Origin of the sequence: Caballeronia sp. LP006 (assembly GCF_031450995.1) — a bacterium.
Taxonomy (GTDB): domain Bacteria; phylum Pseudomonadota; class Gammaproteobacteria; order Burkholderiales; family Burkholderiaceae; genus Caballeronia.
The window spans coordinates 1,253,023-1,310,198 of record NZ_JARTVW010000005.1; the positions used below are offsets into that span (position 1 = coordinate 1,253,023).

Sequence of the window (57,176 nt, forward strand, 5' to 3'; positions counted from 1 at the left end):
GGCGAGTTGGCATCGCTCGCGTGTGCCGTGAAGCATATGAGCGGCGACACCGTGCTTTCGTATGGCGATCTTTTGTTCCGCAGCTATATCCTGCGCGATCTGGTGGAATCGGATAGCGACTTCTGCGTGGTGGTGGATTCGTCGCAGGCGCCGCAAGCGGGCGCGAGCGGCACCGACTTCGCGTATTGCTCGCACGCCGACGACCGTTCGCTCTTCGGCCAGAAAGTCTGGCTGCAAAGCGTGGTCGGCGCGGGCCAGAATCTGACCGATGGCCGCGCACCGCAAGGCCGCTGGATCGGCCTCATCAACGTGCGCGCCAACGCGCGAGAAGCGTTGCAAACCACGCTCAAGCAATTGCAGCAACGCGCCGACTTCGACAAGCTCGACATGGCCGCGCTGCTCAATGCACTGGTCGCGGCGGGCAAGAAGGTCGAAGTGCAATACGTGCACGGCCACTGGCGCGGCGTGAACGACCTCGACGACTTCCGTCGCGCCGGCGATTTCGCGCACGGTCAAATGCCGGTCGGCACGGAGAACGAGCGTGATTGAAGCTGCCGGGTTCGTCGAAGCGGCGCGCGCGCGTGCCTTCGACTGGTACGCGGGCGTGCCTTGCTCGTATCTCACGCCGTTCATCAACTACGTGCTGCAGGACGACTCGCTGCATTACGTCTCGGCGGCGAATGAAGGCGACGCCGTCGCGCTGATCGCGGGCGTCGCGCTCGGCGGCGTGGGCAAACGTCGCGGCATCGCCATGATGCAGAACTCCGGCTTGGGCAATGCGGTGAGTCCCCTGACGTCGCTCACGTGGACGTTTCGCCTGCCGCAGTTGCTGATCGTGACGTGGCGCGGCCAGCCAGGCGTCGCCGATGAGCCGCAACACGCGCTCATGGGTCCCGTGACGCCGCAGATGCTCGAAACGATGGAGATTCCGTGGGAACTGTTTCCGACGGAAAGCGAAGCCATCGGTCCGGCGCTCGACCGCGCGACGGCGTATATGGACAAGACGGGCCGCCCGTATGCGCTCGTCATGCAAAAGGGCAGCGTTGCGCCTTTCGAGCTCAAGAAGACCGGCTTGTCGGGCGTCAAGTCGAACGCCACGCCTGCCGCCGTGCAGCGCTTCGAAGGCGAGCGCGTGACGCGTCATGCGGCGCTCGAACGCGTGATCGCGAACACGCCTGCCGGCGAAACGGTCGTGCTGGCATCGACGGGATTTTGCGGCCGCGAACTCTACGCAATCGATGACCGCGCGAACCAGCTCTATCTCGTCGGCTCGATGGGCTGCGTCACGCCGATGGCGCTCGGCCTCGCGCTGTCGCGCCCGGACCTGACCGTGGTCGCGCTCGACGGCGACGGCGCCGCGCTCATGCGCATGGGCGTGTTCGCCACGCTCGGCGCTTACGGGCCGCCGAACCTCGTGCACTTGCTGCTCGACAATGGCGCACACGAATCCACCGGCGGTCAGGCGACGGTTTCGCGCGGTGTCGATTTCGCGTCGATCGCTTCCGCCTGCGGCTACGCGCTCGCGCTCGATGGCGACGACATCGGCGTGATCGACCGCCTGCTGCAAGCGCGCGACGTGAATGGCGCGCGCTTTGCCCGGCTGTCGATTCGCGCCGGCACGCCGGGCGACTTGCCGCGTCCGAAGATCACGCCCGAAGACGTGCGCGCGCGTTTGCAACGACACATTGGAGACCGCTGATGCTGCTGCTCAATCCTGGTCCCGTCACGCTGTCCGAACGCGTGCGCAAGAGCCTTTTACAGACCGACTTGTGCCATCGCGAGCCGGAGTTCTTCGACCTTCAGGACGAAGCGCGCAAGCGTCTCGTCGCCGCTTACGAACTCGATCCCGCGAAGTGGAGCGCCGTGTTGATGACCGGTTCGGGCACGGCCGCCGTCGAGAGCATGATTGCGGGCATCGTGCCGGAAGGCGGGCGGCTTCTGATCGTCGAGAACGGCGTGTATGGCGAGCGCATCGCGCAGATCGCGAAGCAGTACCGCATCGACCATGAAGTCGTGAAATACGAGTGGATGCAGGCGCCGGATACCGATGCGATCATCGCGCGTCTCGATGGCTTCTCGCATGTCGCGATTATCCATCACGAGACCACGACGGGGCGCCTGAACCCGCTCGACACGCTGTCACGCGCGTGCGCCGAACGCGGCATCGGGCTGCTCGTCGATGCCGTCAGCAGCTTCGGCGCCGAGGCGATCGACTTCGACGGCGGCGGCATCGTCGCGGTGGCGGCGACAGCCAACAAATGCCTGCACGGCGTGCCGGGCGCGGCGTTCGTCATCGCGCGGCGCGATGCCTTGCAGAACGCCGCGAGCCGCACGTACTACCTTGGCATCGCGCGTCTGGCCAAACTGCAGGACGAGCGCAATACGCCGTTCACGCCATCGGTGCATGCGTATTACGCCCTCGTCGAAGCACTGCGCGAGTTCGAGGAAGAAGGCGGCTGGCGCGCGCGGCATCGGCGTTACGCGACGCTCGCCGAGCAGGTGCGCGCGGGTCTGGCTGCGCTCGGCATCGAGAGCGCGTTGCCGGCGCAGGAGTCTTCGGTGGTATTGCGGGCGTATCGCCTGCCTGCTGGCGTGAATTACGAGAAGCTGCACGACGCGTTGAAGGCGAAAGGTTTCGTCATCTACGCAGGGCAGGGCGGCTTGTCGAAGGAACTGTTCCGTATCTCGACGATGGGCGCGCTGGATTCCAACGACATGCAGCGCCTGCTTTCGTCGGTTGCGGAATTGCTGCGCTAGGAACGCTTGCAAAAAATCGCCGTGATGAAGGGCGCGACGTGGTGCACGACCGCGTCGCTGCCCGCATCGCGCACCTTCTTCAGCACTTCGTCGTCGCCGCCCCAAACGACGGCGCCGTAGGATGAATCGCCGATCGGGTCGCCCTTGCCTTCCTTGAAGATCGGATCGTTCTTCTGATATCCCACCACCGCGTAAATCTTGAATCCGTAAGCCGTGAGATTCACGCCCTTGACCGGCCGGAACGCGTTGATCGAATTCGGCTCGACGCGCATGGGCTTGGTTTCGATGAGATTGGTTTCGAGGAGCGGCGCGATGAAATCATGCGCGTTGGAATGGCAGTCGAGCGGGCCTTCGATTCCAAAAGCCTGACAGAGCGCAGGCAGCGCGAGCAATGAAACGAGAGCGGTCTTGACGGCGATGGGGGAAGTGCGCGCGGTGTGCTTCATGGAGGCCATTGCGAACGAATGGTTGAACGCGGAGGCTCCACTTTATCCGCTATGCACACGCCATGCTCGAATGGCGTCTATCGTTCTAAAAAGAAACGGGCTACTGGCTGCCGGTTGGCAATCAGTAACCCGAACTTCGCGGAACTCCGCAGCGTAATGCTCGACTACGCCGCCAGTTCCAGCGCCGCCGTCTGCCGACGCTCGCGCGAATGCACGCGCTTGCCGGCCGCATACGTCTCGTACACCGCGCGATCGTCGCCGAGAAGCGCGAACGCGAACAGCAGTTCCTCAAGCGTATTCACGCGCTGCGTGCGGCGTGCGAGCAGCGGCGTCGCAGCCGGGTCGAGTACGACGAAATCCGCTTCGCTGCCGGGCGCGAGCGTGCCGATCTTGTCGTCGAGTTCGAGCACTTGCGCCGCGCCCGTCGTCGCGAGCCAGAACATGCGCGTCGCCGTCAGATGATGCCCCGTCAGACGCGCGACCTTGTGCGCTTCGTTCATGGTCTGCAGCATGGAGAACGAGGTGCCGCCGCCGACGTCCGTTGCGAGCGCAACCGGCATGTTCGAGGCGCCGGCCTTGTCGAAGTCGAAGAGGCCGCTGCCGAGAAACAGGTTCGACGTGGGACAGTGTGACGCCACCGCGCCCGTTTCGGCCATGCGCTGACGGTCGGCATCGTCGAGATAGATGCAGTGGCCGTACACCGCGCGGCGTCGCAACAGACCGTAGTGATCGTAGATGTCGAGATAGCTGCGGTGTCCCGGAAACAGGCTCTCGACCCACTTGATCTCGTCGGTGTTCTCCGCCACGTGACTCTGGATGAACACGTCCCGATGCTTCTGCGCGAGCACGCCGCAGGCTTCGAGCTGCGCTTCCGTCGAGGTCGGCGCGAAGCGCGGCGTGAGCGCATATTGCTGACGCCCGCGGCCATGCCAGCGCCCGATCAGTTCGTCGCTGTCGTCGTAGCCCGACTGCGCGGTGTCGCGCAGGAACTCGGGACAATTGCGGTCCATCAGCACCTTGCCCGCGACCATGCGCAGGTTGCGCGCTTCGCTTTCGGTGAAGAAGGCATCGGCGGATTGCTTGTGGACCGTGCAATAGACGAGCGCGGTGGTCGTGCCGCTGGCCAGCAGTTCGTCGATGAAGAAGCTCGCCGTTTCGCGCGCGACCGCCGGATTCTCGAAGCCGCGTTCCGTCGGAAACGTGTACGTGTTGAGCCACGGCAAGAGGCCCGGCGCGGGCGACGCGATCATGTCCGTCTGCGGATAGTGGATGTGCGAGTCGATGAATCCCGGCACGATCAGCTTGTCGCGCAGCGTATGCACGGTGGCGTCCGCAGCGAGCTTGTCGCGCACCGACGCATACGAACCCGCCGCGACCACCTTGCCATCTTCGACGATCAAGAGGCCATCGGCCTCATGGACCGCGCCGTCGGCGGCATGCGCGGGATCTTCCCGGAAGGTGAGCAGCTGGGCGCGGTAGGCGGTTTGAGTCATGATGCAACGTCTCCAATCTTCGTGGTTTTCAAAGCTGTGAAAGCAGCACTAACGAAAAGCCCGCGATGATCCACATCGCCGGCTTGATTTCCTTCGCGCGTCCTGTCGCCGACTTGAGCACGACGAACGCGAGAAAGCCATACGCGACACCGTCCGTGATCGAATACGTGAGCGGGATGAGGATCATCGCGAGGAACGCGGGGATGGCTTCGTCGAAGCGCTGCCATTCGATCTTGGTGATGGCTTCCATCATGAACACGCCGACGAGCACCAGCGCGGGCGCGGTGGCGATGGCGGGCACGAGCGACAGAAGCGGCGAGAGAAACAGGAACGGCAGGAAGCACAGGCCCGCGACGACGGCGACGAGTCCCGTGCGCCCGCCCGCCGAAATGCCCGCCGCCGACTCGATATACGCGTTCGCCGGACTCGTGCCGAGCGGCGCGGAAACAAGCGCGGAGAAGGCGTCGACCATCATCGACTGGCGGATGTTGCGCGGGTTGCCGTCCTTATCGTAGAGCTTGCCGGCTTCGGAGATCGCCATGAAAGTGGAGAGCGCGTCGAAGAAGGAGGTGAACAGCATCACGAAGATGAATGGCCAGTAGGCCACCTTCAGCGCGCCGATCAAATCGAGCTGGCCGAGCGCGGAAAAGTCCGGCGCGGACACGAACCCGTTCCAGTTGACGAGCGTTTTCGTGGCGATGGCGGCGGGCCAGTAAGCGGTGCCGTCGCCCCAATAGCGGCCGATGGGAATCGCGATGATCGTCGTGAATACGATGCCGAGCATGAGCGCGCCGGTGGTCTTGCGCGCCACCAATATGGTCGTCACGGCAAGCCCGATCAGGAACGTGATGACCACCGGATTGAGCGATGCCGAATGCACGATGGTCACCGGATCGCCCACGACGAACTTCGCGTTCACGAGCCCGATGAGGCTGATGAACAAGCCGATGCCGCACGAAACCGCGTGCCGCAGATTGTCGGGAATGGCGTCGACCACGAGCTTGCGCGCGTTGAAGATCGCGAGCACCGCGAAGATCACGCCGGCCCAGAACACGCAGCCGAGCGCGGTCTGCCACGGCATCTTGCCGCCGTGAACCATGACGAACGCAAAGAGCGCGTTCATGCCCATGCCCGGCGCGACGAGCACCGGATTGCGCGCGTAAAGGCCCATCGCGCAACTGCCGAGAAAACTGACGATGACGGTGGCCGTGAGCGCCGCCGGAAACGGCACGCCCGCCTGCGAAAGAATGCCCGGATTGACGACGATGATGTACATCGCCGTGAGAAACGTCGTGATGCCCGCGACGACTTCGGTCTTGACGAGCGAGCCCGCCGCGCGCACGCCGAAGAAGCGTTCGAGCGCGGTGGCGTCGCGTTGAGTTGTTGCCGTGCTTTCCATTTCTTACTGCTTCCAGTGCGTGTCCAGGCGCGCGATCATCGCGGCGCGTTCTTCATCGGTGACGAACGAGGCTTCGAGGCTGTTGCGCAAGAGCGTGTAGACCTCGTGATCCGAGAGCTTCAGGGCATCGACGATGGCGAAATAGTTCGCGTTGACGTAGCCGCCGAAGTAGGCGGGATCGTCCGAATTCACCATGACCGCGACGCCCTGATCGAGCAGGTCCTTGAGCGTGTGCTTGGCCATGTCGTCGAACACGCAGAGCTTGATGTTCGAGAGCGGGCAGACCGTGAGCGCAATGCGCGAGTCGGCGAGACGCGCGACGAGCGCCGCGTCTTCGATGCTGCGCACGCCGTGATCGACGCGATCCACCTTGAGCAGATCCAGCGCTTCGTAGACATACGACGGCGGGCCTTCCTCGCCCGCGTGCGCGACGAGCTTGAGGCCGCGTTCGCGCGCTCTCGCGAACACGCGCTCGAACTTCGACGGCGGATGGCCGCGCTCCGACGAATCCAGCCCGACACCGATCAGCCGATGCGCGTATTGGTCGAACAGCGGCAACGCGGCATCGAAGGTGGCGAGCGCGTCTTCCTCGGAAAGATGGCGCAGGAAGCACAGGATGATCTTCGACGTGAGACCACGCTTTTCGCCTTCGGCGAGCGCGCGCTCGATACCGGCCACCGCCGTGTCGATGGAAACGCCGCGTTCGGTGTGCGTTTGCGGATCGAAGAAGATTTCCGTATGCGTGACGTGGTCCGCGAGCGCGCGCTCGACGTAGGCCGTCGTCATGTCGTAGAAGTCTTCCTCGTGCAGCAGCACGCTCGCGCCAGCGTAGTAGATGTCGAGGAACGACTGCAGATCGGTGAAGGCGTAGGCCGCGCGCAAGGCGTCGATGGAATCGTAGGCGAGCGTCACGCCGTTGCGTTTCGCCAGCGCGAAAATCAGCTCGGGTTCGAGCGATCCTTCGATATGGATATGCAACTCCGCCTTGGGCGCGCGCGCAATCTTGTTGGCGAGTGTGGGATTCATGGGCTTGTCTTTGTTGGGGCTGGGACTTCCGCCTGCGGCTAGTCAGGCGGTCTGCTGCGACGACGCAGAAGTGCTGGCGTTGGCTTCGACCGCTTGCAGCAGTTGGGCTGCCGCTGCAACGGCGATCACTTCGGGCGCTTTGTCGACGATGCCGTCTATACCGATCGGACAAACCATCCGGCCGATACGCGCGGGGTCGATCCCGCGCGCCGCGAGCCGGTGCTCGAACTGCTTGCGCTTGGTATGCGAGCCGATCATGCCGAAGAACGCGAAATCGCCACGCGCGAGAATTCGTGCGGCGAGTTCGAGATCCACCGTATGGTTGTGCGTCATCACGATGAAGTACGTACCGGGCCGCGCCTGGTCGATGGCTTCGTCCGGCGCGTCGTTCGGCTCGATGCTCACGTTATCCGGCACGAACTGCGCGGCGGGGAAGGCCGCGTCGCGTTCGTCGACCCAGGTGACGTGACACGGCAAGGTCGCGAGCACGCGCACGAGCGCGGCCCCGACATGGCCCGCGCCGAACAGCACGACCTGGAAGTCGCGCGGTGCGATGGTCTCGGTGAGCAGCGCGCCGCTTTCGTCGAAGCCCGCGCCGTCCCACAGGAGACAGTCGGTGTCTTCGGCGCCCGGTTCGGGGTCGGAGAGCATGACGGCATCGGGCATCGGCGCGAACGAAACGCTGCGCACGGTCGAAAGACCTTGCGCCGTGCGCTTCGCGAGCGACGTCACCCAGTTGAGATCGCCGACATCGAGCCGCTCGAACGACAGAACGACCGCACCGCCGCAGCACTGGCCGAGGCTCGGACCGAGCGCGAAACGCTCGAGCCGCCGCATGTGCGGACGGCGCTGGCCGTCCTTCAGCACTTGCCGGGCGGTTTCGATTGCCTTCCATTCGAGATGGCCGCCGCCGATGGTATAGCGGGCTTCCTCGCGCGTGACGATCATCTTCGTGCCCGGCTCGCGCGGCGCGGAGCCTTCGACACGCGCGACCGTCACGAGCACGACGGCATCGCCGTGCGCGAGCAGGTGTTGCAGGTCGGTCAGCCATACTTGCATCGAGGGGCTCCAGAGTCTTTTGCGTTGTCGCAGGCGTTAGTTTACCGGGGCGGCGGCCGCGCTTTGTGTTACGGATGCATCGAGCGCGTCGAGGATCGCTTCGGGCGTCGCGGGCGCGCGCAACGGCGGTGCGTGAGCGGCATCGGCCGTATTGGCGGCGATGGCCGCGCGGATTGCCAGCAGCACCGAAAACGCCAGCAGCAAGGGCGGTTCGCCGACCGCTTTCGACCGGAAAATCGTCGGCTCGGCGTTGTCGTTGCGATAAAGCGTGGTGTTGAACACGGGCGGCGTGTCGCTGATCGCCGGGATCTTGTAAGTGGAAGGCGCGTGCGTCATCAGGCGTCCGTCGCGGTTCCACCAGAGCTCCTCGGTCGTGAGCCAGCCCATGCCCTGAATGAAGCCGCCTTCCACCTGACCGATGTCGATAGCCGGATTGATCGAGCGCCCGGCGTCGTGCAGCAGATCGGCGCGCAGAAGCTTCCATTCGCCGGTGAGCGTATCGATGACGACTTCGGACACCGCCGCGCCATACGCGAAGTAATAGAACGGATGGCCTTGCAGCGTCCGCGCGTCCCAATGGACTTTGGGCGTGGCATAGAAGCCGTCCGACCACAACTGCACGCGCGCGAGATACGCGGCCGACACGAGTTGCTCGAACGGCATCTGCCCGCCGTTGACCTGCACCACGCCGCCATGAAAGCGCACGTCCGCGGCCGCGCCGCCGAGCTGCTTCACCACGAGTTCCGCCAGACGCGCGCGGATGGTGAGCGCCGCCGCTTCCGCCGCCTTGCCGTTCAGATCGCTTCCCGTCGATGCCGCCGTCGCCGATGTATTCGCGATCTTCGATGTATCCGTCGCTGTCACGCGCACGCGCTGCAAGCCGATGCCGAGCACGCTCGCCACCACCTGCGCGACCTTGGTGTTGAGCCCCTGGCCCATTTCCGTGCCGCCGTGATTCACGAGCACGGAGCCGTCCTTGTAGACGTGCACGAGCGCGCCCGCCTGGTTCAGAAACGGCACGTTGAACGAGATGCCGAACTTGACCGGCGTGAACGCGATACCGCGCTTGAGCACCGCGCTTTTCGCGTTGAACGCGGCGATCTGCGCGCGGCGCGATTCGTATTCGCTCGTTGCGACGAGTTCGTCCGTGAGCGGCGCAATCACGTTATCCGCGACCGGCTGACCATACGGCGTGACATTGCGCTCGTCGATGCCGTAGTAATTCGCGCGCCGCACGTCGAGCGGATCGCGCTTCAACGCATATGCGACTTCGTCGAGCATGACTTCCATGACGAGCGCGCCTTGCGGGCCGCCGAAGCCGCGAAACGCCGTGTTCGACTGCGTGTTGGTCTTGCAGCAAAACGCACGGATATCGACATCGCCGAGAAAGTAGGCGTTGTCGAAATGACAGACGGCGCGCGTCGCGACCGCGCCCGACAAGTCCGCCGAATAACCCGCCCGCAGCGCGATTTCCACGCGCGCGCCGGTGATGCGGCCGTCGTCGTCGAAGCCGCATTCGTATTCGTAGACCGCGTCGTGGCGCTTGCCGGTGATCATGAAGTCGTCGTCGCGATCGGCGCGCAACTTCACCGGACGCTTGAGCAGATGCGCCGCCAGCGAGGCGACGCACGCGAAGACGGCCGACTGCGATTCCTTGCCGCCGAAGCCGCCGCCCATGCGCCGGCATTCGCACAACACGGCGTTGGTCGGCCAGGCGAGCATGTGCGCGACGACTTGCTGCATCTCGCTCGGATGCTGCGTCGAACTATGCACGAGCATGCCGTGCTGTTCTTTCGGGATGGCGTAAGCGACTTGTCCTTCGAGATAGAACTGTTCCTGTCCGCCGACTTCGAATTCGCCAGACAGCCGATGTTTGGCTGCCGCGATTCGTCCGTCCGGGTCGCCGCGCCGCAGATGCAGCGGCGGCAGCACGAACTCCTTGCGCGCTTTCGCTTCGCGCGGCGTGAGCACGGCTTCGAGCGGCTCGTAGCGCACGACGTCTTCGCTTTTCGCGAGCGCGGCGGCGCGGCGCGCGAGATCGTGCGTCTCGGCAATGACGGCGAAGACCGGCTGGCCGAGATACTGCACTTCGTCGACCGCGAGGATCGGGTCGTCGTGCAGAACGGGGCCGCAATTGTTCTCGCCGGGAATGTCGGCGGCGGTGAGTACGGCGACGACGCCGGGCGCGGCGCGCACCGCGTCGAGATCGAGCGAGACGATGCGCGCGTGCGCATGACGCGACAAGCCGAGCGCCGCGTGCAGCGTGCCGCGCAATTCGGCGATGTCGTCGGTGTAAATGGCTTCGCCGCTCACATGCAGCGCCGCGGACTCGTGCGGCAGCGAGGCGCCGGCGGCGTCGAGCGCGGCATCGAGCTGGATAGGTTCGCTGGCCTTGTTCATCGCGGGTCCTTTTGGACGCTGGCGCGCAGTGGCGTGTTCGCGGCGATCGGGATCGGGAAGGGCCGCGTCATGACGCCTCGATCCCGTGTGCGCCGAACGCAAACGCGTTGAGTTCCGCGAGCGCGAGCGGCGCGTCGCGGCGCGTTTCCAGATAGAAGCGCCACAGCACGTTGCGCGCCACCTTCGCCCGATACGCGCTCGACGCGCGCATGTCGCTGAGCGGCTGAAAGTCGGTATCGAGCGCGGCCATCGCGGCGCGGACGCTGGCTTCGGACCATTCGCGGCCGGTCAGCGCGGCTTCGGCGGCGGCCGCGCGCCTGGGCGTCGCGGCCATCCCGCCGAACGCGATGCGCGCGCTTGCAACGCGGTTGTCGTCGGCCAAACGAATGGCGAACGCCGCGCACACGGCGGAGATGTCCTGGTCGTAACGCTTGCTGACCTTGTACGTGCGAAACCGCAAGTCGGCCGATGCGCGCGGCACGCGAATCGCCGCGACGAATTCGCCCGCTTCGAGCGCGGTTTTTTGATAGCCGAGGTAGAAGGTATCGAGCGGCATCGTGCGCGTACGCTCGCCTTTTTGCAGCACGATTTCGGTATTCAGCGCGATGAGCGCGGGCATGGAATCGCCGATCGGCGAGCCGTTCGCGACGTTGCCGCCGAGCGTGCCCGCATTGCGGATAGGCCGCGAGGCGAAGCGCGTCCACAGTTCCGCGAGTTCGGGGTAATCGGCGGTCAGCGCGGCGTAAGCCTCTTCGAGCGATACGGCCGCGCCGATGGTCAGCGTCTCGGCATCGCGCTCGATGTGCTTCAGTTCATCGACGTTGCCGATAAACAGCACGTCGCCGAGATCGCGAAATTGCTTCGTGACCCACAAGCCGACATCCGTGCTGCCCGCAAGCAGACGTGCATTCGGATTCGCTGCACGCAGGCGCGCGAATTCAGCGCGCGTGACGGGCGCGGTGAACGCGGGCGTGCCAAAAGCCGCGCCGCGTGCGTCCGGCGCGCGATATTCGAACGTAGCCGAACGGCGCAGCGAAGCCAGCGCGTCTTTGAGCGCGGCACGATCGAAGGCGGGACGCGGATAGTCGAACATGCGCTCGGCGGCATCCACTATCGGCCGATACCCCGTGCAGCGGCACAGATTGCCCGAGAGCGCGGCGTTGATCTCATCGCGCGAAGGCGGCCCGGCTTCGGGCGGATGCGCGTGATACAGCGCCCACAGCGACATGGCGAAACCCGGCGTGCAGAAGCCGCACTGCGAGCCGTGGCAATCGACGAGCGCCTGCTGCACGGGATGCAGCGCGCCGTCTTCGGCGCGCAGGTTTTCGACGGTGAAGAGCGCGCGCGAATCGAGCGTCGGCAGGAATTGAATGCAGGCGTTGACCGCCTTGAGCGCGAGTTCGCCGCTGGCGTCCAGCTCGCCCACGACGACCGTGCAGGCGCCGCAATCGCCCTCGGCACAGCCTTCCTTGGTGCCGGTGCAAAGGTCTTCCTCGCGCAGATGCTGAAGCACCGTGCGCGTGGCGGGCGCGTCGCCGATTTCACGAACGGCGCCGTGGTGAAGGAAGCGGATGGTTTGCGTTGTCATGAGCGACTCGGGGACATTGCGGACCGGGCGCGCGTTACGCGGTTTCCGCCTGCTTCATGGGTTGCCGTCGAATTCGACGCTGGCTGCCTTTGAACAGACGGACTGCGCGCACGTAGATCGCCATCCAGCCACGACCTTAACATCCCAATATCTCAAAAAGATTGTCGGGACCGTATCCAGATTATGCGGATGTGCTGATGCGAGGAAGAGGCAAGACGCGCGGGCCGTGTAAAAGCCCGCGCCGGGGAAGGGGGATGAAACGTGGCGGAATTAGCGCGCGGCGGCGCGCAGCTTGCGTTTCAGACGCAGACTGCCGCCGACGAGCAGGAAAATCACCCCGAAGGCGATCAGCGACCATTGCGGCAGCGAGATCCCGAGAATGGGCGGATAAGGCGTCTCGCACAGGCCTGCGACCTTGAACACTTGCGGCAGCCAGCGTGCGGGCGGCAGGTTGTCGACGATGGGCTGAAGCGCGTCGAAACCGCAACTGAAGCCGGGATGCGACTGCACGTAGACATGGCGCAGCGCCGTCGCGACGCCGCCGAGCGCGGAGATCACCACCAGCAATTCGAGCAGCGCGACGCCGCGCCAGCCGCGCATTCCCGCGCCGAGAAAGGCGAACACGGCGATCAGCACAAAGAAGTAGCGCTGAATGATGCAAAGCGGGCAAGGGTCTTCGCCCTGGAAGAACTGCAGATACAACGCTCCGCCAACGAGCGCGAGACTCACGAACCCGAGCAACACGAGCAAGCGCTTCTCGCGGCCGAGGGAGCGGTCGTCCTGATGCATCGTAAAGTGATTTAGATGGTTGTTCATTTGTTTCGCAACGATTCGAGAAAGAAGCACCTGAGTTGCGGGAGATCGCGGAGGAATTCTAGCGCGAACGTCCGGCGCGAAACATTAGCGCGTCGTATCGAGCACCGCTTCGACTGCCCGGCCGATGGAGAGCAGCGTGTCGTCCGCGTGCGGCGCGCCCGCGAGCATGAGCCCCACGGGCGCCTCGCCACGCCGATGACAGGGCAGCGACAGCCCGCAGGCATCCAAAAAATTGAAGGTCGTGGGATTGCGCAGGATGAGCGCGTTCGTGCGCGTGAAGAGATCGTCGTCCTGTTCCAGCTCGGCGATACGCGGCGGCAGAACCGGTACCGTCGGGCAAAGAATTGCGTCGAAACGCTGCCACAGTGTCGTGCGCGCTTCGTCGATCATCGCGGCGCGCGCTTCGCACAGGTCGATGTAATCCGCCGCGCTCGCCGACTCGGCGCGCAGCAGACGAGCGAGCACGCGCGGATCGTACTCGGCGGCGTGATCGGCGAGCAGCTTGCGATGCCACGCATATGCTTCGATGGCGACGAGACTGAAGCGGCTGATGTCCGGCAGACGATCGAGCGGCCCGAAGCGCACGTCTTCCACGAGCGCGCCCGCCGCCGACAGATGATTGATGGCCGTATCGACGGCGCTGGCAACGGCGGGATCGAGGCCGTCCGTCACGTAATTGGTGAGCACACCGAGGCGCACGCCTTCGAGCGGACGCGTGGCGGGCACATCGGGTTCGCGGCCAGCGAGAATGCGATCGACTAGCGCGCAACACGCGACCGAGACGCCTATCGGCCCGAACGAATCGAGCGATTTGGACAGCGGCACGCCGCCTTGCCTCGGAATGCGGCTGGCGGTGGGTTTGAAGCCGGTGAGGCCGCACATCGTGGCGGGGATGCGGATGGAGCCGCCGGTGTCGGTGCCGAGCGCGATGGCGGCCATGCCGTCCGCCACCGATGCCGCCGCGCCTGACGACGAGCCGCCCGCGATGCGTTCGTCGCCCGGCACGTTTGCGCGATACGGCGAGTGCGGCGTGCCGAAGTGCGGATTCAGGCCAAGCCCGGAGAACGCGAACTCGCTCATGTTGGTGCGCCCGACGATCACGCCGCCTGCGCGGCGCAGGCGCGCGACGCTCACGGCATCGGCTTGGGCGGGCGCGGTGCTGGCGAGCGCGCGGGAGCCGGCGCGCGTGACTTGCCCTTCGATATCGAAGAGATCTTTCACGGAAACGGGGATGCCCGCGAGCGGCGAAAGCACGGTGCCGGCGCGGCGCAGCGCGTCGAGGGCATCGGCGGCGGCGCGGGCGTGGGCGGCATCGACATGCGTGAAAACGATGGAACCTTGACCGGCCGGATTGGCGATACGTTCGAGCGCGGATTCGACGAGTGCGCGACTGCTGGTGCGACCGCTTTTCAGATCGGCGGCGAGATGGGCTAGCGGGGCAAACTGCGGCGAAGTGGTTGGCATGGCGTCAGGCAGTGGCATTGCCGAATGCGAAACGCGCGTGACGTGCGATGCGCGCTTGAGGCACTCGGGCGGCGCGACGATGGGCTTCTTGTGCGGAGGTCCATCGGCGAGTGAATGGATGGGCGGTGGGGGCCCGGGGTGGGTGTCATTCTAAGCCAGGGTGGGGGGAAATACTTGGGGGATGGTTTTGTTGAGGCGCGGGCAGGTGGTTTGATGGTAGGTGCTCGATAGATGGATGTGGGCGTGGAAGTTGGAGATTTTTTGCTGACGGGGTTTGAAATTCGAGGTGTCTCTGTTTTGCCTTTTTGTGATAGAGGCTTTGCGACCCTAAGCCGCCATTCAAATTCCCTAAAAAGCTGCCGTTGAAGGGGTGTAAATTACTTTCACAGCCGTTACGTCCGCAGGACTTCTTACGTATGTCATTGACTAGAAACTATGCGACACGCTTCTGGAGTTGGATTTGTCGGGATCTCGCTAGCGTACATGGTTGCCATTGATGCCTACTGCACTACAAACGGAATCAACTTCTGGCCCGAACTGGCACTCTGGTGGATGCCTCAGGTGCTCGCGCTAGGCACCGCGTTACTGTTTAGACCGCCCATCGAGTTACTTGGCGGCGTCGCGCTCGCGTACGGTACATTCACGGCGATCGCGCATGTCTGGAGCACATTTACGCTGGGCTGGGCGGGTTACTTGGTATGTATGTTTGGCGCGTGCACGGGCATTGTGATTGCCGCATTTCGAAATCTGCCACGCATTACGCCACACCCAGCGATCGCTGCTCGCGACGGTTTCTGTTTTGCCGGGCTAGGCATTGCTCTGAACGTCTTGGTTTTGCATGTTCTGTTCCATTAGCCTAGGCACCGCACCGTTCTTGACTTAGCACAAACCTTCACGGACTTGAAGTGCTTTCGGCAATACGAGTTTGGTCGAAACTGGCCAACAATCTTATAGTGCAATATAGAAACGAAGTGAAAGAACAAGAGCACAATCGAACGCACACGAGCCATGAACTTCTTTAAGTTTATCGGGACTATTCTGTCTTTCGTTGCCAGCCTCTACCCTTTTGGATTGTTGGCACGGCTGCACGGCATCCGGCTACGATTCCTCGCCGAAGCGGCAAAGGTCAGGCTGGATTCGATCTTTACCAATCTTGTTAGCAATCGGTTGTCGGTTGCTAAGTCGGTCACTAAACGTCCACTGCTAAAGCTCACCGGTCATTGAAGAAACCTTCAAAACGCCGATCGTTGATCAACAGAATAACCATCAGTGCCAATATTATTCCCCCGGCGATGTCGCAAAGATAGTGGCCGCCTTGCGTCGGCGTCGAGACAATCATAAACGTATTTAGAACGAAGGAAGCAAGAGCAAATCCGGGGATCCGCCTCAATGAATAGGCAAACAGGATAGCCATTGCCGTATGCATTGACGGCATCGATACAAGCCCTTGGGGATTAGTTAAGTCAATGGTACGGAGCGCGCCTTCACGGAGGGGGAAAAATGTAGAGACAGTTTCCGACGTGCCTGGTTCCATGATGTGAAAATGCAGGAAGGCGCTCGCAGCAGGAAATGCCGTCGCGATTGCGAGGCAGGTAAATGTCGCGACCATCAAGCGTGCAACGTGCTTTATTAGTTCGACCCTGCGTCCCGTAAGTCCGAGAATCACAGGGACAGTGATCATCTGCACCAGACCACTGCCGTACGCCAAACTGAGCACGAAGAGCAACACTGGATGATGTCGCACCCACCGATAGCAGGTGAGCCAGTCGAATCCAACTGCCTGGTCTATCTTGACTAGCCGGTCATCAATCAACGGTGCCCCAATGGCCGCCGAAAGATGGCTCGATACGCTGGCTGCCGTGCAGAATGCGGCGAGAGCGATCATCCATCGCCCGGTGAACGCGAGGTCTCGCAGCCGCGTTATCCACGCCTCGTTCCCGGCATGCACAGTCCTGGTTCGGTAACTTGTCCAGCAGATGACAAAGACAAGTGCACTGAATGCCGCGAGCGCATGTGACGATGCGCCAAACGCAATGTGAAGACCGGATGCGCGCAGCCAGAGTAAATCGGCGAGCACAATTGCGCCGATTACCAACCATGCTGCCAAATATGACGTCAGCGCTCTGAACGGGTTCTTCGAGTGTTCGCTGATGATTGCGTTTTGCGATATGTCCATTTTCTAACCGAGACAATGAGTCGGCGACTTTGCGCGTGCGACGCTGTCACTGGTTTTATCGACACGCTTCGCAAAGATCTTTAGGCTTCAATCGCGGCGACGTTTGGATTTACGTATCACTCAGTAGATGAACAATCTCGAATGCTCGTAGACCAGGCCAACGTTTAGTCCGGGTGCAATGACGGTATAAATGACCTGACAGTCGGCCAACGACCCTATGTCCAGACCGTAGCCGTCCGATTCGGAAGCGCCATCCAGAAACGGTTCTCGACATTAGGCGGACGTCCGTTTTTGCCGACCAGAGCGCAAGGATGATCTCCTGCGTGCGCTCGTTACAGACGTGCTAGGGACCCGACCCACCGCGATCTGGGACAAGCGGCCGAAGCGCATCTTCTCGGGGCAGTTCTGCCGGAGCATCGCCGGCAAGTCCATAAACCTCGATACCACTTAATAAACCTGCGCTCTCGAATATGAATATCCCGGCTGGCGCATCGTCCGGACCGAACAAAAAGTCCCCGAGGATGTTTAGGCCCAGTGGGGCGGGTTCGCGACCCTTCAATTGGAAATTGATGGACCCGCAGCCGCAGGGGCAGCGCCACGGCGTCACCTCCGCAACTGCGAGTTGTTCAATAAACGCTCGCGCCGTCGGCCCGCCGTGCTCAAGCATCCAACGAGCGAGCGACATCTCTGACACAGACAGCGGACGGTTCGTTTTTAGAGAATTCATAGAGTAAGAGTTCAGCTGGCGACGCCAGTCTAGTAGGCCGGGTAAGGTGGAAAGTGTCGTCGTGGAGTCAAAAATTGTCGACGATTTTCGCCGGTCTGTCGAACGGCCGGTTGTGGCCGATCGCAGCCGTTCCCGCTAAATCATCCAGTCGATCCCGCAAGGTCAACCCGGGAGTTCAAATATGCGAGGTTCGCGAGAACACGGCCGTTTTCTTGACTTGCTCGTTCTGGATTCTCGTCGGGTCGTCCGCATTTTTGTGTGCGAGGCGGTTAGCGGAGTCACCCGCGTGCGTTGGTAAAACGCTCTCCAAACAGGATGGCAAACTGGTTCATCGCGGACGACCAGTCGAACGCCGCGCGTACTGACTTTGCCAGCACGTTGCGCAATGCCAGCCACAGCAGCTTGATGGCGGCCTCGTCATTGGGGAAGTGGCCGCGTGTCTTGATGATCTTGCGTAGTTGCATGTTCAGACTCTCAATGGCGTTGGTGGTGTAGACGACACGGCGTATGTCCGGCGGAAACACGAAAAACGGTGTGACGTTCTCCCACGCCCGTCGCCACGACTGCACGATAGTCGGATACTTCGCACCCCACGGGCCTTCGGCAAAGGCCTCCAGGGCCTGCTGAGCGGCCTGTTCACTCGCGGCGGCATAGACCGGCCGCAGCGCTGCGGCCACGCTCTTGCGGTCCTTGTAGCTGGCGTACTCCAGACTGTTGCGGATCAGATGCACGATGCAGGTCTGCACGGCCGTACGCGGGTACGCCGTGCCAATTGCCTCAGCCAGACCCTTCAGGCCGTCGACCACCGCGATCAGGATGTCCTGGCAGCCCCGGGTCTTCAGTTCGTTGAACACTTTCAGCCAGAACTTCGCCCCTTCGGTCTGTTCGATCCACAGGCCGAGCACATCGCGCTGGCCGTCGGCCTGAATGCCCAGCGCCAGATACACCGCCTTGTTGCTCACCACGCCGTCGCCACGGATCTTCACACGCAGCGCGTCGAAGAACACCACCGGGTACATCGGCTCAAGCGGACGGCTTTGCCAGGCGAGCGCTTCAGCCATGACTTCGTCGGTGACCGAGCTGATGAAATCGGGCGAAACCTCGGTGCCATAGGCTTCGGCCAGAAACGCCTGGATCTCGCGCACACTCATGCCGCGCGCGTACATGGCGATGATGCGCTCGTCGAAACCGGTAAAACGGCGCTCGTGTTTCGGAATCAGGATGGGTTCAAAACTGCCGTCACGATCACGCGGCAGATCGACCCTGAGCGGGCCATAATCGGTGATGAGCGTCTTGCCGCTGGCGCCGTTACGTTCGTTGTCCTGGCCGTCGGGTTTCGGCTGCCCCGCCAGGTAGCCCAGATGCATCTTCATCTCGGCGCCCATCGCGCGCTCGATGAGTGCCTTGTTGAACGCCAGCATCAGGTCCTGGACCTCGGTGGGCGTCATCGGGCCTTTGACCAGGTCATCCAGCAGACCTTCCGGAAGGGCAGGCAGCGGCCCTCGGGCCGCTGTCTGAGAAGCGACGGTGCGTTTCTTCTTCATCGGCATATCCATGACTTTTACCTCTCATAATATGCCTCGCCCACAGAATTACGAATAGGTCCGAGCCGACGCCCGAATGTCCCATCGAAGACCCCCATGGACGGCAGTTTGTGGCCGATCGCAGCCATTCCCGCTAAATCATCCAGTCGATCCCGCATAGTCAAACCGGGATTCAAATATGCGAGGTTCGCAAGAGCACGGCCGTTTTCCTAAATTGCTTGTTCTGGATTCTCGTTTTCGATCGCCAATCGCCCCCACTCAAACCATCCGCGAAAACCGCTTCACACTCGCCTGCCCGAGATAAGCATCAAACACAGAAGCCACGTTCCGCACCAGCATGCGTCCCGCAGGCAACACCCGAATCCCGTCGCGTCCAATCTCAACAAGCTCATCATCGACCATAGCCTCAAGCCGCGTGAGTTCATCGGCGAAAGTGCTTTCAAACGCAATGCCATGCACCCGCTCGATCTCATCGAACCGCAGCCCACCACCGCACATCAACCGCATGATGACATCACGCCGCAGAAGATCATCGGCCGACAGCCGCACCCCACGCGCAATGGCAAGCCGTCCATCGTCGATAGCAGCCGCATACTCATCCACACCACGCGCATTCTGTGCGTAGACATCGCCGATCTTTCCAATCGCCGAAGCCCCGATCCCAATCAAATCACAATCCCCACGCGTGCTATATCCCTGAAAATTCCGCTGAAGCGTCCCGTCCGCGAGCGCGAGAGAAAGTTCATCACCGGGTAACGCAAAATGATCCATGCCGATATAAACATACCCCGCGTCGCTCATGCGCTTGATCACGCGCCCGAGAATCGCAAGCCGCACGGCAGGCGAGGGCAGCGCGGATTCATCGATCTGCCGCTGCATCTTGAACAGCGCCGGCATATGCGCATAACCAAACACCGAGACACGATCCGGCGCGAGCGCGATCATCGCATCGAGCGTGCGCGCAAAACTCTCGACGCTCTGATGAGGCAAGCCATAAATCAAATCGACGCTAATCGACTTGAAGCCATTTCGCCGCGCCGCCTGCATGACGCCTTCGGTCATCGCATAAGGCTGCACGCGGTTGATCGCCCGCTGCACACGTTCGTCGAAATCCTGCACGCCCAGACTCAGCCGATTAAAGCCAAGCTCACGCAGCACACCAATCGTTTCCGCCGATGCCTCGCGCGGATCGACTTCGATCGAATACTCGGCGCGATCGTCGGATACGAGGTTGAAGTGCTCGGCGGTCGCGGCCATCAACTCCGTCATCTCGGCGTGCGAGAGAAACGTGGGCGTGCCGCCGCCCCAATGCAGTTGCGTCACGGGACGGCGGGTATCGACAAGCGCGGCGTGCATCGCAAGTTCGCGCTTCATGCGGTCGAGATACGGCCGCGCATGCGCGCGATTTTTCGTCGCGACCTTGTTGCAGCCGCAATAGAAGCAGACGGTGTCGCAAAACGGAATGTGGAAGTAGAGCGATAGATCGGCGGCCGGATCGGCTTTCATTGCCGCCTCGCAGTAATGCTTCGGGTCGAAGGAATCGATGAACTGGACGGCGGTCGGATAGGACGTGTAGCGCGGACCGTGCGCGTCGTAACGTTCGAGGAGATCGGGGCGGAAGAAGGTATTCGAGGATGTCATAACGGACCTTGGGCTTGCGCACGAGTGTAAAAGCGCGAGGCGCGCGGCAATTGCGAGATAAGGTCGCAGTACGGCTTCCGGGTTTGACGAAACGCAAACTTCAGGCGTGGGACAATGCGGTTTTACGCTTTTGAGCCAATGTCATGTCGACTGCTTCGAGCGCGCCGCATGCGTGCCGCGAAGGGTGCGGTGCGTGCTGCATCGCGCCTTCCATTACGAGTCCGATTCCGGGGATGCCAAACGGCAAGCCGGCCGGCGAACGCTGCGTGCAACTCGGCGATGATCTGCGTTGCGCGATTTTCGGCGATCCGCGCAGACCGGCTTGTTGCGGCGGGTTGCAGGCTTCGGCGGAGATGTGTGGAGAGACGCGGGAGTTTGCGCTCGCGTGGATCGCCAAACTTGAAGTCGCCACGCAACCGCATTGAAGTTCAGTGGTCCAATGACCGGTTTTTAGCCTCACCGCTTTTCACAGTTCAGCCCCCGGAGACTCCCGCATGTCCAACCCCGTCGCGCTAACCCGGCGCCGGTTCCTGCTTGCCACGCTCATCGCCTTGCCGGCGCTTGACGCGTCATCGGTGACGCAAGCAGCTTCGAATTCCATCTTCCCGTTCATTCCGGATCACTACACGTTCTCTCAGCAGCAAGTCCAGGAAGCCGTCGCGCGCAAGTTTCCATTGCAACGCACGATCTCGCAGATTGTCGATGTCGTGTTGAGCAATCCCGTCATCGGCATGGCGCCTGATCGTAATCGCGTAACCGTGCATGTCGATGCGCGCTTCACCACGCCCTTCATGCCCAACCCCGTCAACGGCGCATTCACGCTCTCGACGCAACTCGGCTATGACGCGCAAAGCCGCTCGGTGATCCTCGTCTCGCCAAGCGTCGATGATTCGCAGTTCTCAGGGGACGCCGCGCAATACAATCAGCAGATCGCTGCCGCCGGTGCCATGCTCGCGGCGCAATTGCTCGAACGGTATCCCATCCACACCTTCAAACCCGAAGAATTGCAGTTCGCCGGCGTTTCTTACGAACCCGGTACAATCACAGTCCTTACAAACGGCATACGTGTTCAGATCGTCGAAAAATAAGTCGAAATCTTGGCGCGGGGTGCTCCACACGAACGGCGATAACAGCGAAAAAGGGCTGACGGATGGACTGGATATTGATGGTGAAGGCGCTCGTTCTGGGCGTCGTGGAAGGGTTGACCGAATTTCTGCCGGTCTCGAGCACCGGACATCTGATCGTCGCAGGCAGTCTCCTGAATTTCACCGACGCGCAGGCTAAAACCTTCGATGTCGTCATTCAGTTCGGCGCGATTCTCGCCATCTGCTGGGAATATCGCAAAAAAATCGGCTCGGTAGTCACCGGTTTGCCGTCACGGCCGGACGCGCGGCGCTTCACGCTCAACGTGATCATCGCGACCATTCCGGCCATCGCCCTCGGTCTTTTGTTCGAGAAAAGCATCAAGGCGGTGTTGTTCTCGCCGGTGCCGGTTTCGGTGGCGCTGATTGTGGGCGGCATCGTCATTTTGTGGGCGGAAGCGCGTCAGCGTGACCGCGCCGCCGCGCCGCGCGTGACTTCCATCGACGACCTCTCTTACTCCGACGCCCTCAAGGTCGGATTAGCGCAATGTTTCGCGCTGATTCCGGGCACGTCGCGCTCGGGAGCGACGATCATCGGCGGCATGCTGTTCGGACTCGAACGCCGCGTGGCCACGGAGTTCTCATTCTTTCTGGCGATTCCGATCATCTTCGGCGCAACGCTCTACGAAATGGCGAAGTACTGGCGCACGCTGACCGTGAACGATCTCGGGCTCTTTGCAATCGGGCTCGTGGCGGCGTTCGTGAGCGCGTTTATCTGTATTCGATGGCTGCTGCGTTACGTCGCCTCGCACGATTTTTCGGCGTTCGCGTGGTATCGCATCGGCTTTGGCTTGTTGATTCTGATTGTCGGTTATAGCGGCGGTTTGAGTTGGGCTGACTGAAAGTCACGCACGCTTTCTGGCGGGAGTTGAACCCCACGTCTTTCTAGAGCGTGGGGTTTTGTTTTTTGGACGTGACTAAATGTCCGCGTCTCGATTCAAAGGCAGATCGATCGTCTTCAAACGCGGCGGAACAGCAAGTCCCAAACGCCATGACCGAGATTTAATCCGCGTTTCTCGAACTTGGTCACCGGACGATAATCCGGGCGCGGCGCATAACCATCGGAGGTATTTTGAAGCGCGGGTTCGGCGGACAGCACTTCGAGCATTTGTTCGGCATAGTTTTGCCAGTCGGTCGCAAGATGCACATAACCGCCCGGTTTCAAGCGCGACACGAGCAAAGCCACGAACTTCGGTTGAATCAGCCGCCGCTTGTGATGCCGCGCCTTGTGCCACGGATCGGGGAAATAAATGTGTACGCCATCCAGACTAGCCGGCGCGATCATGTGTTCGAGCACTTCCACGGCGTCGTGCTGAAGAATTCGCAGGTTGCCGAGCCCTTGTTCGCCAATCAGCTTCAGCAAGGCGCCCACGCCCGGCTCGTGCACTTCCACGCCGATGAAGTCGTCGCCCGGACGCTTGGCCGCGATTTCCGCTGTTGTCCCGCCCATGCCGAAGCCGATTTCCAGCACGCGCGGCGCTTCGCGTCCGAACACGGCTGACCAGTCGGCGACTTGCGCGTCATACGGCACGATGTAACGTGGTCCGAGTTGATCGATGGCGCGCTGCTGGCCCGGCGACACGCGGCCCGCGCGCGTCACGAAGCTGCGGATGCGGCGATGGCGCAGCGTGGAGGTTTCGTCGGCGGGAGCGCTAGACGACGTGGCGTCGTCCTGGAAATCGTGATTCATGGCGAGAGCAGAGTGCGTGACTAACGCGGCGCGGCTGGCGAATCCGCACGCGTGCAGAGCGTGGAAACTAAAAAGCCGCCCGGACAACGACAGGCGGCTTTCTCGGCGATGCTGGAGCGGGCGATGGGAATCGAACCCACGTCTGTAGCTTGGGAAGCTACGGTAATGGCCATTATACGACGCCCGCGTGAGCCCGCTATTTTAAGCGGCGGCGCGGCACAGCGCAATTGCTGCCCCGGCGCCGGCCACCATGCGCGACTCGTTCAGATGCCGAACAAGGTCATCGAAACGGCGAGACGCGTGACCACCATCAACAATACCTGCACGATGACGAACAGCAGGATCGGTGACAAATCGATGCCGCCCAAGCGCGGCAAAATGCGTCGCAGGGGATCGAGAAACGGCGCGGTGATCTGAAACAAAAGCGGCATGGCCGGCGATTGCGGATTGAGCCACGAAAGCAGCGCCATCAGAATCGTCATCCAGATGATGAGGTTCAGCGCCCACTTCACGACGGTGAGCAGGGCGACGAGCAGGATCATCGGCATCATGAGCGTCGGATCGACGTTGGCCAGCACGACCATCAAAGTCACATAGACGAGCGAAGCGATGAACGCGGCGAGAATGCTCGCCCAGTCGATCTTGCCGCCGGGCAGGATCTTGCGCAGCGGCAGCACGATCCAGTTGGTTGCCTGCATCACGCCGTTCGAGACCGGGTTATAGGGCGGCATGCGCACGACCTGCATCCATGCGCGCAGCAAAAGCGCCGCGCCGAACAGAGTGAAGACGGTATTAAGCAGAAAACGGGCGATCTCGCCGAACATCTCGGTTCCTCGATGAAGCCGCACAGGGTTCGAACCTGCGCTGGATAGGGTGAGCGAAGCTAAGGGAAGGCGACGGCCGGGCCACTCGCCGCGAAAAGATGCGCAGGTGCGTAATCGATAAGTCTTGCGCCGCGCGATAACCCGCCAACAAGCGAAGCTTCGATGCCGACCTTGATCGTCGTTCGTTCTCGACTGACTCGTCCTGCGGACACGGCGGCTTTTCTGCGCCTTGCTTCCCCGCCCACCGGATAAGCTCGGTGGGGCGCCGGACGTCACCTTAACATGGCTTGACGGCGGCTTGGGCGCGTTGTCGCACAAGGCGCGGCCGTTTGAGGTTCCGCGGCTTGAAAGGCGCATGCAAGGACCGTTCGCGAACCTGTAGGAAAGGGTTTCTCGCGACGGAAAACCCTAGTGTTGTCAATTCGAGACGATCGCAAAAGGCGCGTTTTACGTAAAACTGGCAGGATAGGGAAACGAAAAGCGAAACGGGTTACATAGAAAAGCCAGGGATTCTTCTGGGCAACGAGGCGTAAAGCTGGCCGGAAAAGCACAAGCAGCCGAGGTCTTCGGAACCATTTCCCGCTTTTGTCTGAAAGCCCGCGAGTCTTAACGCCGAATGTGGTTCAACACACACCGATCGAAAGGCTTGGGTTCTATCCCGCACATTGATGCACGGACAGGGCGCGAATACTAAAGAAAAGACGGATCAACAGGGAAAACGGTGGCGCGAAAAAGCGCACGGTTTTCCGTGAGGTTTAATCGCTACGTTCGGAGGTCGCTGTGAGCATATTCTCTTATCGAAAACATTTGCGATTCTTGAGCCAGGCCCAGCGGCGTCGCTGGTGGGATCAGAAAAAGCGTCTAACGCCTCGGGTGGTCATCAGCGGGGCATACGTGCCGCCGAATGTTTCGCGCGAATTCGCTTATGTGAAGGTGGGTTGAAGCGTCGTCGCGTTTCGAACTTTGTGTTTGCAAAGCCCCGCCTGATCGATTGCCCGGCGGGGCTTTTCTTTGCATTTGTAAATGTCGTTACTTACTGGGCAGCGAAAGTCCGGTCGCGGGACTTTTGCTGATCGAAAGGCACGCCGGACGGCCGACTCGCGTGGGCGCGCACGTTCTAGCCTTTCCAGAAGCGTAAGAAAACTTGCAATTTGCAACATATGGTTCCAGCGGCGTTTGGCCTTTTTCGATAGATTGAAGCCATACCGTCGTTTGTCGTGCCGTACGGATCGGCAGCAGGCGGCGAGGAGAACGAAGGTGAAAAGGCTCGCTTATTGGATGGTTGCAGGGGCGCTGGGTGTCGGCATTGCCGGCGCTGCACAGGCGCATGTTTCGGTGGGCATCGGGATCGGGGTTCCCGCGTATCCGGTTTATCAGGCGCCGCCGCCGCCGGTTTATGTCGCGCCGCCCGCGCCGGTGTACGTAGCGCCGCAGCAGCCGGTGTATGTTGCGCCGCCGCCGCCCGTGGTCTATGCGCCGCCGCCTCCGGTCGTCGTCGGAAGTTATGGTTACGGCTACTACGGTCGCCCTTACTATCATCACGGCTACTACCGGGGCGGTCCCGGCTACTATCGGGGCGGTCCGGGCTACTGGCACCGCTAATCGACAATTCGGCTGTCGAATCTTCTGGCGATGCATGTCCCCAAGCGGACCTGCATCGCTTTTTTCATTGCGGCATCGCTTTTCAGAAGCGCGTCATAACTGGGACAATGACGGCTCTCCTCACCCCTCGTCCTCGTCCCATGTCCTCACTTCCCGCACCTACCTTCGAAGACGTCGCCGATGCCGCTCGCCGCATCGAAGGCGTCGCGCATCGCACGCCGGTTCTCACGTCCACCACGGCCGACGCCATGTCGGGCGCGTCGCTCTTCTTCAAATGCGAAAACTTCCAGCGCATGGGCGCGTTCAAGTTTCGCGGCGCCTATAACGCGTTGTCCCATTTCGACGATGCCCAGCGCAAAGCCGGCGTTATCACGTACTCGTCGGGCAATCATGCGCAGGCCATCGCGTTGTCGGCGAAGCTCGCGGGCATCCGCGCGACCATCGTCATGCCCGAAGACGCGCCTGCCGCGAAGATGGCCGCGACGCGCGGCTATGGCGGCGAAGTGATCACCTACGATCGCTATACGCAGAACCGCGAGGAAATCGGCCGCGCGCTCGCAGAGGAACGCGGCATGACCCTGATCCCGCCATACGATCATCCACATGTGATCGCGGGGCAGGGCACGGCGGCAAAGGAATTGATCGAAGAAACCGGACCGCTGGATTACCTGTTCGTCTGCCTCGGCGGCGGCGGGCTGATCGGCGGATGCGCTCTCGCCGCTGCCGCGCTCAGCCCGTCGTGCAAGGTGATCGGCGTTGAGCCGGAAGCGGGCAACGACGCGCAGCAGTCACTCGCGCGCGGCGAGATCGTGCATATCGAAGTGCCGCGCACGATCGCCGATGGCGCCGCTTCCACGCACGTTGGCGAATACAACTTCCCGATCATCCAGCGTCATGTGGACAGCATCGTCACCGTGAGCGACGCCCAGTTGATCGACACGCTGCGCTTTTTCGCGCAACGCATGAAGATGGTCGTCGAGCCGACCGGCTGTCTGGCCGCCGCGGCGGTGCTGCAGAAAGTGGTGCCGGTGGAAGGCAAGCGCGTGGGTGTGATCGTGAGCGGCGGCAACGTCGATCTGGCGCGTCTGGCGGAGTTCGTCGCCTGACGTGGGCTCGCTCATCGCGCGAAAGGCACGCGCCGCTCAAACCGGCGCGTGCACGATCAGATCGCGGTAACCATTGACGGTCACGCTGTACGCGAAATAAGCGAATAGCACGGCCGAAAGCACATGACACGCGCGCAGCAGGCTCGTGCCCGCGCGCTTGCGGCCGTGGCTCGCCAGCGTGCAGACGAAGAGCGTCCAGCCGAGCCCGCCGCAAAAGAAGCCGATCAGGAACACGGACGCGCTCATCGCGCTGGTCGCGCCGGCTTTGGCGATCAACGCGCCGCCCACGGCCGCGAACCAGAGAATCGCACTTGGCGACGACACCGCGAGCAAACAGCCACGCACGAAACTCTTCGCATGACTTTGGCGTGGCAGACGGTCGTCGGCTTCGCCTTCGACAGGCGGCGCGGATGCGGGATTCAGCGCCTCGCGTGCCATCTTCCACGTGAGGAACAGAAGCACGATCGCCCCGCCGATCCACACGACCCATCGCACGGCCGCGAATTGCAGAAGCGCCGACATGCCGGCCAGCGCGAGCGCCGCGTAGAAGAGATCGCCGAAACAGGTCCCGAGGCCGAGCACGAATCCTGGTTTGAAGCCGTGCGACAGCACGAGCGAAATGATCGCGACATTGGCAATGCCAATATCCAGACACAGCGACAACGACAAAAAGAAGCCGTCGGACAGCAGGGACCACGAGTGCATCGTCTTTTTTTTAGTGATCGCGTAGCGCGAAGTGGATGTCGAGGCGGCCGGTCGATACGCCGACCGTGTTGCGCATTGGCGGGTGGCGAAAGCGTGCGAGCGCGCCAAGCTGCTCGTCCGTGCCTATGCCAAGCCGTTCGAGTACATGCACGACGACCGCGTTGAGCACGCCGGTGTTGCCGTCTTCCACCTTCACCGCGATGCCGAGTGTGCCTTCGGGGCGCCGGACGCCAATGGCGTAGCACGCGTCCGCGCCGGTCTTGCCGACGAGCGTGCCGCCGAAGGTTTGCATCAGCAGCGTACAGAAGCGGCCTTCGCCGGCGACGAGTTCGGGATGCGCCGTCATCGCCTCGTAGATACGCGCGAGCGGCGTACCGTCCGGCGCATCGGCGATTTTTGCGAAGAGCCGCGCGAGGCGATCGAGCGGGAAGGCGGGCGTCGGCAGATTGCAGCCGTCGATGGCCCATTGCACTTCGTCGTCGGCGAGATCAACGACGCGCGCCATCGTCCGCTTGACCCACGCCTGCAGCGGATGCGCGGGCAGATGATAACCGTCGAGCGGCGCATTCATGGCGCGCGCGCCGGCCAGCATGCCGGCGTGCTTGCCGGAACAATTGCTGCACACGGGCGTCGGCATGAAATCGCGTTTGATCCAGTCGCGGAAGACGGCATCGGAAATGGGCGGATGGCCGCCGCAGCGAAGATCGGCTTCGTTTGCTTCGGCTTTCGCGAGCATCGCCCGCGCGCGCTCGATATGACGCGGCTCGCTGTTATGCGACGCGCACATCAACGCCAGATCTTCTTCGCTGAAGCCGAAGCGCTCGAGCGCGCCGGTTTCGAGCACGGCCAACGCCTGCGCGGGTTTCGCCGCCGAGCGTGGCAAGGTCACGCGATATGGATCGCCGAACGAATGCAGCACGCGCCCGGATGCATCGACCACCGCGACATGCGCCGCATGCGTGTTCTCGATGACATCGCCACGAAAAACCGTCGCCCCGATCATGCTTTTCTCGCCGATGACAACGTGTCGAGGCCGAGTTCGCTCCACAACGTATCGACGCGGCGCTTGACGGCTTCGTCCATGACAATCGGGCGGCCCCATTCGCGCGTGGTCTCGCCGGGCCATTTGTTGGTCGCGTCGAGTCCCATCTTCGAGCCGAGCCCCGCCACGGGCGACGCGAAGTCGAGATAGTCGATCGGCGTGTTGTCCACGAGCACGGTATCGCGCACGGGGTCCACTCGCGTCGTGATCGCCCAGATGACTTCCTTCCAGTCGCGCACGTTCACGTCTTCATCGACCACGACGATGAACTTCGTGTACATGAACTGCCGCAGGAAACTCCATACGCCGAACATCACGCGCTTGGCGTGGCCGGGATAGCTCTTCTTCATCTGCACGATGGCCATGCGATAACTGCAGCCTTCTGGCGGCAGATAGAAGTCCGTGATCTCGGTGAACTGCTTCTGGAGGAGCGGCACGAAGACTTCGTTGAGCGCGACGCCGAGCACGGCCGGTTCGTCGGGCGGCTTGCCGGTATAGGTCGAATGGAAGAGGGCGTCGCGCCGCATGGTGATCTTTTCGACGGTGAAGACCGGGAACCACTCCTGTTCGTTGTAGTAGCCGGTGTGATCGCCGTACGGACCTTCGAGCGCGTGTTCGTATTTCGCGGATGCCCCCGCGGACGGACGCGGCGGCGCGCCCGCGGGCGCAGGCGGCGGCGCGCCGTCTTGCGGATGGATGAAGCCTTCGAGCACGATCTCCGCGCGCGCCGGCACTTGCAGCGTGTCGACGCCAGGCGTCAGGCACTTCGCCAGTTCAGTGCGCGAGCCGCGCAGCAGCCCCGCGAACTGATACTCGGACAATGAATCGGGCACCGGCGTGACGGCGCCGAGGATCGTCGCGGGATCGGCGCCGAGCACGACCGCCACGGGATACGGCTTGCCGGGATTGGCAAGCGCGAATTCGCGAAAGTCGAGCGCGCCGCCGCGATGAGCGAGCCATCGCATGATGAGTTTATTGCGTCCGATCAGCTGTTGCCGATAAATGCCGAGATTCTGCCGCGACTTGTTGGGGCCGCGCGTGACGGTGAGGCCCCAGGTGAGCAGCGGGCCGGCGTCGCCGGGCCAGCAGGTTTGGATCGGCAAGCGCGCGAGATCGACATCGTTGCCTTCCCAAACTATTTCCTGGCAAGGCGGCGAATTCACCGACTTCGGCGCCATGTCCCAAACGGCCTTGGCAAGCGACAACAGCTTGCCCGCGTCCTTCAAACCCTTGGGCGGCTCGGGCTCCTTGAGCGCCGAGAGTAGCCGGCCAACATCGCGCAGCGAGCCGAGCGCGGCGGTGTCGCTGCCGAGGGCCGTATCGTCGCCGCTCTGCGCTTGCGTTTCGATACCCATGCCGAGCGCCACCCGGCGCGTCGTGCCGAAGAGGTTCGCAAGCACGGGCATGGAATGTCCCGTTGGCGTTTCGAACAACAGGGCAGGGCCGCCCGCGCGCAATACGCGATCGGAAATTTCGGTGATTTCGAGAACGGGGGAAACGGGCTGCCGAACACGGCGCAGTTCACCTAGCGCTTCGAGGCGGGCGGTGAAGTCGCGCAGATCTTTGTATTTCATCGATGATCAGAAAGGGACTCGAGGACGGCCCAGAAGGGCGGGACGGCTGCGCGCCAGACGATTGTCGATTTTACATGCGCTCGCGTCGGTGCGTTCGGAGACATTCAGCAAATTCCGCTTCCAATGCCCCAACTGGCGCGGTTTTCGGCAACTGAACACTGTTCGTTATTACTTTAAGTAATTGAAACGGAAGTCTATAGCATTGACGGATGATTAAAGCCTGCTAGAATCCTTTGCCATCCTTTGCGGGTTTTGAAACTTTTTACCGCTGCCTCAGGTCTTTTAGACGCACATGCGTCGCCTGCGCCGAACCTGCCCGGCGATTCATGGCTGTTGGTTGTCACGGCCGGCGTTACCAGCGCCGGTTTTTCGCGTGGAAAGCCTCTGCGCATTCATGGCATGCAGTTCGTGCCGCGCACTCCGGTCAACTTTTTAACCGGCGGCTTTCCAGACGGCTCCATGCCGTTTCCCCGATGCCGTTTGTGCTTGCCGAGAGCGAGCGGTGTCTGATTTACGCATTGAATTCGCGTTTTATTCGTATTCATCTGCGTTAAATCAAGCAACATTGGGAGCATAGATGAACGCTTCGGTTTTCTGGGGTTCCGACACCCGCGCAGCGCAGATCGTGCGCATTGCGCTGCGTCGCGGACGCCGTTTGAGTCAGCATCTCTTCAGCCTCGTCGGCGGCGCCGCCGTCATCACGGCTTTCGCACTTTGGCTCCTGCCTTCCTGGCGTACGACCTTCGCCGCACGAATCATGCCGTTCGTTTCGGCGGCCGTGCAGGCCGGTCCGGCTCGCTTGCTCGCGGGGCAGCCGCTGCCGCCGTTCGCGGCGGTGCATCGGCCGCCGGTCGAGTCGAATCTGGCTGTCAATCTCGTGTCGAAAGCACGGGCCGCGGATGCGCGCGAAGTGCCCGCAACCGCCGCTCCGTCGCTCGGCGCCGCGACCTACGACGACGCCAGCGCCCGCCAGCTTACGGGCGGCATCAGCCTCGCCGTATCGCCTAACGGGCTCGATCCGCGCACCATGCCCTCCGTCGGCATGCTCGCGAGTCTGATTCCCGCCCAACGCGTCGTCGCCGATGCCCGCGACGACCGCGTCCTCATCTCGACGCGTGAGCAGCAACTCGTCGCCAGCTTCATCGCGCGGCGATATCGCGTGGCGCAGGACCCGGTCAGCGAGCTCGTGCGCGCGGCCTTCGATACCGGCCGCGAAGTAGGCCTCGATCCGTTGCTGTTGCTTTCGGTAATGGCGATCGAGTCCGGCTTCAATCCGTATGCGGAAAGCGGCGTGGGTGCGCAGGGTCTGATGCAGGTGATGTCGAAGGTTCATTCCGACAAATTCCAGTACTTCGGCGGTTCGCACGCGGCGCTCGATCCGCTCGCGAATATCAAGGTCGGGGCGCTGGTGCTGAAGGACTGTATCGCGCGTGGTGGTTCGGTCGCGGGCGGTCTGCGTTATTACGTGGGTTCGTCGACGCAGGACGATGGCGGGTACGGCGCGAAGGTGCTGGCCGAGCGTTCGCGTCTGCGCGATGTCGCGCGTGGCCGCAATGTGCCGATCAACTCGCCGCAAGCGCCCGTGCAGGCGGCGCCGAAGCAGGTTCTCGCTTCTACGTCGGCCGCCACGGCGGATGGCAGCAAGCGCGTGCATGCGACCATCGACAATCAGAAGAAAGCGGAATCGCAGGACGAAACCGATAGTGAAGCGAAGCATGTTGCTTCGGCCGAGTTCGGCGCCTGAGTTTTTTTCGTTGAGTCGTAAAAAAGGGCACCCTCGGGTGCCCTTTTGCTTTTCTTCGCTGCAAATTTATCGGCTGAAAAGCGAGCCCAGGCGATGAACCGCTTCCTCCAGCTTTGCGTACGCCGTTGCGTATGAAACCCGGATATAGCGCTCGGGCGCATGAAAGCCGAAATCGGCGCCTGGTACGAGCACGACGCCTGCATCGTGAAGCATCGATTGCGTGAGCGCGCCGCTGTGGCCGGCTGCGGGGTGCGCGACGCTCATCGTGTCCGCATAGACGTAGAAGGCGCCGTCGGGCGTGACCGGCACGCCAAAGCCCAGCGAACGCAACGCCGGCACGATGTAATCGCGCCGGCGCTTGAATTCGAGGCGGCGCGCTTCGTAGATCGCGATTGTCTCCGGCTCGAAGCAGGCGAGCGCCGCGTGCTGCGCCAGCGCCGATGCGCAGATGAAAAGGTTCTGCGAGAGCTTCTCGACTGCCGGAACCATTGCGTGCGGCACGACCAGCCAGCCGAGCCGCCAGCCGGTCATGCTGAAATATTTCGAAAAGCTGTTTACGGTAACGACATCGTCGCCGAAGGAGAGCGCCGAGATGGGCTTCGCGTCGTAGCTCAAGCCCTGATAGATCTCGTCGACGATCGTGAAGCCGCCGCGCGCACGCACCGCATTCACGATGCGCTTCAGTTCATCCGGCGCGATGGACGTGCCCGTCGGGTTCGACGGCGACGCCAGTAATACGCCGCGCGTTTGCGGCCGCCAGTATTCCTCGACGTGAGCCGCCGTCAACTGAAAGCGCTCGGCCGGGCCGCTTGGGATCAGCACGGGCTTGCCGTCCGCCGCCGACACGAAATGCCGGTTGCACGGATAGCACGGGTCGGGCATCAGCACTTCGTCGCCGTGATCGACGAGCGTCATGCACGCGAGCAACAGCGCCGCCGATGCACCCGCCGTCACCACGATGCGCTGCGGGTCGACCGTGAGGCCGAACGCATCGCGATAGTGCTGCGAGATCGCCTCGCGCAACGCGGTCACGCCGAGCGCATTCGTGTATTGCGTGACGCCGCGCTGCAAGGCATCCGCGGCGGCGCGCGTGACCGGTTCGGGCGCCGTGAAATCCGGCTCGCCGATACCCATATGGATGATGTCGCGCCCCGCGCGTTCCAGCGCCTGCGCGTCCTTCATCAACTCCATCACGTAGAACGGCTCGATCGCGTCGACCCGTGACGCAAGCCGCACCAGCGGCTCGGTGGCGGTGTTCATCTGCGCGCCTGCGCCTCGGTCGGACGCAAGGCGACCGCGAGCTTGTCGAGCACGCCGTTCACGTACTTGTAGCCATCCGAACCGCCGAACGTCTTGGTCAGCTCGACCGCCTCGTTAATCACCACGCGATACGGAATGTCCAGGTGATGCTTGAATTCGAACGCGGCGACCAGCAGAACCGCGCGCTCCACCGGCGACAGTTGCTCGATAGGCCGGTCGAGACATGGCTGCAACTGCTCGGAGAGCACGTCGGCTTCCTTGATCACGCCGTGCAGAATGGCATCCAGATGCTCATGGTCGGCCTTGTCGAAGCCCTGCGCATTGCGCAGCTGCGCGTCGATCTCGCCGCCGGGCGCACCCGACAGCAGCCATTGATATAGCCCTTGCGTCGCGAGTTCACGCGAGCGGCGTCGAGCGCTCTTCATGCGCGGTCCTCGTCTTCGTCTTCTTCGTCGTCGCCGCCGAGCTGTTCCAGCGCGACGGAAAGATTCGCCATTTCAACTGCCACGCGTGCCGCATCGCGGCCTTTTTCCGTCATGCGCGCGACGGCTTGTTCGTCGTTTTCGGTCGTCAGCACGGCGTTCGCCACCGGCACGCCGAAGTCGAGCGCAATGCGCGAAATGCCCGAGCCGCTTTCGTTCGAAACCAGTTCGAAGTGATACGTCTCGCCGCGCACCACGGCGCCGAGCGCGATCAGCGCGTCGAACTGGCCGGATTCCGCGAGTTTTTGCAGCGCCAGCGGAATTTCGAGCGCGCCCGGCACGGTGACGAGCAGCACGTCTTCGCCGATCACGCCGAGGCGTTCCAGCTCTTCGATGCATGCATCGGCGAGGCCATTGCACACGGGTTCGTTGAAGCGCGACTGCACGATGCCGATGCGCAGACCGTCACCGTCGAGATTCGGCTGGTATTGTCCGATTTCCATGAATGAGTTCCGTTGGTTTGGAATGAGTTGATGCGTTCAGGCAGAGCGCAGATGCGAGACCGGCGTGTCCGCGGGCGCGGCGGTCGCGGGGCAGCCGGGCATGGCGATGAAGCCGGTCACTTCGAGCCCGTAGCCCGACATGCTGCCGAGCTTGCGCGGATTCGCGAGCACCTGCATCTTGCCGACGCCCAGGTCGCGCAAGATCTGCGCGCCGATGCCATAAGTCTTGAAGTCGATGGGACGGCGCTTCAGTTCGAGCGCCTTGTCCTTCTCGTCGAACGCGCGGAACACGTCCACGAGTTGTTCCTTGGTGTCGCCGCAATTGAGCATGACGATGGCGCCGAGATCGCGCGCGGCGATTTCCTTCATGGCCGCGTCGATGGTCCATGAATGCGTGGAAGAATCGATCTCGAGCAAGTCGAGCACCGAAAGCGGCTCGTGCACGCGCACCGGCGTTTCGCGGTCGGGCGAGGGCGTGCCGCGCACGAGCGCGATATGCGGCGAACGCGTCGGCTCGTCGCGATAGAGCACCGCGCGAAACGAACCGTGAGCGGTCTGCATGATGCGCTCGCCGACCTTTTCGATGATGGATTCCGTCCGGCTGCGATAGTGGATCAGGTCGGCGATGGTGCCGATCTTGAGCCCGTGCTGATCCGCGAATTCCATGAGGTCGGGCAGGCGCGCCATCTCGCCGTCGTCCTTGATGATTTCGCAGATGACGGATGCGGGCGTGAGGCCCGCTAGCGCGGTCAGATCGCAGCCAGCTTCCGTGTGGCCGGCACGCACGAGCACGCCGCCTGGCTGCGCCATGATCGGGAACACGTGGCCCGGCTGCACGATGTGCTCGGCGCGCGCGTCGTGCGCGACCGCCGCCGCGACCGTGCGCGCGCGGTCGGAAGCCGAAATGCCGGTGGTCACGCCTTCGGCCGCCTCGATGCTGACCGTGAACGCGGTGCCGTACTGCGTGCCGTTGCGGTGGGTCATGAGCGGCAGATTCAGTTGCTTGCAGCGCTCTTGCGTGAGCGTCAGGCAGATCAGGCCGCGACCGTGCTTCGCCATGAAATTGATCGCTTCCGGCGTGACGAAATCGGCTGCGACGAGTAGGTCGCCTTCGTTTTCGCGGTCTTCCTCGTCGACGAGGATCACCATCCGCCCGGCTTTCAGTTCAGCGATGATCTCTGGAGTGGTGGCGATCGGCATGATGGCGTCCCGAAGTGGTCCGGATTGGGAAAGGGCATATTTTACGCCACCGATGATGGACAGTCGGTGAAATCGCGGCGTCGCCTGCACAGGCGATTTTTCCTATTCCTTCTGGACGACTGGCGCGGCCTCATGCGGCCTGAGATGATACGAATTCCTTATCCTTTGCGAGTGTGAATTCTGTACCATGTTGAGTACGTTAAATAGCACGGAGCCTAAAATGGCTTTTACCCCCAAAGACGTCATCTCCCTTTCGCAGGCGCGTGCGAATTTGTCGGAGCTCATCGACGAAGTGCAGAAGGGCACGGACAAGATCATCACGAAGAACGGCGAAGCAAGCGTCGCGTTGATCAGCACGGAGAAGCTGGAGCACTACTATCGCGCGGAGCGGGCGCGGATTCATTTGCTGTTGCTGGAAGACGCCAAGGAAGCGATCGCGGCGTGGAAGGCAGGGGAGCCGACGGAGGATGCGGGCGAGGCAATAGGGCGTATCAGGGCCCGACTGCGTCAGGAGCGCGAGGAACGCGAAAGGCGCGCACGGGAAGACGGGGGTGAGGATGCCAAATGATGGACGCACACGCGCGACTCTCCGCACCTCGAAGAAATTTCTGCTTCGGCTCGCGGATATCGAGCGTTATTGGGGCCGAGTGGATCAGCCTCAAAGCTATGAGCGCATGCTGGAAGTGCTGGAGAGCAAGGTCATGCCGCTTTTGCGGCGTTTTCCGGCGATCGGGCGGCCTTTCCTCAATACCGATCCCGATACCTATCAGGCAATACTGGCCTGCGAAGAACTTATCGAAGAAACCGAGGAAGCCAAGAAGCGCGCCGAACTACGCGAACACGTGTTCGAAGACTACGTGCTTCTGTACCTTCTGATCGGCGACACGGTGCTGCTCACGTCCATTCGCCACACCAAGGAAGTCTCCTTCGACTTCGATCACATCTGGGGCCCCGAGCGCTGAGCCGCGCCGCGCCAAAGCGCCAAGACCGGAAAGCATCACGACGCGTTCATCATCCGCTCGACATAGCGCGCGATCAGGTCGATCTCCAAATTGACCTTCGCGCCCGGCTTGAGCGCCTTGAGCGTCGTAACTTCGACGGTATGCGGAATGAGGTTGATGGAGAACTCGCAGCCATCGGCGCGGTCGCTAACCGAGTTGACCGTGAGGCTCACGCCATTTACCGTCACCGAACCCTTGTAGGCCAGGTACTTGCCGATCTCCTTCGGCGCGACGACGCGCAATTCGTGCGATTCGCCCACGCGTTCGAAGCGCGACACTTCGCCAAGGCCATCCACATGGCCCGAAACCAAGTGACCGCCCAGCCGGTCATGCGCGCGCAACGCCTTTTCCAGATTCACTTCGTCGCCCGCGTGGCCGAGTCCGACCGTCTTGTTGAGGCTTTCGCGCGAGACATCGACATCGAAGGCATTCGCGGTCTTTTCAATGACCGTCATGCACGCGCCCTGAATGGCGATGCTGTCGCCCAGTTCGACATCCGCGAGATCGAGACCGCCTGCCGTGACCGTCAGGCGCACGCCCGCTTCCGGCTCCGCGCCAAGCGGCGTGACTTGGTCGATACGGCCTACCGCGCTGACAATTCCTGTGAACATCGACTGCTTCCTTTAACTTGACGAGCTGACTTAGCCGGACCCACGCGGATCAGCAGGCGTCGGTGGTGACATTTGCCTCGGCGAAACGCGCAAGAATGCGCAAGTCGTCGCCGAGCCGGTCTATACGATGAAACTTGAGATGCGCGCGCGCATCCAGCGTGGCGGGCGGCGCGAAGTCGAACATGCCGGGCGCGCTGCCGAGAAGGCTTGGCGCGAGATACACCAGCAGTTCATCGACACAGCCTTCGCGCAATAGCGAGCCATTGAGCTTGTGCCCGGCTTCGACGTGCAATTCGTTGATGCCGCGATCCGCAAGCGCGATGAGCACGGCGGGCAGATCGACCTTGCCCTGTTCGTTGGGCAGTTCGATCAGCTCCGCGCCCTTCGCACGCAACGCCGCGACGCGCGCGGGATCGGCGTTGGCCGAATGGAAGATCCACGCTGGCGGGCCTTCCAGCATGCGGGCATCGAGCGGCACGTCCAGACGGCTGTCGATCAGAACGCGCTGCGGCTGGCGCGGTGTTTCGACCGCGCGCACGGTCAGTTGCGGGTTGTCCTCGCGCACCGTGCCTATGCCCGTGAGGATGGCGCAGGCGCGTGCGCGCCATGCGTGGCCGTCGGCACGCGCGTCCTCACCCGTGATCCACTGGCTTTCGCCCGAGGGCAAACCCGTGCGGCCATCGAGCGTCGCGGCCACTTTCATGCGCACCCACGGCCGCCGCCGCGTCATGCGCGACACGAAGCCGATGTTCATCTCGTGCGCCTCGTGCGCGAGCAGACCGCAGCGCACGTCGATGCCCGCATCGCGCAACATCACGAGACCGCGCCCGGAGACGGTCGGGTTCGGATCTTCCATCGCGGCGATCACTTTTTCCACGCGCGCGTCGATGAGCGCCTGCGCGCACGGCGGCGTGCGCCCGAAATGGCTGCACGGTTCGAGCGTGACGTAAGCGGTTGCGCCACGCGGGTCCTTGCCGCGCGATCGCGCGTCCTTGAGCGCGCGGACTTCGGCGTGATCCAGACCGGCCGGCTGCGTGAAGCCCGTGCCGATTACTTCGCCGTTCTTGACCAGCACGCAGCCGACGCGCGGATTGGGCGTCGTCGTGTACATGCCGCGCGAGGCGAGCGCGAGCGCGCGCTCCATGTGCGTGAAGTCGGTTTGCGAAAACATCGCGGTCGCCGCGCCCGAGGTTTAAGCCGCGAGCGACGCGAATGCGCCGCGCGCCGCTTCGAGGGTTGCGTCGATCACGGCGTCGTCGTGCGCGCTGGAGACGAAACCGGCTTCGAATGCCGATGGCGCGAAGTACACGCCGGCATCGAGCATGGCGTGGAAGAACGTGTTGAAGCGCCGCGTGTCGCCCTGCGTGACTTCGGCAAAGCTCACCGGCACCTGCTCGGCGAAGTAAAGGCCGAACATGCCGCCGATGGAGTCGGCCGAGAAGGGCACCTTGGCATCGCGCGCGGCGGCGCTCAGGCCATCGACGAGCTTGCGCGTCTGCTTCGCGAGGTCGTCGTAGAAGCCGGGGCGCTGGATCAGCTGCAAGGTCTTAAGCCCGGCCGCGACCGCGATGGGATTGCCGGACAGCGTGCCTGCCTGATACACACCGCCGAGCGGCGCGAGATGCGCCATGATGTCCCGGCGCCCGCCGAAGGCCGCGGCCGGCATGCCGCCGCCGATCACCTTGCCGAGGCAGGTCAGGTCGGGCTTGATGCCGTAGACCTGCTGCGCGCCGCCAAGCGCGACGCGAAAGCCGCACATCACTTCGTCGAAAATCAGGACCGAGCCGTACTCGTCGCAACGCGCGCGCAGTGCGTTCAGGAACTCGGGCGTCGCGCGCACGAGATTCATGTTGCCCGCGACCGGCTCCACGATCACCGAGGCGATGTCCGCGCCGAACGCCGCGAAGGCTTCGTTCAGTTGCTCGACGTTGTTGTACTCGAGCACGGTGGTGTGCTTCGCGATATCCGCGGGCACGCCCGCCGAAGTCGGATTGCCGAACGTGAGCAGGCCCGAACCCGCCTTCACGAGCAAACTGTCCGCGTGACCGTGATAGCAACCCTCGAACTTGACGATGCGGCTGCGGTCCGTGAAGCCGCGCGCGAGACGCAGCGCGCTCATGGTCGCTTCGGTGCCGCTCGACACCATGCGCACCTGTTCGATCGACGGCACGAGCTTGCAGATTTCCTCGGCGATCTCGATTTCCGCCTCGGTCGGCGCGCCGAAGGAGAAACCGTGGGCGAGCACGCGCTGCACGGCGTCGAGCACTTCGGGATGCACGTGGCCGAGAATCATCGGGCCCCACGAGCCGATGTAGTCGATATAGCGCTTGCCCTCGGCGTCCCAGAAGTACGGGCCTTCCGCGCGCTCGATGAAGCGCGGCGTGCCGCCGACCGAGCGGAACGCGCGCACCGGCGAATTCACGCCGCCGGGAATGGTTTGCTGAGCGCGTTCGAAGAGGGCTTGATTCTTGGACATGGATGAGGCCTGCACGGTTGTGGATGCGAAATACGCAAGGGACTCGACGCTCCGCTCAAAGCGGCAAAAGCGCGGCGCGCGGTTGATGCCGACGCGCGGTCCGGTGCGAAAAACATGCTTCAAATTGTACCGGAGTCGTCATATTCGAGCGGCTTCGGCCGCCCGCGTCGCCCGGTGCGCGCAGTCCACAGCTTTTCGAGCGCGCCTTCCGCCATCGGCTTGATGATCGTGCCGGAACTTTGCGCGTCCCACGTCTGCACGGAAAGCGGATGCGCGCGCAGTTCGTCGCGCGTGACGACGACTTGCTCGTTCGCATCGACGAGCCAGTCGTACACGAAATCGATGCACAGCCGGTATCCGCGCTTTGAGTGCGCATCCGGCACTTCGTAGGGCGCGCGCGTCACGTAGCCCGATGCGAACACGCCCTTCGGCTGCTGCGTCACGCGATGCACGAACACGCGGTCACCCGGCAAGAGGCCGCGCGCGGTGCCGCAGCCCCAGACGTCGGCGACGGCTTCGCCTGCGGCCACGCGTCGCGCACAGTCGGGCAGTTCGGGCCACGGCCATTTCTTCGGGCTCCAGATCAGGAGAAACGCGGTCATGGGTCTGACGAGAATAAGTGGATGGCTAAAAGCCGGAGCTTAGCGGATCGACGCGTACAATGGCCTCGCCCGGCGCCGATGCAGCACGCGCGCGGCATCCGCTCTGCACCTTCGTCTTTTCCGAGTCCAATGCCTGACACCACTGCCCGCCGGCCCGATGGCCGGCTGATTCTGTTGCTCGGCGCGCTCGCCGCCTGCGGTCCCTTGTCGATCGACATGTATCTGCCGAGTCTGCCGTCGCTCGCCGCCGCGTTCGGCACGACGCCTGCCGCCGCGCAAAGCACGCTCACGAGTTTCATGTTCGGCTTCTCGTTCGGCATGTTGCTCTATGGCCCGCTTTCCGACGCCTATGGACGCCGGCCGGTGCTGCTCGGCGGCATTGCGCTGTACGCGCTTGCGAGCGTCGCGTGCGCGGTGGCGTCGTCCATCGACGCCCTCGTTTTCGTGCGCTTCCTGCAGGCGCTCGGTGCGGGCGCGGCTTCCGTGCTCGCGCGCGCCATCGCCCGCGACGCCCACGCGCCCGCCGATGCCGCCCGCGTGCTGTCGATGCTGTCCATCGTTACGTCCATTGGTCCGCTGCTCGCGCCGTTGATCGGCGGGCAATTGCTGCTGTTGGGCGGTTGGCGCGTGGTCTTTGCCGCGCTCACGCTCTTCGGCGTGGCGTGCTCCATCACCGCTTTTCTGCGCGTACCCGAAACCTGGCCGAAGGAAAAGCGCGCGGGCTCCGCGCTCAGCGCTTCGTTCGCGGCTTACGGGCACTTGTTGCGCGACCCCGTCACCTGGGGCCACATGATGTGCGGCGGCATGGCGTTCGCGTCGATGTTCGCGTACATCACGGCGACGCCCTTCGTCTACATCGACTATTTCCATGTGAAGCCGCAGTATTACGGGCTGCTGTTCGGGCTGAATATCGTCGGCATCATTGGCGGGAACGTGTTGAATACGAAGCTCGTCGGCCGCCTCGGCGCGATGAAGATGATCTCCGGCGCGGCCTTCGTCAGCGTGATCGCGGCGCTTGCCGTCGCGCTCGTTTCGCTGACGGGTTGGGGCGGGCTGTGGTCGATCGTCGTATGTCTGTTCTTCGTGGTCGGCGTGGTTGGCCTGCTCGCGGCGAACTGCACGACGGAACTGATGCACCGCTATCCGCGCAACGCGGGCGCGGCCGCCGCTGTCTTCGGTGCGATGCAGCTTGCGCTCGGCGCGCTATCGAGTCTTGCGGTCGGGTTGTTCCACGATGTATCGCCGCATGGCATGGGCATCGTGATCGGGGTTTGCGGCGTGCTGACTTTTCTCGGGCGTACGTTGGTGCTTCGTTCGCATGCTGCGCCGGTCAAGGTTTGAGGCGCATTGCAGGATTAAAAAACCTCGCCGCCTGGCGAGGTTTTCGGACTTCGTTCTCGCGTCAACGGTTCGACCTGTCACCCGAGCGGCCCAAGCTTCATCGCCAGGAACGTAAATGCCGCCGCTTCCGCCTGCGCCACGGCTTCCGGCTCCACGCCCGCGCCGTGTCCGCCTTCGCCGGTTTCCTGATACCAGACGTTTTCGTGCCCTTGCGCCTGCATCTTCGCGGCCATCTTGCGCGCGTGACCGGGATGCACACGGTCGTCCGCCGTCGATGACGTGAACAACGACGCCGGATAATCGACATCCGCCTTCACGTTCTGATACGGCGAATACGCCAGCAGATGACGCAGGTCGTCGGCATCGTCGGGGTCGCCGTATTCGTCGATCCACGATGCGCCTTGCAGCAGCAAATGAAAACGCGCCATGTCGAGCAGCGGCACTTCCGACAGCACCGCGCCGAAAAGCTCGGGTCGCTGCACCATGCACGCGCCGGTGAGCAAACCGCCGTTACTGCCGCCGCGAATGCCGAGCTGCCTGGCCGTGGTCACGCCGCTCGCGACCAGCGCTTTAGCCACCGCGATGAAGTCGTCGAACGAGACTTGCCGCTTTTCGCGCAGCGCCGCCTGATGCCATTGCGGCCCGAATTCGCCGCCGCCGCGAATGTTCGCGATGGCCAACAGCCCGCCGCGCGCGAGCCACGCAATGCCAGTGGTCGAATCGTAATGCGGATCGAGCGCGACTTCGAAGCCGCCATAGCCGTAGAGCAGGCAAGGCCGCGCATCGGTCGACACATCCGCGCCACGGCCGATCAGCCAGTACGGAATGCGCTCGCCATCTTTCGCGATCGCGTGATGACGCACCGCCGACATGCCGCTCGCGTCGAACTGCGCGGGCAAACGTGCGAGCAGTTGCCAGGGCAAGTCGCTCGCAAGATCCGCGAAGTAGAGCGACGGCGGCATCAGAAAATGCTCGACGTGAATGAGCACCGTGTCGTCCCGTTCGCTGTCGATGGAATCGACGTAAGACTGGCTCGCTTCGGGCAGCGCGAAATCGCGCGCGTTCCACGCCGTCTTGTGATCGGCGGGCGGCGCGAGGAGCGTGACGCGCGGCGTGCCGTCGTCCATTTGGCTTGCGATCAGCCAATGCTTCGTGAAGTCGATGCCCGCGAGCACGCGCCTGTCCGACGGCTTGAACAGCACCGTGAAATCGCGCGCGCCTTCGAGAAACGCGTCACGGCGGATGACGAGCAAGGTCCCGCCTTCGTGACGCACGCCGCCCGTTTTCCACGCTTCGCGCGGCGTGACGAACAGCCAGCCGTTCCAGTGCTCGACTTCGACGTGCGTCGGCAGATCGTATTGACGCCACGCGTTGGCGGTTTCATCGAGCCAGAAGTGCAGCGTGTCGTAGAACGTGACCGCGCGCGAGGCGAGATGCAGCTTTTCGAGCGGATCGTAATCCGCGCCCGCCGAGACATCGCGACGCTGGCCCTCGAACACCACGGGTGCATCCGCGAGCGGCGTGCCGCGCTTCCAGCGACGCGCCTGGCGCGGAAAACCCGATGTCGTCAACGCGGGTTTCTTGTTGTGCTTGCTGTCGTCCCAGCCGACGTAGCAGGTATCGCGATCGATCCACGAAATGTCGTGCTTGCCGACATCCGGCAGCACGAAGCCATCGTCGATAAAGCTGCGTGCTTCGATATCGAACTCGCGGACCATGCACGCGTCCGAGCCGCCGGGCGACAAGCTGACGAGCGCGCGGTCGTAAGTCGGGTAGAGCATGTCGAAGTCGGCGAGCGCCCAGCGCGTGTCGTCGGTTTCGTCGGTATTGAGATCGAGCGCGTCGACGTCGAGGATGATCTGCCACTCGGGCGTGCCCGCGAGCCACGCGCTCCACGGCGTGCGCCGCACGATGCCAAGCGGATGCGCTTCGTCCTGCCACGTGTTGTAGCCCCACTCGCCATAGCGCGAGCATGTGACGATGCGGTCCTTCGAGGTGTACGACTTTTCGAGCTGCGAGGCGAGGGCGCGCGCCTCGGGCGTGTTGCCGAATGCGGCTTCGGTGCGGCGGTTCTGGGCATCGACCCAGATTTGCACCTTGGGATCGTCGAGCGATTCGAGACCGATGAACGGATCGGATTGCTGACCCGAAGGCCAGGCGAGAGCGGGTTGCGACGAAAGCAGACTCATGTACGGTGCAGAGAGGTTTTCATATGCCGATTGTGCCTGCTTCTGGCATCGCCCATGGAAATCGGGCTAAAAAATCAGCAAAAGCAAAAAAGCCGCGCATGTCGCGCGGCTCTCTACAAACGAAGACGAAGCCTGAAACTCAGGCCAGCCGGTCTTCCGTCTGCGGGTCGAACAACACAGCCTTCGACACATCGAACAGCAAAGTCATGTTCGAAGCCGGTTGCGGGTTCGACGCCGGGTGCACGCGCGCCACGATACGCTTGCCGTTCACTTGCGCGAAGAGCAGCGTGTCCGGACCGGTCGGCTCGATCACGTCCACCAGCACGTCGATGGGCTGCATGCGCGCGTCGTCCGCGTTGTGGGCGTTACGCGCGTCGGTGATACGCTCCGGGCGCAGCCCAAGAATCACGTCCTGGCCGACCTTGCCGCGCAAACGGCTCGCTTCGAACGGCAGGTTCAGCACCTTCTTCGTCACGCCCGTGTCGATCTGCAGGCCGACGCCCGAACCCGCTTCCACCAGTTTGCCGGTGATGAAGTTCATCGGAGGAGCGCCGATAAAGCCCGCGACGAACAGGTTCGAGGGCGAGTCGTAGATTTCCTGCGGCGCGCCGAACTGCTGCACGATGCCGTCCTTCATCACCGCGATACGGTCGCCGAGCGTCATCGCTTCGATCTGATCGTGCGTGACGTAGACGATGGTCGTGCCCAGACGCTGATGCAGCAGCTTGATTTCCGAGCGCATCTCGATACGCAGCTTCGCGTCGAGGTTGGACAGCGGCTCGTCGAACAGGAACATGACGGGATCGCGTGCGAGCGCACGGCCCATTGCCACGCGCTGACGCTGACCGCCCGACAACTGACCGGGCTTGCGGTCGAGCAGATGACCGATCTGCAGCGTTTCCGACACGCGGTCGACGATCTTCTTCTGCTCGTCCTTCGGCACCTTGCGGATATTGAGGCCGAACGAGATGTTCTCGCGCACGCTCATGGAAGGGTAGAGCGCGTAGGACTGGAACACCATCGCGATGTCGCGGTCCTTCGGCGAGAGATTGTTGACCGTCTTGCCGTCGATCATGATGTCGCCGCTCGTCACGGTTTCGAGACCCGCGATCATGTTGAGCAGGGTCGATTTGCCGCAACCCGAGCCGCCGACAAGAATCAGGAACTGTCCGTCCTCGATGTCGATGTTGACGCCCTTGAGAACCGGCACCCCGTTCGGGTAGGTCTTGTACACGTCACGGATGGAAAGGCTTGCCATGTGAATCCTCTATGTTTGTCTTGGCCGGAAAGGGATCGCGCAAATGGCGATCAACCCTTCACCGCGCCGGCTGTCAGGCCGCGCACGAAATAGCGTCCCGCGATCATGTAGACGAGAATCGTCGGCAAGGCCGCGATGATCGCGCCCGCCATGTCGACGTTGTATTCCTTCACGCCCGTGGATGTGTTCACGAGGTTGTTGAGCGCCACCGTGATCGGCATCGAATCGACGCCCGAAAACACGATGCCGAACAGGAAGTCGTTCCAGATCTGCGTGAATTGCCAGATCAGGCACACCATGAAAATGGGCAACGACACCGGCAGCAGGATCTTCGTGAAGATGGTGAAGAAACCCGCGCCGTCGATGCGCGCCGCCTTCACCAGTTCAGCCGGAATGCTGACGTAGAAGTTGCGGAAGAACATGGTCGTGAACGCAATGCCGTAGATCACGTGCACGAGCACGAGGCCCGAGGTCGTGTTCGAGAGGCCGAGCATGCCTTGCAGCCGCGCCATCGGCAGAAGAATGGCCTGGAACGGGATGAAGCAGCCCACGAGCAGCATGGTGAAGAACGCATCCGCGCCACGGAAACGCCAGTGCGTGAGCACGTAGCCGTTGAACGCGCCGATGATCGACGAGAGCAGCACGGCCGGAATTACCATGCGCACCGAGTTCATGAAGAACGGCTGCATGCCGTCACAACGCACGCCGGTACAAGCTTCCTGCCACGCCTTGACCCACGGCGCGAAGGTGAAGTGCGTGGGCGGCGTGAGCAGATTGCCGGTACGAAGCTGATCGAGGTCCTTGAAGGACGTCGAGAGCATGACGTAGATCGGGAACAGGAAGTAAAGCGCAAACAGAATCAGCACCGCATAAATGACGGTGCGGCTGATCGTCATCTTAGGCTGCATTGCGGGTGCTCCTCGATTCCAGATACATGAGCGGCACGAGCACGGCGACGACGGTGGCGAGCATCATCATCGACGAAGCGGCGCCTACGCCGAGTTGGCCGCGATTGAACGAGAACGTGTACATGAAGATGGCGGGCAGCGACGACGACGTGCCAGGACCGCCCGCCGTCAACGCGACGACCAGGTCGAACGTCTTGATGGTGATGTGGCAGAGAATCAGCAGCACGGAGAAGAACACCGGGCGCATGCTCGGAATCACGATCTTGCGGTAGATGGTCGGCAAGCCTGCGCCGTCCATCTGCGCGGCCTTGAAGATTTCGCTGTCCACGCCGCGCAGGCCGGCGAGGAAAAGCGCCATCACGAAGCCGCTCGACTGCCACACCGCCGCGATGACGACGCAAAAGATCGCCTTGTCCGGATTGCCGAGCCAGTCGAACGAAAAGCTCGTCCAGCCCCAGTCGTGCAGCACTTTCTCGATGCCGAGGCTCGGGTTCAGAATCCACTGCCACGCCGTGCCCGTCACGATGAACGAGAGCGCCATCGGATAGAGAAAGATCGCGCGCAGCGCGCCTTCGTTGCGGATTCTCTGGTCGAGCAGGATGGCCAGAAAGAGACCGAGTCCGACGCAGATTGCAATGAACGGAATGCCGAACCAGCCGAGATTGGCGGCGGACGTCCACCAGACGTCGTTGTCGAAGAGTTGCCGGTATCGGTCGAGGCCGGAGAACTCGTAGCGCGGCATGAGCCGCGAATTCGTGAGCGACAGATAGCCCGTGATGAGGATGAACCCGTACACGAAGATCAGCGCGATCAAGATGCTGGGAGCAAGCACCAGCTTCGGAATCCATCGATCGGCAAGCGCCGCCGTCGCGGACGCGCGGCGAGGCTGATGCGGACGTTTTTCCGCGGTACCGCTTAGGGAGGCAGTCACAACTCGACTCCTGGTAATGCGCCGGCGTTTGGATACGCTTGTTTGTGCGCGTGAGCCAATGGCTTTGCTTCGTATGGCGTTTGAGCGCGTTCGAATGCTTGAAGCGGCCCGCGCGCAGGTGCGCCACGGGCCGCCGTTACGGCTTGCTTACTTCGTCTTCGCTGCGTTCGAAAGCGCTTGCACCGCGCTCTTCGAGTCTTGCGACGAGTTCATGAACTTCGTGACGACGTCGGTGATGGCGCCGGCGGTGGCATCGCCCTGAGCCATGCCGTGAGCCAGCGACGGCACGTAGCCGCCACCCTTGATCGCCGCTTGTTCATCCGAGTACGACTTCTTCGCGCAGTCGTCGAATTTGTCCATGTTCACGCCGAGACGAACCGGAATGGAACCCTTGTTCAGGCTGAACTGCTCCTGGAACTCCGGCGTCATGATGGTCTTCGCGAGCGCGAGCTGGCCCGGCGTCGCGGTCTTCTGGCCCTTCTGCTGGAAGAACACGAACGAGTCGACGTTGAAGGTGTAGGCCTTCTCCGTGCCCGGCACCGCGGCGCAGATGTAGTCCGTACCCGACTTCTTGTTGGCGCCGGCGAATTCGCCCTTTGCCCAGTCGCCCATGAACTGCATGCCCGCCTTGCCGTTGATGACCATGGCCGTGGCGAGGTTCCAGTCGCGGCCGGTGCGGCCGTTATCGAAGTAACCCTGAATCTTGCGCACGGTGTCGAACACCTGAACCATCTTGTTCGAGGTCAGCGTCTTCTGATCCAGATCGACGATGGCCTTCTTGTAGAAGTCCGAGCCTTGCGACAGCACGACGTCTTCCCACAAGGTCAGGTCTTGCCACGGCTGACCGCCCATGGCGATCGGCATGATGCCCGCGGCCTTCATCTTGTCGGCGACCTGGAAGAACTCGGCCCAGGTGGTCGGCACCTTGCCGCCCGCCTTGTCCAGCGCAGCCTTGTTGATGTAGAGCCAGTTCACGCGGTGCACCGAGAAGGGCGCGGCGACATAGTGGCCGTCTGCGTGGATGATCTTGTCGATTTCAGGCGGCAGGTTCTTCTTCCAGTCGCCGGCGATGGAATCGATCGGCACGAGCACGCCTTGCTCCGACCATTCCTGGATCAACGGACCCTTGATCTGTGCCGCCGACGGCGCGTTGCCCGAGATCACCTGAGTCTTGAGCGCGGTCATCGCGGCAGCGCCCGCGCCACCTGCGACGGCGAAGTCCTTCCAGGTGTAACCCTGCTTCGTCATGTCGTCCTTGAGCACGCCGACTGCCTTGGATTCGCCGCCCGACGTCCACCAGTGCAGCACGGAAACCGCTTCGGCAGCTTGAACCGCCGACGCCGTCGCGCCGCACAGAAGACCTGCGGCGCACAGCGCGCCCATGAGCTTACGGACTTTCATTGTTTATCTCCTCCAGACACCTAACAAGAAACGATTGGCTCCTGATGTCGCCAGGAAGCGCGGTTGGAAAAACGGGCAAAACGTGGATGACCGGGGAATCGGCGGTGTCGCAGAAGAACGCGCGTGCAGCGGTGAACGAGGACGCGCGAAAGCCGGCGGTACCGATTGACGGCCGCACGGCTCTCAAGAGACGAGTGGGTTGAATCGCAACGACAGTCTCCTCTTTTGATTTTTGCTGACAGACAAAACGCACTCGGGCCATTGAAAGCAGCGATGCGCGGAGTCCGTTAACATGCGCTCAGAGACGCCCTAGGGAAAACACTCATCTTCTGATTGACAAGCCATTTTTTTCCCGGATGACATTTCCTCTTGATTTGAATTGTAGTTAAACTACAATTCAGTGTCAAAAAAAATTTTATCGGACTACGGGCGCCTTCGTGCGCTTCCTCACCGACATCAGTGACCGGCCTGGAGACTCATGCAAAGCGACTCGAATTTCACTTTCGTTCTCTTCGGCGGGACCGGCGACTTGTCGATGCGCAAGATTCTCCCCGCGCTCTTCGAGGCGCATCGCGCGAACATGCTTGCGCCCGCCGGCAGAATCGTCGCGGTGGCGCGCGGCGCGCAGGAACCGGGCGAATATCTCGCCTGGGTCGAAGAGCACGTGAAGCCGCATGTATCGAAGAACGGTCTGGACGAAGCCGCGTGGCGCAGTTTTCTCGAGCGCATTCAATACGTGCAGCTCGACCTCGGGCGCGCGGAAGACTTCGTCGTATTGCGCGATGTCATGGCCCAGTACGAAGGCACGCGCGTGTTTTATCTGGCCACCGGACCGTCGCTGTTCGTGCCGATCTGCCGCGCGCTCGCGGACGTCGGCCTGAACCAGAACGCGCGCATCGTGCTCGAAAAGCCGCTTGGCTACGACCTCGAGTCGTCGAACGCAATCAACGACGCCGTCGGCGAAATCTTCCAGGAAGAGCAGATCTACCGGATCGACCATTACCTCGGCAAGGAACCGGTGCAGAATCTGCTCGCGCTGCGCTTCGGCAATGCGCTCTTCGAGCCGCTGTGGCGGCGCGAATGGGTCGAAAGCATTCAGATCACCATTGCGGAAGAACTGGGCGTGGAGGCGCGCGGCGACTTCTACGACAACACCGGCGCGCTGCGCGACATGGTGCAGAACCACTTGCTGCAACTGCTTTCCATCGTGACGATGGAACCGCCGCACTCGATGGATTCCGACTCCGTGCGCGACGAAAAGCTGCGTGTGCTGCGCGCACTCAAGCCCGTGGATGAACGCGACATCAGCCGCGTCGCGGTGCGCGGTCAGTATCACGCGGGCGTGATACGCGGTGCTGCCGTGCCGGCGTATGCAACGGAAAAGGGTGTGCGCCCGGACAGCACGACGGAGACCTTCGTCGCGCTGAAAGTTGAAATTGAAAACTGGCGCTGGGCAGGCGTGCCGTTCTTCCTGCGCACGGGCAAGCGGCTCGCGGACCGCGTCGCGGAAATCGTCGTCAACTTTCGCGCGGTGCCGCATTCGGCGCTCGGCGCGAACGCCTTGCGCGCGGGCACGAACCGTCTCGTCATCCGCTTGCAGCCGAACGAAACCATCAGACTATATTGCCTTGCCAAGCAGCCCGGCGAAGGCATGAATCTCGCGAGCGTTCACCTCGACCTCGCCTTCGATCAGTTCTTCAAGGAAGGGCAAATGGAGGCGTATCAGCGTCTTTTGCTCGATGTGATCCACGGTCGCCTCGCGCTCTTCGTGCGGCGCGACGAGCAGGAAGCGGCGTGGCGCTGGGTCGAACCGATCCTGAATGCGTGGGCCCAGCCGATGAGCAAGCCAAAGCCCTACGCGGCTGGCACGTGGGGACCGGCGGCATCGAGCGCGATGCTGGCGCAACATGGCACGTGCTGGCTCGAAGAAGAGAATTGATGGCGTCGCGCGGTCGCCTGGCGGCAGCGCGAAACAACATAAGCAAGCTATAAGCAACCGCTCGGGGCATCGAAAAAGAGCGGGTCGACAAACCAGACAAGCAGGAGGAGCAGTGATCGAGCTTCGCACTTTCGACGATCCGCGCGCCCATTCGGACGCGCTGGCGAACGCCGTCAGCGACGCGCTGAAGGCAACGCTCGCGGCAACCGCGGCCACGCAAACCCCTCACGCAACGCTCGCCGTTTCCGGCGGTTCGAGCCCGCGCCCGTTTCTCGCGGCGCTTTCGCACGAGCCGCTCGACTGGGCGCATATCGACGTGACGCTCGTCGACGACCGCTGGGTGCCCGACACCGATCCCGACAGCAATTCGCGCTTCGCGCACGAAACGGTGCTGCAGAACGCGGCCGCGGCGGCGCATTTTCTGCCGCTCGTGGATGTCTCGAAGCCGCTCGAAGCGCATGTCGCCGAACTCAACGCCGACCCGCGCCGCCATCTGCCCGATGTCGTCGTGCTCGGCATGGGCGAGGACGGCCACACGGCATCCATCTTCGCCGACGCGCCCGAATGGGACTTCGCCATTTCGACGCAGGACCGCTTCGTCGCGGTGCATCCGGGCAAGGCGCCGCACGCGCGCGTGAGCCTGTCGATGTCCGCGCTCAAGCAGGTGAAGCAGTTGTATCTGTTCATCTCCGGCCAGAAAAAACTCGACGTCTTGAACGCGGCGCTTGCCGCGCCGCAAAAGAACGCCATCTCGACCCTGGCCAACGCAGAAGGAGTGAAGCTCGATGTCTACTGGTGTGCATAGCAAGGCCGCGCCCGCCGCGAACCAGCACGCCGACGGACCGAGATTGCTCGCCGACATCGGTGGCACCAACGCGCGCTTCGCGCTGGAGACGGGCCCCGGCGAGATCGGGCAGATTCGCGTGTATCCGGGCGCGGATTACCCGGGCATCGCGGAAGTGATGCAGCAGTATCTGAAGGACACGAAGGTCGCACGCGTGAATCACGCGGCGATTGCGATCGCCAATCCGGTCGACGGCGATCACGTGAAGATGACCAATCACGACTGGAGCTTTTCGATCGAAGCGACGCGCCGCGCGCTCGGTTTCGATACCTTGCTCGTCGTGAACGACTTCACCGCGCTGGCCATGGCGCTGCCCGGTCTCACCGATGCGCAGCGCGAACAGGTCGGCGGCGGTTCGCGCCGGCAAAACAGCGTGATCGGTCTGCTCGGGCCGGGCACGGGCTTGGGCGTGTCGGGCCTCATTCCCGCCGATGACCGCTGGATCGCGCTCGGCAGCGAAGGCGGTCACGCCACGTTTTCTCCGTTCGACGAGAACGAAGACCTCGTCATGCGCTATGCGCGCCGCAAGTTTGCGCATGTCTCGTTCGAGCGCGTGTCGGCGGGGCCGGGGCTGGAGCTGATTTACCGCGCGTTCGCGGAGCGCGATGAGATAGATGTCGCCGAGGATTTCACGAGCGCCGAAGTCACGAATCGCGCGCATGCCGGCGAAGCGCTCGCGCTCGAAGCGGTCAACTGCTTTTGCAGCATTCTCGGCACGTTCTCGGGCAATATCGCGGTGACGTTGGGCGCGCTCGGCGGCATCTATATTGGCGGCGGCGTGGTGCTCAAACTCGGCGAACTCTTTCACAAGTCGCCGTTTCGCGCGCGCTTCGAGTCGAAAGGACGTTTCTCGCAGTATCTGTCGAGCATTCCGACTTACATCATCACGGCGGAATATCCGGCGTTTCTCGGCGTCTCGGCTATTTTGTCCGAGCAGTTGTCGAACCGTGCGAATAGCGGTTCGTCGGCGGTGTTCGAGCGCATCCGCCAGATGCGTGACGCGCTCACGCCGGCCGAGCGGCGCGTGGCGGATCTCGCGCTGAACCATCCGCGTTCGATCATCAGCGATCCGATCATCGATATCGCGCGCAAGGCGGACGTGAGCCAGCCCACGGTGATTCGTTTTTGCCGCTCGCTCGGCTGCCAGGGGCTGTCGGATTTCAAGCTCAAGCTTGCGACCGGGCTGACTGGCACCATTCCGATGAGCCACAGCCAGGTGCATCTCGGCGACACCGCCACCGATTTTGGCGCGAAGGTGCTCGACAACACCGTGTCGGCCATTTTGCAGCTGCGCGAGCATCTGAACTTCGAGAACGTGGAGCGCGCAATCGAGATTCTGAACGGCGCGCGGCGTATCGAGTTCTACGGGCTCGGCAATTCGAATATCGTCGCGCAGGACGCGCACTACAAGTTTTTCCGTTTCGGCATCCCGACTATCGCTTATGGCGATCTGTACATGCAGGCGGCGTCGGCTGCATTGCTCGGCAAGGGCGATGTGATCGTGGCGGTGTCGAAATCGGGCCGCGCGCCCGAACTGCTGCGCGTGCTGGAAGTGGCGATGCAGCAAGGCGCGACGGTCATTGCGATCACGTCGAGCAACACGCCGCTCGCCAAGCGCGCGACGGTGGCGCTGGAGACGGATCACATCGAGATACGCGAGTCGCAACTCTCGATGATCTCGCGCATTCTGCACCTGGTGATCATCGATATTCTCGCTGTCGGCGTGGCTATTCGCCGTGCCGCGCCGCAACCGGGCGCGACACTGAGCGAGACGGTGGCGAAGGCGCGTGAATCGAGTGATGACGATGCGGCGGCCGTGCTGGATTGGTTGAGCCACGGGGCATCGGGCGCGGCGCGGGAGTAGGGTGCGTCTTGTTCGATTGAAAAAAGGCGCCGAAGAATGAACTGCACCCCAAAAGTTGGACATCGATCCAGCCTTTGGGGTGTTTTTCATGGAGGCGCTTTTTCGTATGCGGCTTTGTCGGCTTGACGCTGCGAACTCCATTTTCAAAAGCGTCGCGAGGCTAGCCGAAGCGCTCGCAACGCGGTGTCACATACAAGACGATGTAAGGCTAGCTCGCCTCTCCAGGACGATGCGATGCTTTTTTACGGCACCGCATCTCAGCTTTTCACTCAAAACGAGTGCTGAATCCCCGCATACACGCCAGTTTGACTGCGCCCGGGCAGCGGGTTGTCCGTTCCAGGCGACGACCCGAAGTCGTTGGCATTCAATCCGTAGTTCGCTGTTTTACTGTTGCGCACGGTGGCCACTTGCAGATCGAGCAACGTGCGTTTGGACAAGCTATACGAGCCGCCCAGCGAATACATGGTCGCATTGCCCGCACCGTTGTTGCCGTTCACGTGATACACCGCCGCGATCAACGCCGCGGCTGGCGTGGCTTGCCACGTCACACCGCCCCATTCGTGATCGAGCGTGGTCGGCTGACCGGGCAACTGGCCCGTCATGCCCGACGAACGGATTGCCTGATACGCGCCCTGAATCTTGAACTGGCCGAGGAACACGTTGACCATCGCCGTGTACTCGCGCGAGTAGGAGTAGACGCCGTTGCTGTCCGCGTAACTTCCGCCAAGCGTGCCGTTAGCCGGATTGCGGATTTCATCGTACAGACCGCGAATCTGGAAGAGCGGGGCCGTATAGGTGATCGCGGCACCGGCCTCACGTCCCTGCTTCGTCGAACCGTTGCCGTTCCAGCTAGTGGCGTTCGACAGCGCGTACTGGCCGTAAAAGTCGAACCCCGCGATCTTCGGCGACTGATACGAAACGTTGTTGCTCGATTGCGGCCAGTTGCGACTGCGCACCAACGATGCCGACGACCAGTTCGACTGGCCGAACGGATCGAAGTCCCACACGCTGTTCGAGATGAACAGTTCGCGGCCGAGCAGGAAGGTGCCGTATCGATCGTTCTCGACGCCGATCGTCGCCCAGCGATTGAAGATGCCGGCGGTCGAACCCGACCCGTTCATGGTGTTGAAGCTGCCTTCCAGATGGAACACGGCGCGATTGCCGCCGCCGAGATCCTCTGCGCCCTTCATACCCCACAGGCTCGCGCCCCAGTCGCCGCTTTCGGCCCTGAAGCGATTGGCCGATCCCTTCCGGCGGCGTTTTGCACGCCGTTCATATATTCGAGGCCCGCGTCCAGACGGCCAAACAGCGTGACACTGCTCTGCGCGAAACTCACGGCGCTGAATGACAACAAGGCGGCAGCCGCGATCAAAGACTTCTTCATCATCCCCCAACACTCCTTTTTGAATTCAAACTACAGAACCGAGCAACCGATCCTCACCTGTTGCATGAAGATCAATCGTCAGATGTTTGAATTTTGAAGGAGAACTACTTTTTTCGAATCCAGCTTTTTGTCGTTTTGTTTGTCAATCTGATACTTAATGTCGCGAAGGCGAGCGCATTCATCGCCCCAATAAAAAACGGTGCGATACCCTTTCGGGCACCGCACCGATACGCGCCTCTCGCAGCAGCGTGAAAACTCGATGAAGCTTTTTTCTTTGTTCAGCCTCGTTGCTTAGAACGAGTGCTGGATGCCTGCATACACGCCCGTCTGGCTGTGTCCCGGCAGCGGATTGTCCGTTGCCGTTCCCGTGCCGTAGTTGTTGGCATTCAGACCGTAATTCGCGGCCTTGCTGTTTTGCGCCGTTGCCACCTGGATGTCCAGCAAGGTGCGCTTGGACAGGTTGTACGAGCCGCCGATCGTGTAGATGTTCGCGTTGCCGGCGCCGTTGTTGCCGTTCACGTGATACACCGCCGCGATAAGGGCTGCGGCCGGCGTGGCTTGCCACGTCACGCCACCCCATTCGTGGTCGAGCGTGGTCGGCTGGCCGGGCAACTGACCCGTCATGCCGGACGAGCGGATAGCTTGGTAAGCGCCCTGGATCTTGAACTGACCGAGGAACACGTTGAACATCGCCGTGTACTCGCGCGAGTAAGCGTAGACGCCGTTGCCGTTGCTTTGATCCGCGTTTGCCGCGCCGCCGTTGACCGCGTTGTACGCGCCGCCGAGCAGACCGTTGCCCGGGTTGCGGATTTCATCGTACATACCGCGAATCTGGAACAGAGGCGTCGTGTAGGTGATGTAAGCACCACCTTCGCGGCCTTGCGGCGTCGTGCCGTTACCGTTGAAGTTCGTCGCGTTCGACAGCGCGTACTGACCGTAGAAGTCAAAGCCCGCGAACTTCGGCGATTGGTACGAAATGTTGTTGCTCGATTGCGGCCAGTTACGACCACGCACCAGCGATGCCGACGACCAGTTCGACTGGCCGAACGGATCGAAGTCCCACACGCCGTTCGCGATGAACAGTTCGCGGCCCAGCAAGAGCGTACCGAACTGGTTGTTGGCGACACCGACGGTTGCCCAGCGATTGAAGATGCCGTTGTTGCCCGGGCCCTGACCCGTCATGGTGTTGAAGCTGCCTTCCAACTGGAACACGGCGCGATAGCCGCCACCCAGATCTTCGACGCCCTTCATACCCCACAAGCTCGTGCCCCAGTCGCCGCTTTCCGCGCGGAAACGGTGGGTGGAACCGGTGGCCTGGCCTCCGGGACCTGTGCCTGTCGGCACGCCGTTCATATATTCAAGCCCTGCGTCCAGGCGACCATACAGCGTCACGCTGCTTTGAGCCTGAGCCACCGCGCTGAACGTCAGCAGTGCTGCTGCCGCGAGCAAAGCTTTCTTCATCATCTCCTCCAACCCTGTCAATAAATGGAACCCAAGTGCTGCCGTGTGGTTCGATGCGAGCGCATCCAACCGGAAATCGTTTTTGGAGGAAGGACACGCAAGGGCGATGATCCTCGTGGGCGAGTCGCGCTTCGTGTGCGCGATGCCGACGCCGATCCGTCGATGGGCGTCTGCCTCCGTTTTCTTATCTTTTGAAGTAAAACTACTTTTTTTGCGGTTCGTTTTGTTACTTTGAGTAGCAATCTATCAAAATACGTCATGAGCGCCAAAGAAAATTGACGTTTTGCAAAGGATTGTGTCAAAAACGCAATGCCAATGTGGTAGGTGTACTACCCATAGCTTGGGAAATCGCCCGCAAAGCCTTGTGGCATAAGGCTTCAGTTGCGGAGCGCGTCTGGAGTCGGGTTTCACGCCTATTGACGGACGTGCACGGCAGCGCTAGTGCGAGAAAAGCTTACCGATAAGGCATGACCCGCTTGGCGAGGGCGAAAAAAAAGCGCCTCACGGGCGCTTTTAGAAAGGAAGGGAAGGGGAAAGGACTTACTTGAGACTGCCAGATAGAAACTGCTTGAGCCGCTCGCTCTTCGGGCTGCCGAACACGATATCCGGCTGGCCTTCCTCCTCGATGCGCCCTTGATGCAGAAACACCACGTGATTCGACACATTGCGCGCGAAAGCCATTTCGTGCGTTACGACGACCATCGTGCGGCCTTCCTCGGCAAGCGTCTGCATCACCTTCAACACTTCGCCTACGAGTTCCGGATCGAGCGCGGAAGTGGGTTCGTCGAAGAGCATGACATCGGGATGCATGGCAAGCGCCCGCGCAATTGCCACACGCTGCTGCTGGCCGCCCGACAGATGCGACGGATACTGCTTCTCCACGCGCGGCGCGAGGCCGACCTTCTCCAGATAGGTCCGCGCGCGATCCTCCGCTTCCTTCTTCGTGAGCCCGAGCACGTGCACCGGCGCTTCCATGACGTTCTCGAGCACGTTCATGTGCGACCACAGGTTGAAGTGCTGAAACACCATCGAGAGCTTGGAGCGCATTTCGCGCAACTGATTCTGGTCGGCTACCTTCAGCGCGCCGTGCTTGTCCTTCAGCGTGCGCAGCTCGGCGCCATCGACGAAAATGCGCCCCTGGTTAGGCTGTTCAAGGAAGTTGATACAGCGCAGCATCGTGCTTTTGCCGGAACCCGACGAGCCGATGATGCTGATGACATCGCCCGCATTCGCCTTGAGGGAAACGCCTTTGAGCACTTCATTGCTGCCGTACTGCTTGTGGATGTCGTCGACGAAAAGCTTGTGCATCTTGGAATTCATGAACGGGTCCTTGCGGCTCAACAGCCCACTTATTTGCCTTGAGGCCGCAGGTACGCGAGCCAGCGATACTCGGCGCGGCGAAAGAGCCACACGAGCGCGAACGAAATGACGAGATAGAGCAGGGCCGCAATGCCGAACGCCTCGAACGACTGATACGTCGCCGAGTTCACATCGCGGGCAATCTTGAGAATGTCCGGCACGGTCGCCGTGAACGCGACGGTGGTCGCGTGCAGCATGAGGATCACCTCGTTGCTGTAGTAGGGCAGCGCGCGGCGCAGCGCCGAAGGCAGAATCAC

The 57,176-nt window shown here is 62.4% G+C and carries 50 protein-coding genes, 1 tRNA gene and 1 pseudogene (2 of these 52 only partly in view); 17 read left to right on the top strand and 35 right to left on the bottom strand.

The features are described 5' to 3' along the window. The 3 genes in view from aepX to P9250_RS22515 are tightly spaced (each overlapping or abutting the next) and all read left to right on the top strand, a layout consistent with a single transcriptional unit that may run on beyond the window. Positions 1-549 carry the 3' portion of a phosphoenolpyruvate mutase gene (gene aepX / locus P9250_RS22505; RefSeq protein ID WP_310395274.1) on the top strand. The gene continues 1,140 nt to the left of window position 1, outside the view, so the window shows 549 of its 1,689 coding nt (coding positions 1,141-1,689); its start codon lies off the left edge, out of view; its stop codon occupies positions 547-549. Beyond that, entirely contained in the window at positions 542-1,699 is a 1,158-nt protein-coding gene (gene aepY / locus P9250_RS22510; protein ID WP_310395276.1) for a phosphonopyruvate decarboxylase, read from the top strand. Before aepX ends, aepY begins: the two co-directional genes overlap by 8 nt. Continuing rightward, the gene (locus P9250_RS22515; protein WP_244827391.1) at positions 1,699-2,757 is read left to right on the top strand and encodes a 2-aminoethylphosphonate aminotransferase; all 1,059 of its coding nucleotides are present in this window, start codon (positions 1,699-1,701) and stop codon (positions 2,755-2,757) included. Before aepY ends, P9250_RS22515 begins: the two co-directional genes overlap by 1 nt. Here the strand turns inward: P9250_RS22515 and P9250_RS22520 are convergent. From P9250_RS22520 to P9250_RS22560, 9 genes are all read right to left on the bottom strand, one after another. Next, positions 2,754-3,203: a hypothetical protein gene (locus tag P9250_RS22520; protein ID WP_310395279.1), complete on the bottom strand. Its 450-nt coding sequence runs from the start codon at positions 3,201-3,203 to the stop codon at positions 2,754-2,756. The two genes, P9250_RS22515 and P9250_RS22520, sit on opposite strands and share 4 nt — an antisense overlap. Before the next feature lie 164 nt (positions 3,204-3,367). Beyond that, positions 3,368-4,696 carry a guanine deaminase gene (gene guaD, locus P9250_RS22525; protein ID WP_244827393.1) on the bottom strand — a complete coding sequence of 443 codons (1,329 nt, stop codon included), beginning with the start codon at positions 4,694-4,696 and terminating at the stop codon, positions 3,368-3,370. 28 nt (positions 4,697-4,724) lie between these two features. Further along, on the bottom strand, positions 4,725-6,095 hold the full coding sequence (locus P9250_RS22530) for an NCS2 family permease (RefSeq protein ID WP_244827394.1): 1,371 nt from the start codon (positions 6,093-6,095) through the stop codon (positions 4,725-4,727). A 3-nt stretch (positions 6,096-6,098) separates the two neighbouring features. Next, positions 6,099-7,121 carry an adenosine deaminase gene (locus tag P9250_RS22535; protein WP_310395281.1) on the bottom strand — a complete coding sequence of 341 codons (1,023 nt, stop codon included), beginning with the start codon at positions 7,119-7,121 and terminating at the stop codon, positions 6,099-6,101. A 42-nt stretch (positions 7,122-7,163) separates the two neighbouring features. Further along, on the bottom strand, positions 7,164-8,180 hold the full coding sequence (gene xdhC / locus P9250_RS22540; RefSeq protein WP_244827396.1) for a xanthine dehydrogenase accessory protein XdhC: 1,017 nt from the start codon (positions 8,178-8,180) through the stop codon (positions 7,164-7,166). 36 nt (positions 8,181-8,216) lie between these two features. Then, entirely contained in the window at positions 8,217-10,580 is a 2,364-nt protein-coding gene (xdhB, locus tag P9250_RS22545) for a xanthine dehydrogenase molybdopterin binding subunit (protein WP_310395283.1), read from the bottom strand. Positions 10,581-10,647: 67 nt separating this feature from the next. Continuing rightward, positions 10,648-12,168, bottom strand: a complete 1,521-nt coding sequence (gene xdhA / locus P9250_RS22550) for a xanthine dehydrogenase small subunit (protein ID WP_310395285.1) — start codon at positions 12,166-12,168, stop codon at positions 10,648-10,650. A 270-nt stretch (positions 12,169-12,438) separates the two neighbouring features. Then, entirely contained in the window at positions 12,439-12,957 is a 519-nt protein-coding gene (locus P9250_RS22555) for a disulfide bond formation protein B (RefSeq protein ID WP_244827988.1), read from the bottom strand. Between the two features lie 111 nt (positions 12,958-13,068). Next, the gene (locus tag P9250_RS22560) at positions 13,069-14,448 is read right to left on the bottom strand and encodes an amidase (protein ID WP_310395287.1); all 1,380 of its coding nucleotides are present in this window, start codon (positions 14,446-14,448) and stop codon (positions 13,069-13,071) included. A 483-nt stretch (positions 14,449-14,931) separates the two neighbouring features. On the opposite strand from P9250_RS22560, the gene P9250_RS22565 reads away from it, so the two are divergent. Both P9250_RS22565 and P9250_RS22570 read left to right on the top strand, forming a co-directional pair. After that, the gene (locus tag P9250_RS22565) at positions 14,932-15,303 is read left to right on the top strand and encodes a hypothetical protein (RefSeq protein WP_250492019.1); all 372 of its coding nucleotides are present in this window, start codon (positions 14,932-14,934) and stop codon (positions 15,301-15,303) included. A gap of 153 nt (positions 15,304-15,456) precedes the next feature. After that, positions 15,457-15,672 (top strand): hypothetical protein, encoded by a 216-nt coding sequence (locus P9250_RS22570; protein ID WP_250508728.1) that lies wholly within the window; start codon positions 15,457-15,459, stop codon positions 15,670-15,672. Here the strand turns inward: P9250_RS22570 and P9250_RS22575 are convergent. The 3 genes from P9250_RS22575 to hemN form a co-directional block, all read right to left on the bottom strand. After that, positions 15,659-16,624 (bottom strand): phosphatase PAP2 family protein, encoded by a 966-nt coding sequence (locus P9250_RS22575; RefSeq protein ID WP_310395288.1) that lies wholly within the window; start codon positions 16,622-16,624, stop codon positions 15,659-15,661. The two genes, P9250_RS22570 and P9250_RS22575, sit on opposite strands and share 14 nt — an antisense overlap. A 1,005-nt stretch (positions 16,625-17,629) precedes the next feature. Beyond that, positions 17,630-18,901 (bottom strand): IS256 family transposase, encoded by a 1,272-nt coding sequence (locus P9250_RS22580; RefSeq protein WP_409014973.1) that lies wholly within the window; start codon positions 18,899-18,901, stop codon positions 17,630-17,632. A gap of 252 nt (positions 18,902-19,153) precedes the next feature. Beyond that, positions 19,154-20,536 (bottom strand): oxygen-independent coproporphyrinogen III oxidase, encoded by a 1,383-nt coding sequence (gene hemN, locus P9250_RS22585; RefSeq protein ID WP_310395293.1) that lies wholly within the window; start codon positions 20,534-20,536, stop codon positions 19,154-19,156. Between the two features lie 143 nt (positions 20,537-20,679). On the opposite strand from hemN, the gene P9250_RS22590 reads away from it, so the two are divergent. From P9250_RS22590 to P9250_RS22600, 3 genes are all read left to right on the top strand, one after another. Then, positions 20,680-20,961: a YkgJ family cysteine cluster protein gene (locus P9250_RS22590; protein ID WP_250492023.1), complete on the top strand. Its 282-nt coding sequence runs from the start codon at positions 20,680-20,682 to the stop codon at positions 20,959-20,961. A gap of 69 nt (positions 20,962-21,030) precedes the next feature. Further along, the gene (locus P9250_RS22595) at positions 21,031-21,624 is read left to right on the top strand and encodes a DUF1439 domain-containing protein (protein WP_250508755.1); all 594 of its coding nucleotides are present in this window, start codon (positions 21,031-21,033) and stop codon (positions 21,622-21,624) included. Positions 21,625-21,686: 62 nt separating this feature from the next. Continuing rightward, complete coding sequence (locus P9250_RS22600) at positions 21,687-22,520, top strand: undecaprenyl-diphosphate phosphatase (protein ID WP_244827409.1); 834 nt, start codon at positions 21,687-21,689, stop codon at positions 22,518-22,520. Positions 22,521-22,636: 116 nt separating this feature from the next. Here P9250_RS22600 and trmB read toward each other — a convergent pair whose 3' ends face one another. The 3 genes from trmB to P9250_RS22615 form a co-directional block, all read right to left on the bottom strand. Next, positions 22,637-23,368, bottom strand: a complete 732-nt coding sequence (trmB, locus tag P9250_RS22605; protein WP_310395296.1) for a tRNA (guanosine(46)-N7)-methyltransferase TrmB — start codon at positions 23,366-23,368, stop codon at positions 22,637-22,639. 112 nt (positions 23,369-23,480) lie between these two features. Beyond that, a tRNA-Gly gene (locus P9250_RS22610) sits at positions 23,481-23,555 on the bottom strand. Positions 23,556-23,631: 76 nt separating this feature from the next. Further along, entirely contained in the window at positions 23,632-24,192 is a 561-nt protein-coding gene (locus P9250_RS22615) for a YggT family protein (protein WP_244827411.1), read from the bottom strand. A gap of 1,278 nt (positions 24,193-25,470) precedes the next feature. Between P9250_RS22615 and P9250_RS22620 the strand changes: the two genes are divergently transcribed. Both P9250_RS22620 and P9250_RS22625 read left to right on the top strand, forming a co-directional pair. Beyond that, positions 25,471-25,794 carry a hypothetical protein gene (locus P9250_RS22620; RefSeq protein ID WP_284503767.1) on the top strand — a complete coding sequence of 108 codons (324 nt, stop codon included), beginning with the start codon at positions 25,471-25,473 and terminating at the stop codon, positions 25,792-25,794. A 140-nt stretch (positions 25,795-25,934) separates the two neighbouring features. Then, entirely contained in the window at positions 25,935-26,900 is a 966-nt protein-coding gene (locus P9250_RS22625; RefSeq protein ID WP_250463940.1) for a threo-3-hydroxy-L-aspartate ammonia-lyase, read from the top strand. 36 nt (positions 26,901-26,936) lie between these two features. Here the strand turns inward: P9250_RS22625 and P9250_RS22630 are convergent, their stop codons facing one another. From P9250_RS22630 to P9250_RS22640, 3 genes are read right to left on the bottom strand one after another with little or no spacing between them, the layout of a single operon-like run. Continuing rightward, the gene (locus tag P9250_RS22630; RefSeq protein WP_250463942.1) at positions 26,937-27,605 is read right to left on the bottom strand and encodes a LysE family translocator; all 669 of its coding nucleotides are present in this window, start codon (positions 27,603-27,605) and stop codon (positions 26,937-26,939) included. 10 nt (positions 27,606-27,615) lie between these two features. After that, complete coding sequence (locus tag P9250_RS22635; protein ID WP_310395299.1) at positions 27,616-28,608, bottom strand: asparaginase; 993 nt, start codon at positions 28,606-28,608, stop codon at positions 27,616-27,618. Next, entirely contained in the window at positions 28,605-30,221 is a 1,617-nt protein-coding gene (locus P9250_RS22640; protein ID WP_310395301.1) for a UbiD family decarboxylase, read from the bottom strand. The genes P9250_RS22635 and P9250_RS22640 overlap by 4 nt, the downstream gene beginning before the upstream one ends. 577 nt (positions 30,222-30,798) lie before the next feature. Between P9250_RS22640 and P9250_RS22645 the strand changes: the two genes are divergently transcribed. Further along, the gene (locus P9250_RS22645) at positions 30,799-31,965 is read left to right on the top strand and encodes a lytic transglycosylase domain-containing protein (protein ID WP_250463949.1); all 1,167 of its coding nucleotides are present in this window, start codon (positions 30,799-30,801) and stop codon (positions 31,963-31,965) included. A gap of 66 nt (positions 31,966-32,031) precedes the next feature. On the opposite strand, the gene P9250_RS22650 is transcribed toward P9250_RS22645, so the two are convergent. The 4 genes from P9250_RS22650 to ribBA are packed head-to-tail and all read right to left on the bottom strand — an operon-like array spanning position 32,032 to position 35,350. Further along, positions 32,032-33,225, bottom strand: coding sequence for a pyridoxal phosphate-dependent aminotransferase (locus tag P9250_RS22650; protein WP_310395303.1), 1,194 nt, complete (start codon positions 33,223-33,225; stop codon positions 32,032-32,034). Next, on the bottom strand, positions 33,222-33,650 hold the full coding sequence (gene nusB / locus P9250_RS22655; protein WP_244827419.1) for a transcription antitermination factor NusB: 429 nt from the start codon (positions 33,648-33,650) through the stop codon (positions 33,222-33,224). Before nusB ends, P9250_RS22650 begins: the two co-directional genes overlap by 4 nt. Continuing rightward, entirely contained in the window at positions 33,647-34,150 is a 504-nt protein-coding gene (ribH, locus tag P9250_RS22660; RefSeq protein WP_244827420.1) for a 6,7-dimethyl-8-ribityllumazine synthase, read from the bottom strand. Before ribH ends, nusB begins: the two co-directional genes overlap by 4 nt. Positions 34,151-34,186: 36 nt before the next feature. After that, positions 34,187-35,350, bottom strand: a complete 1,164-nt coding sequence (gene ribBA / locus P9250_RS22665) for a bifunctional 3,4-dihydroxy-2-butanone-4-phosphate synthase/GTP cyclohydrolase II (RefSeq protein WP_244827421.1) — start codon at positions 35,348-35,350, stop codon at positions 34,187-34,189. 220 nt (positions 35,351-35,570) lie between these two features. On the opposite strand from ribBA, the gene P9250_RS22670 reads away from it, so the two are divergent. Then, complete coding sequence (locus P9250_RS22670) at positions 35,571-35,918, top strand: type II toxin-antitoxin system Phd/YefM family antitoxin (RefSeq protein WP_250525572.1); 348 nt, start codon at positions 35,571-35,573, stop codon at positions 35,916-35,918. Further along, a complete protein-coding gene (locus tag P9250_RS22675) occupies positions 35,908-36,312 on the top strand; it encodes a type II toxin-antitoxin system RelE/ParE family toxin (RefSeq protein WP_250525573.1) in 405 nt (134 codons plus the stop codon). Before P9250_RS22670 ends, P9250_RS22675 begins: the two co-directional genes overlap by 11 nt. A 35-nt stretch (positions 36,313-36,347) precedes the next feature. Here the strand turns inward: P9250_RS22675 and P9250_RS22680 are convergent, their stop codons facing one another. The 4 genes from P9250_RS22680 to P9250_RS22695 all read right to left on the bottom strand — a co-directional run bounded on the left by P9250_RS22680 (position 36,348) and on the right by P9250_RS22695 (position 40,040). Further along, positions 36,348-36,962, bottom strand: a complete 615-nt coding sequence (locus tag P9250_RS22680; RefSeq protein ID WP_250463953.1) for a riboflavin synthase — start codon at positions 36,960-36,962, stop codon at positions 36,348-36,350. 49 nt (positions 36,963-37,011) lie between these two features. Further along, complete coding sequence (ribD, locus tag P9250_RS22685; RefSeq protein ID WP_244827425.1) at positions 37,012-38,133, bottom strand: bifunctional diaminohydroxyphosphoribosylaminopyrimidine deaminase/5-amino-6-(5-phosphoribosylamino)uracil reductase RibD; 1,122 nt, start codon at positions 38,131-38,133, stop codon at positions 37,012-37,014. A gap of 21 nt (positions 38,134-38,154) precedes the next feature. Further along, a complete protein-coding gene (gene hemL / locus P9250_RS22690; RefSeq protein ID WP_310395308.1) occupies positions 38,155-39,438 on the bottom strand; it encodes a glutamate-1-semialdehyde 2,1-aminomutase in 1,284 nt (427 codons plus the stop codon). A 119-nt stretch (positions 39,439-39,557) separates the two neighbouring features. Further along, positions 39,558-40,040: a hypothetical protein gene (locus P9250_RS22695; protein WP_310395310.1), complete on the bottom strand. Its 483-nt coding sequence runs from the start codon at positions 40,038-40,040 to the stop codon at positions 39,558-39,560. A gap of 129 nt (positions 40,041-40,169) precedes the next feature. Here P9250_RS22695 and P9250_RS22700 point away from each other — a divergent pair, with 129 nt between their 5' ends. Then, positions 40,170-41,381 carry a Bcr/CflA family multidrug efflux MFS transporter gene (locus P9250_RS22700; RefSeq protein WP_310395311.1) on the top strand — a complete coding sequence of 404 codons (1,212 nt, stop codon included), beginning with the start codon at positions 40,170-40,172 and terminating at the stop codon, positions 41,379-41,381. A 77-nt stretch (positions 41,382-41,458) separates the two neighbouring features. Here the strand turns inward: P9250_RS22700 and P9250_RS22705 are convergent, their stop codons facing one another. From P9250_RS22705 to P9250_RS22725, 5 genes are all read right to left on the bottom strand, one after another. Then, the gene (locus P9250_RS22705; protein ID WP_310395313.1) at positions 41,459-43,570 is read right to left on the bottom strand and encodes a prolyl oligopeptidase family serine peptidase; all 2,112 of its coding nucleotides are present in this window, start codon (positions 43,568-43,570) and stop codon (positions 41,459-41,461) included. A 139-nt stretch (positions 43,571-43,709) separates the two neighbouring features. Further along, entirely contained in the window at positions 43,710-44,828 is a 1,119-nt protein-coding gene (locus P9250_RS22710; RefSeq protein ID WP_310395315.1) for a sn-glycerol-3-phosphate ABC transporter ATP-binding protein UgpC, read from the bottom strand. 50 nt (positions 44,829-44,878) lie between these two features. Next, positions 44,879-45,736: a carbohydrate ABC transporter permease gene (locus P9250_RS22715; protein WP_244827431.1), complete on the bottom strand. Its 858-nt coding sequence runs from the start codon at positions 45,734-45,736 to the stop codon at positions 44,879-44,881. Beyond that, the gene (locus P9250_RS22720; RefSeq protein WP_370652092.1) at positions 45,726-46,667 is read right to left on the bottom strand and encodes a carbohydrate ABC transporter permease; all 942 of its coding nucleotides are present in this window, start codon (positions 46,665-46,667) and stop codon (positions 45,726-45,728) included. The genes P9250_RS22715 and P9250_RS22720 overlap by 11 nt, the downstream gene beginning before the upstream one ends. A gap of 147 nt (positions 46,668-46,814) precedes the next feature. Further along, positions 46,815-48,068: an ABC transporter substrate-binding protein gene (locus tag P9250_RS22725; protein ID WP_310395318.1), complete on the bottom strand. Its 1,254-nt coding sequence runs from the start codon at positions 48,066-48,068 to the stop codon at positions 46,815-46,817. A gap of 478 nt (positions 48,069-48,546) precedes the next feature. On the opposite strand from P9250_RS22725, the gene zwf reads away from it, so the two are divergent. From zwf to P9250_RS22740, 3 genes are all read left to right on the top strand, one after another. Next, a complete protein-coding gene (zwf, locus tag P9250_RS22730) occupies positions 48,547-50,007 on the top strand; it encodes a glucose-6-phosphate dehydrogenase (protein WP_310395320.1) in 1,461 nt (486 codons plus the stop codon). Positions 50,008-50,119: 112 nt separating this feature from the next. Then, positions 50,120-50,812 (top strand): 6-phosphogluconolactonase, encoded by a 693-nt coding sequence (pgl, locus tag P9250_RS22735; RefSeq protein ID WP_250508764.1) that lies wholly within the window; start codon positions 50,120-50,122, stop codon positions 50,810-50,812. After that, positions 50,793-52,715, top strand: coding sequence for a bifunctional transcriptional regulator/glucokinase (locus tag P9250_RS22740; RefSeq protein WP_244827435.1), 1,923 nt, complete (start codon positions 50,793-50,795; stop codon positions 52,713-52,715). Before pgl ends, P9250_RS22740 begins: the two co-directional genes overlap by 20 nt. 269 nt (positions 52,716-52,984) lie before the next feature. Here P9250_RS22740 and P9250_RS22745 read toward each other — a convergent pair. The 4 genes and pseudogenes from P9250_RS22745 to P9250_RS22760 form a co-directional block, all read right to left on the bottom strand. After that, positions 52,985-54,099: pseudogene (locus P9250_RS22745) on the bottom strand (porin). A gap of 291 nt (positions 54,100-54,390) precedes the next feature. Continuing rightward, positions 54,391-55,560 carry a porin gene (locus P9250_RS22750; protein ID WP_244827992.1) on the bottom strand — a complete coding sequence of 390 codons (1,170 nt, stop codon included), beginning with the start codon at positions 55,558-55,560 and terminating at the stop codon, positions 54,391-54,393. Positions 55,561-56,100: 540 nt separating this feature from the next. Continuing rightward, positions 56,101-56,880, bottom strand: a complete 780-nt coding sequence (locus P9250_RS22755) for an ABC transporter ATP-binding protein (RefSeq protein WP_284503036.1) — start codon at positions 56,878-56,880, stop codon at positions 56,101-56,103. Between the two features lie 29 nt (positions 56,881-56,909). Beyond that, positions 56,910-57,176, bottom strand: partial view of an ABC transporter permease gene (locus P9250_RS22760; RefSeq protein WP_244827436.1) — the final stretch only. Its footprint extends 447 nt past the window's final position; only the last 267 of its 714 coding nucleotides appear in the window; the start codon falls outside the window, past its right edge — the gene reads right to left on this strand; the stop codon is at positions 56,910-56,912.

Bases quoted from the DNA above. Each gene is read 5' to 3' on its own strand.
- P9250_RS22515 (WP_244827391.1), top strand. From the start codon at position 1,699: ATGCTGCTGCTCAATCCTGGTCCCGTCACGCTGTCCGAACGCGTGCGC.
- P9250_RS22520 (WP_310395279.1), bottom strand. From the start codon at position 3,203: ATGAAGCACACCGCGCGCACTTCCCCCATCGCCGTCAAGACCGCTCTC.
- guaD (WP_244827393.1), bottom strand. From the start codon at position 4,696: ATGACTCAAACCGCCTACCGCGCCCAGCTGCTCACCTTCCGGGAAGAT.
- P9250_RS22530 (WP_244827394.1), bottom strand. From the start codon at position 6,095: ATGGAAAGCACGGCAACAACTCAACGCGACGCCACCGCGCTCGAACGC.
- P9250_RS22535 (WP_310395281.1), bottom strand. From the start codon at position 7,121: ATGAATCCCACACTCGCCAACAAGATTGCGCGCGCGCCCAAGGCGGAG.
- xdhC (WP_244827396.1), bottom strand. From the start codon at position 8,180: ATGCAAGTATGGCTGACCGACCTGCAACACCTGCTCGCGCACGGCGAT.
- xdhB (WP_310395283.1), bottom strand. From the start codon at position 10,580: ATGAACAAGGCCAGCGAACCTATCCAGCTCGATGCCGCGCTCGACGCC.
- xdhA (WP_310395285.1), bottom strand. From the start codon at position 12,168: ATGACAACGCAAACCATCCGCTTCCTTCACCACGGCGCCGTTCGTGAA.
- P9250_RS22555 (WP_244827988.1), bottom strand. From the start codon at position 12,957: ATGCATCAGGACGACCGCTCCCTCGGCCGCGAGAAGCGCTTGCTCGTG.
- P9250_RS22560 (WP_310395287.1), bottom strand. From the start codon at position 14,448: ATGCCAACCACTTCGCCGCAGTTTGCCCCGCTAGCCCATCTCGCCGCC.
- P9250_RS22565 (WP_250492019.1), top strand. From the start codon at position 14,932: ATGGTTGCCATTGATGCCTACTGCACTACAAACGGAATCAACTTCTGG.
- P9250_RS22570 (WP_250508728.1), top strand. From the start codon at position 15,457: ATGAACTTCTTTAAGTTTATCGGGACTATTCTGTCTTTCGTTGCCAGC.
- P9250_RS22575 (WP_310395288.1), bottom strand. From the start codon at position 16,624: ATGGACATATCGCAAAACGCAATCATCAGCGAACACTCGAAGAACCCG.
- P9250_RS22580 (WP_409014973.1), bottom strand. From the start codon at position 18,901: ATGCCGATGAAGAAGAAACGCACCGTCGCTTCTCAGACAGCGGCCCGA.
- hemN (WP_310395293.1), bottom strand. From the start codon at position 20,536: ATGACATCCTCGAATACCTTCTTCCGCCCCGATCTCCTCGAACGTTAC.
- P9250_RS22590 (WP_250492023.1), top strand. From the start codon at position 20,680: ATGTCGACTGCTTCGAGCGCGCCGCATGCGTGCCGCGAAGGGTGCGGT.
- P9250_RS22595 (WP_250508755.1), top strand. From the start codon at position 21,031: ATGTCCAACCCCGTCGCGCTAACCCGGCGCCGGTTCCTGCTTGCCACG.
- P9250_RS22600 (WP_244827409.1), top strand. From the start codon at position 21,687: ATGGACTGGATATTGATGGTGAAGGCGCTCGTTCTGGGCGTCGTGGAA.
- trmB (WP_310395296.1), bottom strand. From the start codon at position 23,368: ATGAATCACGATTTCCAGGACGACGCCACGTCGTCTAGCGCTCCCGCC.
- P9250_RS22615 (WP_244827411.1), bottom strand. From the start codon at position 24,192: ATGTTCGGCGAGATCGCCCGTTTTCTGCTTAATACCGTCTTCACTCTG.
- P9250_RS22620 (WP_284503767.1), top strand. From the start codon at position 25,471: ATGGTTGCAGGGGCGCTGGGTGTCGGCATTGCCGGCGCTGCACAGGCG.
- P9250_RS22625 (WP_250463940.1), top strand. From the start codon at position 25,935: ATGTCCTCACTTCCCGCACCTACCTTCGAAGACGTCGCCGATGCCGCT.
- P9250_RS22630 (WP_250463942.1), bottom strand. From the start codon at position 27,605: ATGCACTCGTGGTCCCTGCTGTCCGACGGCTTCTTTTTGTCGTTGTCG.
- P9250_RS22635 (WP_310395299.1), bottom strand. From the start codon at position 28,608: ATGATCGGGGCGACGGTTTTTCGTGGCGATGTCATCGAGAACACGCAT.
- P9250_RS22640 (WP_310395301.1), bottom strand. From the start codon at position 30,221: ATGAAATACAAAGATCTGCGCGACTTCACCGCCCGCCTCGAAGCGCTA.
- P9250_RS22645 (WP_250463949.1), top strand. From the start codon at position 30,799: ATGAACGCTTCGGTTTTCTGGGGTTCCGACACCCGCGCAGCGCAGATC.
- P9250_RS22650 (WP_310395303.1), bottom strand. From the start codon at position 33,225: ATGAACACCGCCACCGAGCCGCTGGTGCGGCTTGCGTCACGGGTCGAC.
- nusB (WP_244827419.1), bottom strand. From the start codon at position 33,650: ATGAAGAGCGCTCGACGCCGCTCGCGTGAACTCGCGACGCAAGGGCTA.
- ribH (WP_244827420.1), bottom strand. From the start codon at position 34,150: ATGGAAATCGGACAATACCAGCCGAATCTCGACGGTGACGGTCTGCGC.
- ribBA (WP_244827421.1), bottom strand. From the start codon at position 35,350: ATGCCGATCGCCACCACTCCAGAGATCATCGCTGAACTGAAAGCCGGG.
- P9250_RS22670 (WP_250525572.1), top strand. From the start codon at position 35,571: ATGGCTTTTACCCCCAAAGACGTCATCTCCCTTTCGCAGGCGCGTGCG.
- P9250_RS22675 (WP_250525573.1), top strand. From the start codon at position 35,908: ATGCCAAATGATGGACGCACACGCGCGACTCTCCGCACCTCGAAGAAA.
- P9250_RS22680 (WP_250463953.1), bottom strand. From the start codon at position 36,962: ATGTTCACAGGAATTGTCAGCGCGGTAGGCCGTATCGACCAAGTCACG.
- ribD (WP_244827425.1), bottom strand. From the start codon at position 38,133: ATGTTTTCGCAAACCGACTTCACGCACATGGAGCGCGCGCTCGCGCTC.
- hemL (WP_310395308.1), bottom strand. From the start codon at position 39,438: ATGTCCAAGAATCAAGCCCTCTTCGAACGCGCTCAGCAAACCATTCCC.
- P9250_RS22695 (WP_310395310.1), bottom strand. From the start codon at position 40,040: ATGACCGCGTTTCTCCTGATCTGGAGCCCGAAGAAATGGCCGTGGCCC.
- P9250_RS22700 (WP_310395311.1), top strand. From the start codon at position 40,170: ATGCCTGACACCACTGCCCGCCGGCCCGATGGCCGGCTGATTCTGTTG.
- P9250_RS22705 (WP_310395313.1), bottom strand. From the start codon at position 43,570: ATGAGTCTGCTTTCGTCGCAACCCGCTCTCGCCTGGCCTTCGGGTCAG.
- P9250_RS22710 (WP_310395315.1), bottom strand. From the start codon at position 44,828: ATGGCAAGCCTTTCCATCCGTGACGTGTACAAGACCTACCCGAACGGG.
- P9250_RS22715 (WP_244827431.1), bottom strand. From the start codon at position 45,736: ATGCAGCCTAAGATGACGATCAGCCGCACCGTCATTTATGCGGTGCTG.
- P9250_RS22725 (WP_310395318.1), bottom strand. From the start codon at position 48,068: ATGAAAGTCCGTAAGCTCATGGGCGCGCTGTGCGCCGCAGGTCTTCTG.
- zwf (WP_310395320.1), top strand. From the start codon at position 48,547: ATGCAAAGCGACTCGAATTTCACTTTCGTTCTCTTCGGCGGGACCGGC.
- P9250_RS22740 (WP_244827435.1), top strand. From the start codon at position 50,793: ATGTCTACTGGTGTGCATAGCAAGGCCGCGCCCGCCGCGAACCAGCAC.
- P9250_RS22750 (WP_244827992.1), bottom strand. From the start codon at position 55,560: ATGAAGAAAGCTTTGCTCGCGGCAGCAGCACTGCTGACGTTCAGCGCG.
- P9250_RS22755 (WP_284503036.1), bottom strand. From the start codon at position 56,880: ATGAATTCCAAGATGCACAAGCTTTTCGTCGACGACATCCACAAGCAG.